Raw genomic sequence first — 55,393 nt, forward strand, 5'->3', positions numbered from 1 at the left:
CAGGCGCGGAGTCAGCTCCGCACCGGCCTGTTCGATGCGCCAGCGCCGCATGCCCTGCTCGCGCAACACGGCATACACGGTTTCGGAAACCGCGCGACGATCTTTCGATCCGGCAAAACGGCTGCGCCGCTGCCAGTCGGTGACCACACGGTCGGCGGCAGCGGCGCGCTCCAGGATTTCGCTGATGATCTCGATGCTGGCGGCGAGCCGCGCCGCAGGTGTCATGTGAGCCTCAGCTCTCCTGCCGGTAGTTGGGTGCTTCGCGGGTAATCGCCACGTCATGGACATGGCTCTCGCGCAGACCGGCCGAGGTGATGCGGACAAAGCGGCAGTTGGTGCGCATGGCCTCCAGCGTGCCGTTGCCGGTGTAGCCCATGGCGGCGCGCAGGCCGCCGACCAGCTGGTGCAGGATGGCGCCGGCCTGGCCCTTATAGGCGACGCGGCCCTCGATGCCCTCGGGCACCAGCTTCAGCTTGTCGTTCACTTCCTGCTGGAAATAGCGGTCGGCCGAGCCGCGTCCCATGGCGCCGATCGAGCCCATGCCGCGATAGGATTTGTACGAGCGGCCCTGATAGAGGAACACCTCGCCCGGCGCTTCATCGGTGCCGGCCAGCAGCGACCCGATCATGCAGGCGCTGGCACCGGCAGCAATCGCCTTGGCCACGTCGCCCGAAAACTTGATGCCGCCATCGGCGATGATCGGCACGCCGGCCTTGCTTGCCACCGACACCGCATCGACAACAGCGGTGAGCTGCGGCACGCCGACGCCGGCGACGATGCGCGTGGTGCAGATCGAGCCCGGGCCGATGCCGACCTTCACGGCATCCACGCCGGCATCGATCAGCGCCTTGGTGCCATCCACGGTGGCGACGTTACCGCCGATCACCTGGGTGCGGTTCGACACCTTCTTGATCGCCATGATGGTCTCCAGCACGCGGCTGGAATGGCCATGCGCGGTATCGACGATGATGACATCGACGCCGCTGTTCATCAGTTCCTGGGCGCGCTCCAGGCCATCGGACCCGGTGGAAACGGCGGCGGCGCAGCGCAGACGGCCATGGTCGTCTTTCACGGCGTTGGGATGCAGGCGGGCCTTTTCGATATCCTTCACCGTGATCAGGCCGACGCAGCGATAGTCCTCGTCCACCACCAGCAGCTTCTCGATGCGATGCTGGTGCAGCAGCTTCTTGGCCTCGCCGCTCGACACGCCTTCGCGCACCGTGATCAGCGGGCTCTTGGTCATCAGCTCATGCACCGGCTGCTGCATGTTGCTGGCGAAGCGCACATCGCGGTTGGTCAGGATGCCGACCAGCTTGCCGCCATGGGTCTCGGTCACCGGAATGCCGTGGATGCCGTAACGCTCCATCAGCGCCAGCGCGTCGGCCAGGGTCTCGTTCGGGCGGATGGTCAGCGGATTGACCACCATGCCGGACTCGAACTTCTTCACGGCGGTGACTTCGCGGGCCTGCTCCTCGATGGTCAGGTTCTTGTGGATCACGCCCATGCCGCCGGCCTGCGCCATGGCGATGGCCATCTTGCTTTCGGTGACGGTGTCCATCGCCGCCGAGAGCAGCGGAATGCCCAGTTCGATGTCGCGGGTCAGCCGCGTGCGGGTGTCCACCTCGGTGGGCAGCACGCTGGATGCGGCCGGCTCCAGCAACACGTCATCGAAGGTATAGGCTTCACGGAACTGCATCTGGGGCTCCTTAACTCTGTTTTTTATTCTGTGTTTCGGCGGCGGCTTCGGCGGCGAAGTCACCAGCTGCGCGGTCTTCGCGCATCAGGTCGGGGTAATGGGTCAGCATGGCGTCGCGCCACTCGGTAAACGGCATGTCGGCATAACTACCGCGCTCGGCCACATATTCCATATGGCGGCGGTTGTCGGCGTCGAAGGGATGGAAGACGGAATCGCTTTCGCCATCGAATTCCAGCGGCAGCACGCGGAATTTCTCGCAAAGCGCCAGGTTGAAGGCCGGCGTCGCCTTCACCCACTTACCGCCCAGAAACAGCTCGGTATAGCCGTGGTAATAGAAGATATCGGTGCCCATCTGGGCGCGCAGGCGTTCGGTGGCCAGATGGTTCTTCACATCGGCCAGGCCCAGCCGCGCGGGAATGCCCTCGGCGCGGGCCGCCGCCGCCAGCAGGATCGCCTTGTTGACGCAGAAGCCATAGCCGCGCTCGATCACGCCGGAGGCGCGCATGCCGTCATGGCTGACTTCGACACGGTAGGGGTCGTAGGTGAAGCGGTCGCGTACCGCGTAATACAGCCGGATCGCCTTGGACTTGGCATCCGTCTCTTCCCCTACCGCTTCGCGCGCCAAGGCGCGCACGGCCGCATGATCGCTGTCGATGTAGGGGGTGGCGGCAAGGTATGCCGGGTCCACCGCGGGCTCGGACTGGTCCGGCGCGGTCATTCGCAAGGCGGCTCCTGATTGGGAGTGAAGTATCCTTGCGGGGCAGGATATAGACCGTCTTACCAGCCCGGTCCAGCCTCAAGAAAGGCAGGAATTCAGGGCATTTAGCCGCGAAAACCGGTGGCGATGACGTAAGACTCCGCCGAATCCGACCGGCTGGCCGGCGGTTTGACATGCCGGACGGTGCGGAAATCCCGCTTCATCGTGGCCAGCAGCTCGTTCTCGGTGCCGCCGCGCAGCACCTTGGCCAGGAAGGCGCCGCCCGGATTCAGCACCCGGAGGGCGAAATCCAGCGCCACCTCGCACAGCGCCATGATGCGGATATGGTCGGTCTGGCGGTGACCGGTGGCCGGCGCGGCCATGTCGGAGAGCACGATGTCCGCCTTGCCGCCCAGAGCATTGATCACGGCCTGCTCGGCCTCTTCGGCCAAGAAGTCCTGCAGCAGCAGCGATGCGCCCGGGATCGGATCGACCGGATTGATGTCGACGCCCAGCACGAAGCCGCCCCCCTTGCCCGGGGTCTTGTCCTGCGACTTCACCCGCTTGACCGCAACTTGAGTCCAGCCGCCAGGGGCTGCGCCCAGATCGAGCACGCGCATGCCGGGCTTGAGCAGTTTGTACTTGTCGTCCAGCTCGATTAGCTTGAAGGCGGCGCGACTGCGCCAGCCGCCCATCTTGGCAGCAGCAACGTAAGGGTCGTTGAGCTGGCGCAGCAGCCACTTCGCCTGACCGACACTGCGGCCACGCGCGGTTTTGACTTTGACCTTGGGGCCGGCTTTACGCGGCGGCATGACTATCTCCTGCGCCGCTGGCGCATCAGTTCGACCAACACGCCCTCGCGCACGCCGCGATCGGCAACGCGCAGGCGCGTGGTGGGCCAGAACTTGTACAGCGCTTCCAGAATGGCGCAACCCGCCACCACCAGATCGGCACGCTCTTCGCCGATGCAGGGGTACAACGCGCGCTCGGGCACAGTCTGCGAGGCCAGCAGCCGCGACTGTTCGATCACCTTGGTGTAGTCGAGCCAAGTGCCATCGACCAGCCGGCGCTCGTAACGCGGCAGGTTGAGCAGCAGGCCGGCCAGTGTGGTCACCGTGCCCGAGGTGCCCAGCACCTGCACCTGATTGATCTCGAGCTGCTGCGACAGTGAATGCTTGTCCTCGAACGGCTGCAGCGCCGCCGCCACCGTATCGATCATCTGCTGGTAGCTGCCGCTGGTGCTGTCGCCGGCGCCGAAACGTTCGGTCAGGTTGACCACGCCAAACGGCAGCGAAATCCAGTCGATCACCTCGGTGCGGCCACCGCCCAGCAGGCGCGCCCAGAGAATTTCCGTCGATCCGCCGCCGATATCAAAGACGATGGCCTGGCGATGCGGCGGCTCCAACAGCGGCGCGCAGCCAGCGAGCGCCAGCCGGGCTTCCTCCTGGCTGGAAATGATGTCCAGCTTGATCCCGGTGGCGCTCTGCACCTCGTGCAGGAACTCCACGCCATTGCCGGCGCGGCGGCAGGCCTCGGTCGCCACCGCGCGAGCGAAATCGACATTGCGACGCGCCATCTTTTCGGAACAGATCTTCAGCGCCTCGATGGTGCGCGCCATGGCGGCATCTGACAGACGGCCGGTCAGGCTCAGGCCCTCGCCCAACCGCACGATGCGCGAGAAGGCTTCAATGACACGGAACCCATCGCGCATCGGGCGCGCGATCAGCAGCCGGCAATTGTTGGTACCGAGATCAATGGCAGCAAAGGTCGGCGGCGCGCCCCGAGCCGGGGCCGCACCGGAGGCACCCTGCCGTGCAACGGGGGCATCTATGGTCACGCGGCCGGGGTCCTGGACGCCGATATTGCGCTGAACGTGGTCGCGCCGAATGTGGTCAAACCGATCATGCCGCCAGTGTAGCGCGCCGGAGGCCTCCCGTTAAGGGATGGCCTGCCGGCCTTCTGGGCGCTTCAGTTGGTCTTCTGGCGGCCTTCACGCGGCAGGGCAAAAACCTGGCCCGGATAGATCATGTCCGGGTCGATGATGCTGCCCTGATTGGCGCGGTAGATTTCGGTGTAGAGCGGCCCCTGGCCATAAACCTGGCGGGCAATGCGCCACAGGCTGTTGCCGGGCTGGACCACCACGCTGCTGCCGTCGGCATTGAGCTGGATGTCCTCGGGCCGGGCCCGGCTGAACGGCAGCTCCAGACGGGACGCGACCTTGCCACCGGCCTGTTCGACCTGGTCGACGCGCAGCGAATAGATGCCCGGATCGACCTGCTTGTCGGGCTTCAGCAACCAGCGGCCCTTGTCATCGGCGGTGGCGACGCCAATCGGCTCGTTGTTCAGATAGATCTGCACGGTCGACCCGACCTGCGCGCGGCCCGACAGGATCAGGTTGCCGGCCTGGTCATATTCGATGGCATCCAGCGACAGGCCCTTGCGCGCCGGATCGATGGCGCCGTCCGGACGCTGCAGCAGGCGGCTCGCGCCCTTCAGCGGCGTCAGCACGGCAATCGCCTGTTCGCCGCCCTCGCCCGGCTGGCACTCCGGCACCACGGCGACGACGTTGGCTTCGGCCTTGATCGGCTCCTGCCCCTGCATCTGCGATTCAAGCGTGAATTCCTGGTTGCCGCGCTCCAGCGGCAGGTCGGGCACCAGCACCCAGTCGCCGCGCGTATCGGCGGTGACGCGGCCCAGCTCGCGCTGGCCGGTCTTGACCACCACGACCGAGCCGGCCATGGCGCGGCCAGCGAACACAGACGTGCAGTTGCGGCTGATGCGGACCACATCGAAGCTGGGGGGTGCCTTGGCTACGCTGTCAGGCGACGGCGCCTGCGGGGCCGATGGAACCGGCGGCGGTGCAGGAATGTTGGCCTGCGGAGTCATGCCGCGCTTGTTGGGATCGGCGCCGAAGAAAATCACCGCCAGGATGCCCAGGACAGCAACGCCGAGAAGGATGAAGAAGAACCGACTGCCCCGCACTCGAATATCCCGGCTGGCTAAATTGTGAATTCCGCGTGAGATTAAGTCCTCGTCAGAGGACCCGCAACTCCTCTAACTTAGATAAGGTTTGCAAATCCTTACCGATATTCCATCGCTTCACGCGGCAGCACCCATGACAACAGAAACGACCGTCCCCGCCTCCGGTTCACCCCAGAATAGCACGATCCGGGTCTGGGACCTGCCCACCCGGGTGTTCCACTGGAGCCTGGTTGCGCTGGTGATCGCCATGGTCTGGACCGGCTGGCAGGGCAAACTGGAGCTGCACATGATCCTGGGCCAGATCGTGCTGGCGCTGGTTCTGTTCCGACTGGTCTGGGGCTTTACCGGCAACCGCTATGCCCGCTTCACCGACTTTGTCGCCGGCCCGATGGCCGGCCTGCGCTACCTGGGCACGCTGTTCGGTCGTCCCGGCCCGAAATACATCGGCCACAACCCGGTCGGCGGCTATGCCGTGCTGGCCATGCTGGCGCTGCTCGCGCTGCAGGCGGCGACCGGCCTGTTTACCAGCGACGACATCTTCAGCGAGGGCCCGCTGTATTCAAAGGTTGCGAGCAGCACCAGCGCGCTGCTGAGCACCATCCACCGCAAGGCAATCTGGCTGCTGCTGGCGGTGATCGCCGTCCATCTGCTGTCGACGGTCTTCTACCTGACCATCAAGAAAGAGAATCTGGTCACCCCGATGGTGACAGGCACAAAGCCGGGTGCGCCCGCTGCCGACGCACCCGGCGGCCATCCGCTGCTGGGTCTGGTGCTGTTCGGCCTCTGCCTCGCCATCGTCTTCGGCGGCATCACGCTCCTGAAATAAAAAAGGCGCAGTCAATGACTGCGCCTTTTCCCTGAACCGGATCAGTCCGGATCAATCGTTGCGGAAGGCCTTGTGGCAGGTACCGCAGGAGGCGCCCATCGCGCCGAAGGCAGCCTTCACGGCATCCATGTTGCCGCTCTTGGCGGCCGTCGCCACGGCGGTCGCCTTGGCTTCGGTATCCTTCATGTAGCCTTCGAACTCGGCCCACTTGGTCCAGATTTCCGGCTTGGCCTTGGTGTCGCCCTTGTCGGAACCGGCCGGGAAGTGCTGGAGCTGCTTGCCCGCCTGCGCCGCGATGGCTTCGGCCGGCGCGACAGCCGCCGCGGCCGGACCGTTCTCGTCGACCACCTTCTTGATGGCGCCTGCCGAAACACGGAAGACCTGGAAGCCATCCTTGCGGGCCTTGATCGCATCCGCCTGGGCGTAGGCATAGCCACCGGCCGACACCACTGCGAGACCGAGCGCTGCCGCCAGGATCGCCTTATGCCACATTGCCATTTGTATTCCCCTCGTTTGAAACCCGTCTGCTGTCCGGGCACACCATCTATACCCGGTTCGCGCCTCAGGAACGACAACCCCTTAAACCCTCACGAAAAATTTAGCCCAGGCCTCCCGCATGCGCTCACTATGCGGAAACCATCCCGGAAACAGGGGCTTTTCCACTGGCTTCCGGAGGCGGAATGGGCTACCCATCCCCACCTTCAAAAGCCCCCCTTTTCAGTGTCCCGGATTATTCCATGACCATCCGCTCCGTCTGCGTTTATTGCGGCTCCAGCCTTGGTGAGAGCAACGTCTACACGGCCCAGGCCCAGATCCTCGGCCGGCGTCTGGCTGAAAATGGCATTCGCCTGGTTTACGGCGGCGGCCGCATCGGCCTGATGGGCGTGGTGGCCGATGCCGTGATGAAGGCCGGCGGCGAAGTGGTCGGCATCATCCCCAACCATCTGCACGACTGGGAAGTCGGCCATACCGGCCTGACCGAACTGCATGTGGTCGACAGCATGCACACCCGCAAGAAGATGATGGTGGAAATGTCGGATGCCTTCATCGCCCTGCCCGGTGGGCTGGGCACGCTGGACGAATTCTTCGAGGTGATCACCTGGCGGCAGCTCAAGCTGCATGACAAGCCGGTGCTGGTGCTCAACACCGAGGACTACTGGCATCCGCTGATGGCCCTGATCGAAACCGTCATCGAGCGCGGTTTCGCCCGCCGCACTGCCACCACGCTGTATACCGTGGTGGACGACGCCGAGGCGGTGATCACCGCCCTGCTGGCCGAACCGGCGCCCGAGCACGCGACCCGCACCAGCAAGATCTGAGGCTTTCCGGCTGTCATCCGGCCGGTGGGTAACCGGCTGGCCGGATTTGACCTTTTCTCGCCCCGCCTAGAGTTTAAATCCACCCGGCCGCGCGCCTCCCGGCCCTTTGCCGGGCCGGCCGGCTTTGCTAGGGTCCGGGCCATTACACACATTCTGTAAACCGTGACTGTGGAGGGGCCCTTTAATGGCAAAGATCAAGGTCAAGAATCCGGTCGTCGAGCTCGACGGCGACGAGATGACCCGCATCATCTGGAAGTTCATCAAGGAAAAGCTGATCCTGCCGTACCTGGATGTGGACCTGCTCTACTATGATCTCGGCGTCGAATACCGCGACCAGACCAACGATCAGGTCACCATCGACTCTGCCCATGCGATCCTGAAGCACGGCGTCGGCGTCAAGTGCGCAACCATCACGCCGGACGAGCAGCGCGTGACCGAGTTCAAGCTGAAGGAAATGTGGAAGTCGCCCAACGGCACCATCCGCAACATCCTCGGCGGCACGATCTTCCGCGAGCCGATCATCTGCAAGAACGTGCCGCGCCTGGTGCCGCACTGGAACGATCCGATCGTTGTCGGCCGTCATGCCTTCGGCGACCAGTATCGCGCCACCGACTTCCGCTTCCCCGGCAAGGGCAAGCTGTCGGTCAAGTTCGTCGGCGAGGACGGCACCGTCATCGAGAAGGACGTGTTCAGCGCCCCCAGCTCGGGCGTGGCCATGGCCATGTACAACCTGGATGACTCGATCCGCGATTTCGCCCGCGCCAGCATGAACTACTCGCTGGTCCGCGGCTGGCCGCTGTACCTGTCGACCAAGAACACGATCCTCAAGGCCTATGACGGCCGCTTCAAGGACCTGTTCGAAGAGACCTACGAGAAAGAGTTCGCGGCCAAGTTCAAGGCCGCCGGCATCACCTACGAACACCGCCTGATCGACGACATGGTGGCTTGCGCCATCAAGTGGTCGGGCAAGTTCGTCTGGGCCTGCAAGAACTACGACGGCGACGTGCAGTCCGACGTGGTGGCGCAGGGCTTCGGCTCGCTCGGTCTGATGACCAGCGTGCTGATGACCCCGGATGGCAAGGTGGTGGAAGCCGAAGCCGCCCATGGCACGGTGACGCGTCACTATCGCGAACACCAGGCCGGTCGTGAGACCTCGACCAATCCGATCGCCTCGATCTTCGCCTGGACGCGCGGCCTGATGCATCGCGCCAAGCTGGACAGCAACGCCGATCTGGACAAGTTCGCCCACACGCTGGAGAAGGTTTGCATCTCCACCGTGGAAGCCGGCTTCATGACCAAGGATCTGGCGATGCTGGTGTCGAAGGATCAGCCCTGGCTGACCACCCAGAAGTTCCTGGACAAGATCGACGAGAACCTGAAGAAGGCGCTGGCTTAAGCCTTCGTCTTTTTCCCGACGACACGACGGCGGGTGGCCTTTGGCTTCCCGCCGTTTTTCTTTTCAAGGCCGGCGAGCATGCCGCGCAGGCCTGCTATGCCGTCGCCCACCACGTCGAAAAAGGCACGGACGCGCGCCGTGCGGCGCAGGTCGGCATGGGTGACGATCCATAATTCGCGATCCAGCGCGGGTATGGGACCAGGCGCCAGGCGAACAAGATCGGGCTCGGGATCTCCGAGATAGCAAGGCAGCACAGCAACGCCGATGCCGGCCTTTGCGGCGACGAGCTGGTTGATCAGGCTGCTGGTGCGGTAAACGATGCTGTCATCGGCATTGTGCTTCTGCAGCCATTCGGCGGTATTGATACCCGTCACGCCGGCTTCCCAGCCAATCAGCGGATAGCGGTCGAGGCGCAGGTCACGCAGAGGCGGCAGTTTTGCGGCAAGCCGGCGTTCGGCATAGACTGACCAGGCGATATCGGCCAGCTTGCGGCCATAGAGATCGCCTTCGCGCGGACGCATGACCCGCAAGGCAATATCAGCCTCACGCCGCGACAGGCTGAGCACGCGATTATCGATCACCAGTTCTACCGTGATGCCGGGATGGGCTTCACGAAAACGCGCGATCTGCCCGGTCAGGACCCGGAAAGCCAGCGTCTCTGATGCGGTGACCCGCAGGCGGCCGGTCAGGCGGTGATCGCGGCCGGCAATCTCGCGGTCCAGCGCAGCCGCCTCGGTCTCGATCCGCTCGGCTGCCGTCGTCATGCGCTCGCCGGCCACGGTCGGTGCATAAATCCCGCCTGGCAGGCGCTCGAACAGACGCACGCCGGCGGCGTCTTCCAGCGCGTTGAGCCGGCGGAATGCCGTTGAATGATTGATCTTCAGCACGGCCGCCGCACCGGTCAGCGTGGTTGCACGGCTGATCGCCAGCACGAGGCGCAGGTCATTCCAATCGTCCATGCCGCAGGATAGTCACTGTTTGCATTTTTGCAAGCCTGACTTCTGGAAGTGCTGATGGATTTGCAAGGTGGTGGACAATAGCTTGGCGCCATCCCCCCTGCCCTGGAGATTCCGATGACCGATTTCACCTCTTCCGCCGCCCGCGAGTACGGCATTACGCTGCTACGCATCGCCCTGGGCATCATGTTCCTGGCCCACGGCCTGCTGCTGAAGGTGTTCGTCTTCGGCATGGCCGGCACTGCGGCCTTCTTCGAAAGCATCGGCTTTCCTGCCTGGCTCGCCTATGCCACCGTGACGGCCGAAACCCTGGGCGGCGTGCTGCTGCTCGCTGGCATCCAGACCCGGCTGGCAGCCCTGGCGCTGACCCCGATCCTGGTCGGCGCCTGGTATGTCCATGCCGGCAACGGCTGGGTTTTCTCGGCGGTGAATGGCGGCTGGGAATATCCGGCTTACCTGCTCGTCCTCTGCATCGCGCAAGCCTTGCTCGGCAGCGGCACGCTGACTGTTCGCAGCATCCGGACAGCCTGAGGAAGCACGCCATGCCACAGCTGGAACTGGTCAGCCATGCGCTCTGCCCCTATGTGCAGCGCGCCGTCATTGCACTGACGGAGAAGCGGGCCGCCTTCACCCGCACGGTCATCGACCTTGCCGACAAGCCGGACTGGTTCAGAGCAATCTCGCCGCTTGGCAAGGTGCCGCTGCTGCGGGTCAATGATGCGGTGCTGTTCGAGTCCGCCGCGATCTGCGACTACCTTGACGAGACGCTGGGACCGAGCCTGCATCCGGCAGACCCAATCGTGCGGGCGCAGCATCGCGCCTGGATCGAGTTCGCATCCACACTGCTCAACGATATCGGTGGGCTTTACTCGGCCGCGGACGAGCCGGCTTTCGACACGAAGAGCCGCGCGATCGAGGAAAAATTCCAGCGGCTGGAAACCGAGCTCGGCCGGCAGGGCGGGCCGTATTTCTCCGGCGCGGCCTTCTCGCTGGTCGACGCCGCCTTCGGTCCGGCTTTCCGCTACTTCGATGTCTTCGAGCGCTTCATCGACCTTGGCGTCTTCGCCGACAAGCCGCGCTTACGTGCCTGGCGACGGGCTTTGGCCGAACGGCCGAGCGTGGCAAATGCCGTGGCATCCGACTACCCGACCCGGCTGGACGCCTTCCTGCGGGCGCGCAACTCGCACATGTCGCGGCTGATGCCGACGACCGCTTAAGCCGCCTTGCTGATCTCGGCTGCGATGGCGTCCAGCGCCTTCTCGGCGCCAGCGGCATCGGCGCCGCCGCCCTGCGCGAAGTCAGGCCGGCCGCCACCGCCCTGGCCACCGATCAGCGGCGTGGCGATCTTCACCAGATCGGCGGCATTGATCTTGGCCGTAAGGTCGGCGCTGACGCCCACCACCACCGAGACCTTGCCGTCGGCGACCGAGGTCAGCGCGACGACGCCGGAACCGATTTCCTTCTTCATCGCATCGACCATGCCGCGCAGATCCTTGGCCGGCACGCCATCGAGCGAGCGGGCGGCGAATTTCACGCCGTTGAGGTCCTTCACCTGCGGGCCGCCGCTGCCGCCACCGGTGGCAAGCTGCTTGCGCAGTTCGGACAACTCGCGCTCCAGCTTGCGCTTCTCATCCAGTAGCGCGGTCAGACGCTGCGGTACGTCCCTGGGCTGTGCCTTCAGCGCATCGGCGGCTGCCTGCAGGGTGCTTTCCTGTTCGGCGAAATAGCTGCGCGCGGCTTCACCGGTCAGCGCCTCGATACGGCGCACACCAGCCGCCACCGCGGCTTCGTTGATGATCTTGAACAGGCCGATATCGCCGGTGCGCTTCACATGCGTGCCGCCGCAGAGCTCGGTCGAGTAATCCTTGCCGTCGTCCAGCTTGCCCATCGAGAGCACGCGCACTTCATCGCCGTACTTCTCGCCGAACAGCGCCATGGCTCCGGCGGCAATCGCCTCGTCCGGCGTCATCAGACGCGTGGTCACCGCGTCATTCTGGCGGATCATGCCGTTGACCTCGGCCTCGACGGTCGAGACTTCCTCGGCGCTCAGCGACTTCGGGTGGCTGATGTCGAAGCGGAAACGATCCGGCGCAACCAGCGAGCCCTTCTGGGTGACATGGTCACCCAGCTTGCGGCGCAATGCTGCATGCAGCAGATGCGTGGCGGAATGGTTCGACGCAATGGCGCCACGGCGCGTGGCATCCACGGTGAGGATCGCCATGTCGCCGACCTTCACGGTGCCTTCAACCACCTTGCCCTGATGGGCATGCAGCAGGCCGAGCTTCTTCTGCGTGTCAGCCACCTGCACCTTGGCGCCGCCGGCCGTCACGATGATGCCGGCATCGCCCATCTGGCCGCCGGACTCGCCATAGAACGGCGTCTGGTTCAGCACAATGGCGACATCAGTGCCGGCCTTCGCTTCATCGGCCGGCTGGCCGTTGACGACGATGGCGTCGATGCGACCTTCAGCCGACTGGGTGTCGTAACCGAGGAATTCGGTCGCGCCCTTGTCTTCCTTGATCTCAAACCAGACCTTCTCGGTCGCGGCTTCGCCCGAACCGGCCCAGGCCTTGCGGGCCTCGGCCTTCTGCGCGGCCATCGCGGTCTGGAAACCATCGGTATCAACAGTGATGCCGCGCGGACGCAGCGCGTCCTGGGTCAGATCGAGCGGGAAGCCGAAGGTGTCGTAAAGCTTGAAGGCGGTCTCGCCCGCCAACACGCCGCCCTTCGACATGGTCGCCGTCGCTTCATCGAGCAGCTTGAGGCCGCGATCCAGCGTCTGCTTGAAGCGGGTTTCCTCCAGCTTCAGCGTCTCGGCGATCAGCGCCTCGGCGCGGCCGAGTTCGGGATAGGCGCGGCCCATCTCGCCCACCAGCGCGGGCACCAGCTGGTGCATCAGCGGTTCCTTGCAGCCCATCAGCTGGGCATGGCGCATGGCGCGGCGCATGATGCGGCGGAGCACGTAACCGCGGCCCTCGTTCGACGGCAGCACGCCATCGGCGATCAGGAAGCAGGACGAGCGCAGGTGATCGGCGACCACGCGGTGGCTGATCTTGTGCTCGCCATCCGGATCGGTATGCGACGCATCGGCCGAAGCCTCGATCAGCGCCCGCATCAGGTCGATGTCGTAATTGTCGTGCTTGCCCTGCATCACGGCGGTGATGCGCTCCAGGCCCATGCCGGTGTCGATGGAGGGCTTGGGCAGCGAGATGCGCTGCTCCTTCGTCACCTGCTCGAACTGCATGAAGACGAGATTCCATATCTCGATATAGCGGTCGCCATCGGCATCCGGGGTGCCCGGCGGACCGCCGAAGACCTTGTCGCCGTGGTCGTAGAAGATTTCCGAGCAGGGACCGCAGGGGCCGGTATCGCCCATGGCCCAGAAGTTATCCGACGTGGCGATGCGCACGATGCGGCTTTCCGGCACACCGATCTTCTTCCAGATGTCAAAAGCCTGGTCGTCGTCGTGATAGACGGTGACCCAGAGCTTTTCCTTCGGCAGGCCGTATTCGCCGGTGATCAGGTTCCAGGCGAGCGGGATCGCGTCATCCTTGAAGTAATCGCCGAACGAGAAGTTGCCGAGCATCTCGAAGAAGGTGTGATGCCGGGCGGTATAGCCCACGTTGTCGAGGTCGTTATGCTTGCCGCCGGCGCGCACGCATTTCTGCGAGGTGGTGGCGCGGGTATAGGGGCGCTTTTCCTGGCCGGTGAAGACATTCTTGAACTGTACCATGCCCGCGTTGGTGAACATCAGCGTCGGGTCATTGCGCGGCACCAGCGGCGAGGAATCGACTACGCTGTGCCCGTTCTTGGCAAAGTAGTCGAGGAAGCCCTGACGGACATCGCTGGCGGAACTCATGGTCTTCATACCCCTGGTCGGCGGCGCTCCGGGGCATCCGGATCGCCATAAAAAGCTGGCCCGATTGTCATGAGCCGGACCGGGTCCGGCAAGAGACCTGTCTTAACTTCCCGCCCTGCCCCTGTCCAGCCAAGGACAGCCCGGTTAAGTCCCTGACCGGATAGGGAATTGACCGCAAGCCCAGCGGCTTTCCTTGCCGCCTTATTCGTCCTTATCGGATGCTTATCCGTCGTTATTCGCCCCTTATCCATCCTTATTCGATGCTTATTCGCGCTTATTTGGGGCTTATCCGTCTTTAGCGCAACTCTAAGCCATTGATCTAAAAAGGTTTAGCCTCAACCAGCATGTAGGGCGCCGGCCGCCCGGTTCAAGCCGGACATCGCACTGCCTCCCAGACAAAAAGAAACCCCGGCAGCGAGGTCCGCTGCCGGGGTTTTGCCCATGGAGGAGAATAACTCAGGCGCCGTGGTTTACCGGCGTTGAGCGGGGGCGAAACTTATTCTGCGTCTTCGGTCTCCGCGGCGCTGTCAGCACCCGCGTCGATGGCAGCCGCCACCAGACCGGTATTGGCCTTGATCGCGGCTTCAATGCGCGCTGCGACCTCGGGGTTTTCCTTGAGGAACTGGCGGGCGGACTCACGGCCCTGGCCGATGCGCTGGCTGTCGAAGGAGAGCCACGAGCCCGACTTCTCGACCACATTGGCCTTCACGCCCAGATCGATCAGTTCGCCGGTCTTGGAGACGCCCTCGCCATACATGATGTCGAAGTCGACCACCTTGAACGGGGGCGCAACCTTGTTCTTCACCACCTTCACGCGGGTCTGGTTGCCCACGACCTCGTCGCGCACCTTGATCGCACCGATGCGGCGGATGTCGAGGCGGACGGAAGCGTAGAACTTCAGCGCGTTGCCGCCGGTGGTGGTTTCCGGGCTGCCGAACATCACGCCGATCTTCATGCGGATCTGGTTGATGAAGATGACCATGCAATTCGACTTGGAAATCGAGGCGGTCAGCTTGCGCAGCGCCTGGCTCATCAGGCGGGCCTGCAGGCCGACATGGGTGTCGCCCATCTCGCCTTCCAGTTCGGCCTGCGGCACGAGGGCGGCGACCGAGTCGATGACCAGCACGTCGATGGCGCCCGAACGCACCAGGGTGTCGGCGATTTCGAGCGCCTGCTCACCGGTGTCGGGCTGCGAGATCAGCAGCTCTTCGATATTGACGCCCAGCTTGCGGGCATAGGACGGGTCGAGCGCATGCTCGGCGTCGACGAAGGCGCAGGTGCCGCCCTTCTTCTGGGCCTCAGCCACAACGTGGAGAGCGATGGTGGTCTTGCCCGAGCTTTCCGGACCGTAGACCTCGATGATGCGGCCCTTGGGCAGGCCACCGATGCCAAGCGCGATGTCCAGGCCCAGCGAACCGGTGGAGATCGATTCGATCTCCATGCTCTGGCGCTGGCCGAGCTTCATCACCGAGCCCTTGCCGAAATTGCGCTCGATCTGCGAGAGCGCAGCTTCCAGAGCCTTACCCTTATCCATGTTCTCTTTTTCCACGACGCGAAGTGAGGGGGACGACATTCGGGGGCATCCTTTCATGGGGGGTGGTGAATTGCAATTATACGCCTTCTTGACCCCATATGTTCTCATATCGTTGCTGTTGTCCAGCAAAAAATGCAGCGCCCCGTATGTCCATGATTTTGCTGGTATATTCTACTGATGTTCTCATGAGAGCGCCGCGATGTTCGCAGGCGTTCAGGCCGGTCAGTCCGGCGAGCGATTCCCGAAGGGGACGACCGTATCCATCACTTCCTTCACCTTTCCGGCCAGCTGGCTGAGCGAAAACGGCTTGGGGAGGAAGTTCACATGGGGCGATTTCGCCAAATTCGAGCGTAAACTGTCTTCAGCATAACCAGAGATAAACAGGATCTTGAGCTGCGGGCGGCGGCTGCGGAGCTGCGCGGCCAGAGTCGGGCCGTCCAGACCGGGCATCACCACATCCGAGATCAGCAGCTCGACACGCTCGAGCTGTTCCGCCGGCAGGGCCAGCGCCTGGTCGCCCGATGCGGCCTCGATGACGGTGTAGCCCTTGTTGCGCAGGGCACGGGCGGCAAACGCACGCACGGCGTCCTCGTCTTCCACCAGCAGCACCAGGCCCTGGCCTGTCAGGTCGCGCGTATCGACGCGGCCTTCTTCGCCGCGGCTGGCGCTGATCTCTTCGCCGGTGGCGCGATGACGCGGCAGATACAGACGGAAGCAGGCGCCCTCGCCCGGCGCGCTTTCCACATGGATGAAGCCGCCGGTCTGCTTGATGATGCCATAGACGGTGGACAGGCCCAGCCCGGTGCCGGCGCCGACCGCCTTGGTAGTGAAGAAGGGATCGAAAATCTTCACCATATGCTCGGGCGCGATGCCGTGGCCGCTGTCAGTCACTTCAATCAGCACGTAATCGCCCGGCGGAATGGTTTCGGTGCCCAGCTGCGTTGCCGTCTCCACCTGATGGTTCAGGGTCCGCACGCGCAACTCGCCGCCCTCGACCATCGCATCGCGGGCATTCACCGCCAGATTGATAATCACCTGTTCGAGCTGCCCCTGGTCGACCTTGACCAGGCCGAGATCGCGGCCATGCACCAGCTTCAGCGTGATGGTTTCGCCGATCAGGCGGCCGATCAGGTTGCGCAGGTCAGCCAGCACGTCGGTCACGTCGAGAATCTTGGGCACCAGAGTCTGCTGGCGCGAGAAGGCGAGCAGCTGGCGCACCAGGTTGGCGGCGCGGCTGGCATTCTGCTTGATCTGCATCACGTCGGCGAAAGACTGGTCGCCCGGCTGGTGCCGCTGCAGCAGCAGGTCGCAGAAGCCGATCATCGCGGTGAGCAGGTTGTTGAAGTCATGCGCGATGCCGCCGGCCAGCTGGCCCACCGCCTGCATCTTCTGGCTCTGGTGGAACTGAGTCTGCAGGTTGCGCTGCTCGGTCGTATCGACCAGATAGACCAGCTGCGCCGACTGGCCGTCCTCGCGTTCGGCGGAGGATGCGGCAAACACTTCAACGACGCGTTCACGCGGACCGGCCAGATGCACTTCGAGCGGACGGCCGAAAATCTCGCCGCGCCGCAGCGCAATCAGATGGCGGGTCAGCACCAGCGCATCTTCCTCGCGCACCAGCGCCGCCAGACGCTGGCCCAGCCAGTCGTCGCGGCCACAGAGCATGGCGAAGGCGGCATTGGCTTCACGGATGGTGCCGGCGCCATCCAGCACAAGGATGCCGATCGGCGCCTGGTCGAAGAAGCGCCGGAACTCGGCCTCGACCGGGCGCAAGGTGCCGCGCTGGCGCAGCTCCAGCCCCAGATCATGCACGACGGCGCTGTAGCGCAGCGGCATGCCGTCGGTATCGGCGATGCCGCTCTGGCTGACGCTGACCAGCCGGAAGCCGCCGGCACCGGCCGTGGCCGCGCTTTCGCCGCCGGCGTTATCCAGCGGCTTCAGCTTGGCCTCGCCGCCGAGCCAGTCGGGCGTCATCGTCTCGTTCTCGCGGCCTTCGCCGTGATAGAGCACGTCGGACAGCAGCAGGTCGCTGCCGACCAGCTGTTCCGGCAGCACGCCAAGCCAGGCCGCAAAGGTGCGATTGGCAAACAGGAAACGGCCATCGGGTGCGGCGGAATACAGCCCGACCGGCGCATTGTCGATGAAGGCGGCCAGTTCATCGCGCTGCTGCCGCACGGCCACGAGCGCTGCCGCAGAATCTGCCACCTCCTGGATGTCCCAGATCACCCAGTTGCGGCGACCGGGCGCCTGCATGGCAGTGACGCGCAGCGACAGCATGCCATCGCCGACATGAATCTGGAAATCCTCCTGCACCGCGCGGCCCAGCGGCAGCAGCGTGCGCAGCCGCGCGATGGTTTCGGCATTGCCGATCTCCGCGCCCAGCAGCAGGTCGGGCGTGGTGCCGCCATCCTGCCGCAACCGCGCCGCCAGCACGCGATAGGCCGTGTTGGCCGCCAACAGGTCGTGGCCGCGCGTGATGACGCGGGCAAAGGGGCTGGCCTCGGCCAGCAGCCAGGCCGCGCGTCGCCGCGGCGTGTCGATCAGGGAGGCGAAGGACAATGCCATGCTTATTGAGCCATCACTCGATCGTCTCGACCTTGGGCTCGTATTTCGCGTCGAGCCCGTCCTTCAGACGCATGACGTAGGAGATGACTTCCGCCACGGCGCGGAAGTGATCGACCGGAATCGGATGATCCAGCTCGGTCTTGAACAGGGCGCGCGCCAGCGGCGGGTTCTCGACGATCGGCACCTTGTTCTCGGTGGCGATCTCGCGGATGCGCTTGGCGATCAGGTCCGATCCCTTGGCCACCACCATCGGGGCATCGGTGGTGTCGGGATCGTATTTCAGCGCGACGGCATAATGGGTCGGGTTGGTGACCACCACGCTGGCCTCGGGCACCGCCGCCATCATGCGGCCGCGCACGCGCTGCATGCGTAACTGGCGCAGTTTGGCCTTGATCAGCGGATCGCCTTCGCTTTCCTTGTGCTCCTCCTTCACCTCCTGCTTGGTCATGCGCATCTGCTTCATGAAGGTGTATTTCTGGTAGAGGAAGTCGGCGATGGCGATGACGAACATGATGCAGAGCAGCACGCCGATCAGCTTGGTGACGATCTTCATGCACAGCGGCAGGATGACGTTCAGATCGAGGTCGATCAGCGTCTCCAGCTCGTCCAGCTCGGGCGCAAGAACGCCGAAGAGGATCGCGCCGATCACCACAATCTTGACCAGATTCTTGACGAACTCGACCAGGGAATTGACCGAGATCAACCGCTTCAGACCCGCCATCGGCGACAGTTTGGCGAAATCGGGCTTCAGCTTCTCGAAGCTGATCTGGATCGGATTCTGCAGCACGTTGGAAGCGATGCTGCCAACGGCGAAGAGGCCCAGGATGGGCGCCATCATCGCCGTGATATCCATCATCAGGTCGAGCGCCATCTTCGTCAGGTGGCTGGGATCGAACTGGATCAGGTGCGGCCGTTCGAAGAAGACAACGGTGGCATCCCGCACGCCGACGACCAGGCCCTCGGTCATCATCCAGAGAATGATGCAGGCCGCCATGAAGGAGAACCAGTAACCGATTTCCTGCGACTTCGCGACGTTGCCCTGCTGGGCGGCTTCGCTCAGTCGCTTACTGGATGGGTCTTCGGTTTTGGATTCTGGGTCAGCGTCTTCCGACATGCCCTTCCTCCTAGCGCGGCACGAGGAACTGCGACATGTGTCCCTCGAAATACGCTGTGAATGACAGACCGATGGCGGTCAGGGAAAGCCCGAGCACCACGAGCGACATGGCAATCTGCGGCGATTGCATGATGGCGAAAATCTGCAGGGCCGGCATCAGGCGGTTCAGCAGCCCAAGCGCCACGTTGAAGATGATGCCGTAAACGATGAAGGGCGCCGACAGCTTGATGCCCAGCGCAAAGCCGCTGTCCACCATGCGGGTCGCGACATTGGCGAAATCGCCAAAGGCCGGCGCCTTCATCGGCGGGAACAGCGTGTAGCTGTCATAGGCCGCCTGCAGGCCCAGCAGGTGCATATCGGTGACGAAGACCAGGGTGATGCCGAAGAAGACCAGGGCGCTGGACACCAGCACGTTTTGCGCCCCTTGCGTCGGATCGAAGAAGGTCGCCGCCGATAGGCCGGCCTGCATCGCGATCACCGTGCCGGCAACATGCATGACCGACATCACCATGCGGGCGAGCAGGCCAAAGGCCAGACCGAAGCCGATCTCGGTGATGACGAGGAAGGCGAGCTGCAGCGGCTGCGAGGGCATCGGCGGCAGGGTCGGTCCCAGCACCGGAGACGCCAGCGCCGCCATCAGCACGGCGATGCTGAGCCGGGCCCGCGGCGGCACCGAACTTTCGCCGATACCAGGCAGCGACATCACGGCTGCGCCGATCCGGCTGAATATCAGCATGAAGACGTAGACATTGCCGGCGACGATGTCCTGCAGCATGGCGCCCCGCTATTCGAGGCCGGCGATGCGCTGGGCCAGCTGCTCCATCAGGGTGATCATCGTACCGATCATGAAAGGCATGGTGATCACCAGCGTGGCGAAGATCGCCAGAATCTTGGGCACGAAGGTGAGCGTCGGCTCCTGCAGCTGGGTCACGGTCTGGATCAGCGAAATGACAATGCCGATCACCAGGCTGACGATCAGGGACGGCCCGGATACCTTGAGCAGCACCCAGATGGCTTCACGCATAATGTCTGTAACTTCGACGGCCGTCATCGATTCGGTCTCCGCCGCCGATAATACCGAATTGTCCGCAAAGACCCAGTGATCTGAGAAAAATTGGGATCTGAGAAAAAATGGGATCCGGCAGAAAAACTGCCAGCCCGGCCTCAGATCGGCATGCGAATGATTTCCTGGTAGGCGGAGATCACCTTGTCGCGGATCGACACGACGGTATCCAGGGCCATTTCGGCATTGGACACGGCCGTCACCACGTCGGTGATGTCAGCCTTGCCCGCGACCGCCTTGGCCGAGGTCATTTCCGCCGTCTTCTGGCTGTCCAGCGTGCTTTGCAGAGCCTCGCCCAGCATTTCGCCGAACCCGCCCGCCGACTTGACCTTGCCGGCATCGCCCGTGCCCGTGAGCGAACCGATGCCCGGCAGGCTGCCGCCGATTTTCAGATCAATCATGGCCTAAACCTCCGGCTCAGTTACGCAGCAGGTCGATGGTCCGGTTCAGCATCTGCTTCGCCGAGTCGACCGCATTCAGATTGGCTTCATAGGTCCGCTGGGCCTCGCGCATGTCGGCCATTTCGATCACCGACTTCACGTTCGGCATCTTCACATAACCGTCAGCATTGGCCGAGGGATGGCCCGGATCGTATTTCAGCTCGAAATCCGAACGGTCCTGCTGCGGCTTCTGCGCCTTCACCAGATTGGCGCCGAGCGCGCGATCCAGCTCGGACTTGAAATTCACGGTCTTGCGGCGATAGGGATCGGCACCGGGCGTCTTGCCCATCGAATCTGCATTCGCCAGGTTTTCCGCAATGGTCTTCAGGCGCTCGCCCTGGGCCTTCATGCCCGAGGCCGAAATCTTCATAGAGTTCTTGAGGTCCATGCGCCGTCCGTCCTTCTAATCGCTTACTGGCCGCCAGGACGGCCCAGCGCCTTGCGCAGGATGCCGATCTGCTTGCGGTACAGGTTGGACATCAGATTGTGGTCGGCCTGGGTTTCGGCGACGCTCATCATCTGCTGTTCCAGGTTCACGGCATTGCCATTCGGCGCCGTTTCGTAATTGCCATCAGCCCGCGCGATCTTCCACTGGTCGCCGCCCCGTCCCTGCAGGCCGCGGAAATGGCCGGGCTGGGTCGCGGCGGCGGCAACGCCGCTGCTGAGCTGGCTGTTGCGGACCAGTTCATTGAAGCTGACCTGCTTGAGGTCCTTGGGCTTGTAATTCGGCGTATCGGCATTGGCGACATTCTCGGCGAGCACGCGCTGACGCTCCCCCAGCCAGCCCATGCGCCGGGAGATCGCCTTCATGATGCCGATATCGTCGAGACTCATCCGGGTAAAACCCTCGCCGGCGAAACCGTGTTCCGCAGGCCTCAAAAAGTGCCTTTGCCAGTGGGTCGCAGGGTGATCCTGAGTCGTAAAGATTCGCTTAACCGGGAGCCGTGGTAGGATGCCGCAGCCGTTTACCATACCGGACCGAACCGTGGCCAAGCCGCCTGCCAAAAATCCCGCAAAACCGCCACGTTCCAGGGCGGTGGCCTTGCGCTATAATTCAGCCAAGGAAGAGGCCCCGCGGGTGGTGGCGACCGGTCAGGGCCATGTGGCCGACCAGATCATCAGAATCGCCCTGGATAACGGCATCACCATCCGCCAGGACGCCGACCTGGTGGAAATCCTGGCCAAGCTCGATCTGGACGCCCTGATCCCGCTGGAAGCCTTTGCCGCCGTGGCCGAGATTCTCAGCTACATCTACCGCACCCAGGGCAAGACGCCGGGAGACTGAGGCAGCTTGACCCGACTCGGGGTCGACTCCCAGAGTAACCCGCAATTCACGGACCCGCAGATGGACAGCATCAATCTTACCCAAGTCACCATCGCCTTTGGCGTGCTGCTGCTTCTGCTCGGCCTGTTCTGGTATGGCGCGCGGGCGCTGTCCGGCAATAACCGCTCCAGCAAGATGCGGTCAGGCCAGCGCATCGGCGTTGTCGAGACCGCGCTGGTCGATGGCGGCCGTCGCCTGGTGCTGGTGCGCCGCGACGATACCGAACATCTTCTTCTGCTAGGCACGCACGGCGACCTGGTGATCGAAAACAACATTCCGCTCTCGCCAGACGCGAGCGCCCCGTTTCCGCCCTCAAAACCCCGCGCAAAGACCGCGGCGCCGCAGCAGGAGTCGGGCGGCTGGCCCACCCTTCGCATGCCCGGCCGGGATTCCGGCGGGCAGGATTCCCAATGAAAGACATGATGGACATTATGCGTCGCGCCCTCCCGCTCTCGCTGGGAATGGGCCTCGCCTCGATCCTGTTGCTGATCCCCTCCTCCCTACTGGCGCAATCGGTTTCGATCGACCTGGGCCAGGGCGGTTCGCTGACCGGCCGCGTGGTTCAGCTGCTGGTCATGACCACCGTACTGACGCTGGCTCCATCGATCCTGGTGGTCATGACCAGCTTCGTGCGCATCGTGGTGGTGCTGTCGATCCTGCGCAGCGCGATCGGCACGCAGGGCACGCCGCCGAATACGGTGATGGTCAGCCTGGCGCTGTTCCTCACCTTCTTCATCATGCAGCCGTTCATGGAGCGCTCCTACAACGAGGGACTGCAGCCGCTGATCGACGAGCAGATCGACGAACGCACCGCCTTTGACCGTTCGATGGCACCGTTCCATGAATTCATGCGCACGCAGGTGCGCGAAAAGGACCTGGCCCTGTTCAGCGGTTTCGCCCGCCTGCCGCCGCCGGCCACGCCGGAAGCGATCCCGCTGCGCGTGCTGATCCCCGCCTTCATGATCAGCGAGCTGAAGCGCGCCTTCGAGATCGGATTCCTGCTGTTCATACCCTTCATCGTCGTCGACATGGTGGTGGCCTCGGTCCTGATGTCGATGGGCATGATGATGCTGCCACCAGTGATGATCTCACTGCCGTTCAAGCTGATCTTCTTCGTGCTGGTGGATGGCTGGAACCTGGTCTGCGCGGCCCTGGTGGAAAGCTTCATCGCCAGATAGGTCTGGCGGCCGTCCCGCCCCGGTTCAGTTAATAGCGCTCAACCCGCCGCGTGCCACGCGGTCGCGATACCGGCTCATGAAGGCTTCGTACTGGCCGATCTGCGCGATCGCCGCCGCCATCTGGCGCGGATCGCCCGACGCGCGCGTCAACGTGCTGGCGACCGCGGCAAAGGTCGCGGCATCAGGCGTATCGCGGAACTTGGCTTCGTACTTGCGCCGGACGTCATCCAGTGCCGCCGTATCGTTGCTGAGCGAATAAGCCACAGCGAGCTGCATCACCTGCTTGCGCTCATCGGCCGACAGCGGCGCCTCGTCCGCATGCCGGTTGCCCAGCATCTGGCCAACCACGCGCGCATAGGCAATCCAGTCCTTGGCGCGCCAGTGCAGATCGGACCGCAGGGCCCGGGCTTCGATGCTCTGGTCCTGGCCGATCAGGTTCAGCGCTTCGGGGAAACGTTCCAGGTCGCCCAGCGCGCGGGCTTCCAGCAGCCGGCGTTCCTGCTGAACCCCCGGCGGCAGGTTCGGCACCTGGGTATTCTGCAGCGACTTCAGCGCCGCGTCAGGATTGCGATCCAGCAGATAGACGACGGCCAGACGCGCGCCGGTCTTGGCGCGATCATCGCCGCGCAGACGATACTGGATCTGATGCTCCAGCAGTTCCGCGGCGCGGTTCAGCAGGTCGACGGAAACCAGACGGTCGGCCAGCTTGCTGATGATCTCGTCGCCTTCCGGACCGGGCGGCGTGAGTTCGCGATAATCGTAATACAGCGCCAGCGCATTCAGCGGCGGCAGCGCCTGCGCACCGCCATCCAGGAACAGCCGCGCGAATTCGTCGCTCATCTGCCGGGTCAGCAGCGGCATCTCGGGCGACTTGGGGAAATACTTCACCAGCTGGCGGAAGGTGTTGATGCCGCCGCGCAGATCGCCGATGGAGAATTGCAGTTCGCCGAGCCGGCGCAGCATGTTGAATTCATACGGACCGCCGCGCCAGGCAAAGCGCAGGCTGTCCAGACGCTCGATGGCCTGCTGCGCATTGATCAGCTTACGGTCGAGCATCATGTCGGTCTTGGCGTATTCCGCCAGCGCACGGGCGCGGCGATCGCCGCTGCCGGATGCCAGATCGAAATAGCGGATCGCCTCTTCGGGCTTGTTGGTGGCATTGGCCAGCAAGCCGCGAATGTAATTGCCTTCCGCCGCCTGGCCGCGCGTCAGGGCATCACCTTCCAGCGCCTGCAGTTCTGCGGTCGCGGCGGCGATATCGCCGCCGGCGAGCCAGGATCGCGCCATGGTCAGACGCAGCGGCGCACGGAGATCGGCGGGGAATTTCGCCACTGCCGCACCGGCCAGCGAGAAGCCGCGCCGGGCCGCCGGCCAGTCGTCGCGTTCAGCCGCCAGCATGCCGCGATAAGCCAGGATGTCGGGATCATCATCGAAAATCTTTGAATCGAGATCCGTGCCGGCCTCGCCCACACGGCCGAGACGCAGATAAGCGATGCCGCGCAAGGCGCGATAAAGCTTGTCGCGTTCCAGATCCGGCTGTTCGGCCCGCGCCTTTGCCAGCACGCCCAGCGCTTCAGGCTGCATGTCGTTGGCGGCATAGAATTGCGCCAGGGCCAGGCGCGCCGTCTGTCGCTGTCCCGGAGAACTGAGCGCCAGCCGGCGCGCCAGCGTCTCTTCCTGTTCGGTATAGGTCTTGCCCTCGACGCGACGCCAGTCGGCATAGCGCAGGATTTCGGTGGTGCCGGTTTTCGGATCGGCGCCACGCGGTGCCGACAGCGACAGGCCGTTCGGCGTTCCGATCTCGATGCCGCGCGGCAGGCGGTTGTAGACCAGATTGTCGGCATGGGGCTCGATGGCGAAACCCTGGAAGCTGGGCAGCACGCTGAGCTCGATGAAATCCCGACGGCTTGAAACACCGCCATTGGCGCCGGCAAACGGCACCACGACCAGCGCATCGCCGGTATCGGGATCGGGCACGGTCAGTTGCGGCGCCGGATCGTTGGCAGCGAAGAACAGCTTTGCGCCACCATCGGCATCAAGCTGGCGGCGCACATCGATTTCCGGTGTCTGGCTGCGTACTGGCTGCGCATCCTCGGCCGGCGGCGCATCCTTCGGCACCAGCTGGTCGGGCTGAATGGTATTGACGCTGATCTGCCAGCCGGCATTGCGACGCGAGAAATTGGCCGTGGTGCCACTGGGCACCTGCAGGCGCAGGACCGTCATCCCGGGCGTCGGCACCTGTTCGATGCCATTGATCGCGCCGCCCCAGTCGCGCGTGGTGATCGGACGCAGATCGACCGAAGCCGCACGATCGAAGACTACCCAGAGACTGCCGTTGCGCAGGAAGGCTGCGGCGGCAACCGGGCGGGTCCAGGGGAAATTCAGCAGCGGACCGGTGCGACTGGAATCGACGGTCGGCACCAGCGGCTCGCCACGCACGGGACCGGGCGTTGTCGCCGGCATGAAGGTCCCCAGCGGCGTGGTCTGCACGCCGGTGACCGGCGCAGCCGCGGGAATGCCGCTGTTGGCGACAGTGGGCGCAGGACCGGCAGATGGCGCTGCCGGCGGAGCCGCAGGAGCAGCAGCGGGCGCAGAAGTGGGCGGCGTGTTGGTCTGGGCCGTGCGCGGCGGCTCGGCCGGCCTGGCGGCGGCCGGTGGTGTCGCCGTCGGCGATGCAGCAGTCGGGGGGGCCGCAGTCGGAGGAACCGCAGCGGAGGGCACGGCTGGTGCCGGTGTCGCCGCAGGTGCCGCTGCAGGTGCCTGGGCAGCAGCCGGCTTCTGCTCGGCGGGTTTTTGTTCGGCCGGTTTCTGTTCAGCGGCCTTGGGCTCGGCCGCAGCCGTGATGTCGAGCACGACCTTGGCGCCATCGCGCCAGCTCTTGATCGCCGCCCCTTCCGTAATGTTGAAACTCACCACGCTCGCCGCACCCTCACGACGCATCGCCAGGTTGGCGACATTGCGCGGCGGGAACTGCGCCAGACGACCAAGATCGAGCGGCGCGGCACTTTCAAACCGCAGCGTCGCCTGTCGTCCTTCGGTGGCGAGCGTGTATTCCACCCGCTGCGGCCAGTCGAAGACCAGGCGTGTGTAGGTCGGATGCTCGCCGGCACGCAGGCGCACCGGCGTGGCTGCGGGCTGGGATTGCGGGGCCTGCTGAAGCAGCGGCACCTGCTCCTGCCCGATGGGGGCGGTGTTGCTCTGGGGCGACTGGGCGAGTGCGAGCGGCGCGCAAAGTGCCAGCAGGGCGAGACCGGACGCCCCAGCCAGAAGATGCCTAGCCTGGGCGAGCCGGGCCACAGACCGATGGGTCGCGTGCCGATTGTCGCGACGATCTGCCATGATCCCTGTCTGCACCGCTACCAAATCCCGTCCTCAGATACCCGATCCGGAGTCGCCTCCGGAACATGCAATTATAGGAATCTGGCACGATAAGGCGATAGCATTAACAGATTGTTCTCGCGGCAAGATTACCGAATCGCAGTCTGTCAGAACGGGCCGATCAGAACGGACCGATTGCCGCCACCAGCTTGGCGCGCAGGCCGGTGCTGTCGAAGGGCTTCACCAGATAGCCGTCCACCCCCAGCCGCTTCGCCTCCAGCACGCTTTCCGGCCGGGCCTCCGCCGTGATCAGGATAAAGGGCGTTCCGGCATAGTCGGGATCGCCGCGGATCGTCTGCAGCAGGGCAATGCCGTCCATCGGCTCCATGTTCCAGTCCGACAGGATCAGACGATAGCGCTGCCGGCGCAGCATGGTCAGCGCCGTGACCGGGTCGCCCGCCGTGTCGATCGCATGGAAACCCAGATCGCGCAGCTGCTTGGCGATGATCGCCAGCATGGTGCGATGGTCATCCACGACCAGGATGGGAAAAGAGGAAGGATCAACCGTCATGCGGCCAGACTAGCCACAGACGGTAAAGAAAGGATCAGCCGAACAGACCGAGCAGATAGCTGTTCGAGCCGCCGGTCGCGGCGGTATCCTTGAAGGTGAGGTAACGCGTGATCATCTTCTGGATTTCGTTGGGGTCGTTTTTCAAGGTGCGGATATCCACCTTCTTTTCCAGCGCCGTCACCTGGCTGTCGACTTCCTGATAGGCCAATTCCTTCGGGATGTTGTTGGCAACCGTGATCACTTCGCGCAACACGGAATCGCCCAGCAGCTGGACGGTCTGGCTGACATCCTTGATGCGGCGGCCGAATTCGATGGCGGCGCGCACGCCGGGCGCCTGCTTGTCGAGATCCCGCTCGAATTGCACCTGCTCGTATTTCTTGACCATCTCTTCGGTCGTGCTGCCCAGCGTCAGCTTGGTGACGCCAAGAATGCTGAAACTGATATCCTTGGCCAGCTGCTGATAGCGCGGATCCTGGAAACGGTTAGCCAGCGAATTCGGGTCGGCCAGATCACTTTCGATGATCTTGCGGATTTTGCCCGGGAACTGCGTATCGCTCTCGAGATCGTAGGAAGACAGGATGAACTTGAACAGGCGATGATTATTGAACAGATCATCCAGCGTTTTCACGTCGCCGATGTTCAGTTTGTAGTATTCGACGTCTTTCTTGATATCCGCGCGTTCCTTGAACTTCTCGAACTCCTGACCATCGTATTCGTAGAACTTCTTGGTGATGGTCACCGCCTTCTCTTCGCTCAGAAGCGGCTGGGTCAGCGCTGACTTGTAGGCGCTCGTATCCGCGGCCACGATGTCCGGACCATTGATCAGCTGGCCATCCGTGGGTTTAGGCGGCGTATGGGCCGGCGTCACCATTGCCACGTTATTGACGTCGACCGCGATGCCGCGCAGCTTGGCCAGGGACCTGGGCAGCGGCGTAACAATGTCCACAGCCAGGTTGGTAACGCGGCGATTTGCGTCAAGACCGACAGCCTTGCCGTTTGCATCGATCAGGTTGCCGGTGAGGCCGAAATTATACTTCTTCGCCAGCTCGAGATCCTTCAGCGTGCCCTTGCGGGCGGCCGAGTTCGGATCGGTCAGATCGCTGAGCAGGATGGCCTTCAGCTTGGCCTTGTCTTGCTTGAACAGGTCCTGATAACCGTTGGCCTGCGCCACGATCTTGAGGAAGCGGTCATCATTGACCAGTTCAGCCGAGGTATTCGCGGTGCGCACGCGGTTGGCGTAGTAGGTCGCGTCATTGATGACCTGCGCGTTGTTCTCACGGAACTGCGCATTGCGCACGCGGATCGCGGCGTTGTTGAAATCACGAATAGTCGCCTTCGCCTGCTCCGATGCCGGATCAGGGGCGTTCTTCGCTTCATTCTCTTCGGCTTGTTTCTGCAATTTCTTGTACATCGCGATCGGGGAAATCGTTCCCGTCCCGGTCGATGCACCTGAAATCAGAACACTCAGATCAATGGCCATCCTTGCGCGCCTCCTGCGGCAGTGATGATGGGTACCAAGTCAGTTCTGGACCGGCACTTAAATTCCGCTTGATTTTAACACGTAGGGGGAAACCGACAAGGTCGCGTTTTCCCAACAACTAGAAGAGGTTAACCTCTAGTTAACCATAATCAGCCGCCCGCCCCCGGACGACGCGCTGCCGGGGCAGCCGCGGCGGGTGCTGCCGATCCGGCAGACGGCGTGGCGGGCGCCGGGGCCTGCAGCTGGCTTTCGGCACCGCTGCGCACGCTGGGCGGAATCTGTTTGCGGGTTGCCAGGCGGACCGTCAGGTCCTGCGCCGTCTGCGGACTCATGTCGGCCAGAACGGCCGCCAGCTTGGCTTCCTTCATCCGCTCGACCACGCCGAGCAGGATGTTGGGCTCCAGCTTCTCGAAGATGCGGGCCGCGTCTTTCGGCTTCATGTTCTCGTAGACCTTCACCAGGCCCTGCAGGTTCTGCTCTTCCTGCTTGTCGTACTGCTGCACGATCTGCTTGATGCTGGCTTCCAGCTTCTTCAACTCGCCCAGCCGGTCATCAATCCGCTTCTCGGCGGCGCCCAGCAGGCTTTCACGCAGATCGATCTCGCGCGCGCGCTGTTCCAGCAGCTCACGACGCTGCGACAGGTTGGCCAGCAGTTCGATTTCAGCGCGTGTGAATGTCGTGGGGTCGCGATCAGCCAGCGACTGCAGGCTGGAGGACGCACCCGACACCCGCGCAGACGGCGACTGGGGCGGCTGCGACTGTGCGGCGGGAGGCTGCATCGCAGGCGTCTGGTTCGGGGCCTGGGCCTGCTGTTGCGGCGCAGACTGAGATTGCGGCGTCAGTTGCGTCGGCTGGCCACCCTGCTGGGCGCCCGCACCGGTGACGAACAGTTCCTCACGTCCCTGCCACAGCGATCCGATCTTCAGGCCCAGCAGCAAAGCGACAGCCAGGATGGTCAGCGGCAGAATCCGCACACGACTGGCCAGCGCCCGTCGCCCGGTGATGGGGCCCGGGGCTGCAGCAGCCGGCTGACGCGCGGCTGCGCTCATCGTGCCTGCCTCAGCGCCATCAGCAATTCACGCTCGGCTTCCGAACGCGGTTCGATCTTGAAATCCTTGGCACCTGCCGCCGGCGCACCGGCCGCAACCGGCTTCTTGGCCGGGAACGGCGTCACCGGAGCCTGCGGCTTCGACGGCACGATCTTGCTGGCCAGCATTTCGCCATCGCGCAGAACACCCAGATCCTGGCTGCGATCCTGCGCGCGCTCCTGGCGCACGTTGCGTGTGCTGGTGGCTTCGCCGGCCAGGCGATCGGCCAGACGATCAGCCGTCTCGACCATGAAGCCAAGTTCATCGCGCAGCGTCTTGGCCTGCTTCATGCGCTCTTCATGCGACGAGTCGGCCGCAGCCGATGCGGTCTTCAGTTCCGCCATGCCCTGGCGCGCCTTGGACAGCGCCTTGTCGAAATCGCCGATCAGACGGCGCATTTCATCCTGGTTGGCACGCAGGTTGCCCAGACGGCGATTGAGCACCAGAGAGATGCTGAGCGTGATGACCAGCAGGACGACAACGACGATTTCAACGATCAGGGTCAGTGTCATCATACACCTCCGAGACTCTTCAGAGTCCGATCGATCTTGACTGCAATATTGTTGCCCATGCGACCCATGCGGCCTTCCACCATCGGAATGCCGCCGCAGCGCATCATCACCACCGATTCCGGCGTGGCGTTGAACATGATGGTTTTGCCGACTTCCAGCGCCATCACCTGGCCCAGCGTCATGACCTGTTCGTCCAGCACCGCCTCGATTTCCACATCCGTCGACCACAGTTCGGTCGCCAAATGGTTTTCCCAGATCGAGTCACGGCCGAACTTTTCGCCCATGAACATCTGCAGCAGCAGTTCGCGAACCGGCTCCAGCGTGGCATAGGGCAGCAGCAGTTCGAGGCGACCACCGCGATCTTCCATGTCGACGCGCAGGCGGGCAAGAATTGCCGCATTGGCCGGACGGGCGATGGTGGCGAAGCGCGGATTGGTCTCGATACGGTCGTAAGAGAAGTTGACCGGCGCCAGCGGCTCGAAGGCGGCGCGCATGTCGTCGAGCACCACGTTGACCATGCGCTCGACGAGGTTGCGCTCGATGGTCGTGTACGGACGGCCTTCAATACGCATCGCCGCGGTGCCGCGGCGACCGCCGAGCAGCACGTCGACGATAGAATAGATGAGCGAGCTGTCGACGGTCAGCAGGCCGTAGTTATCCCACTCCACCGCGCGGAAGACGCTGAGGATGGCCGGCAGCGGGATCGAGTTCAGGTAATCGCCGAAACGGATCGACGTGATGTTGTCGAGCGAGACTTCCACGTTATCGGACGTGAAGTTACGCAGCGAGGTCGTCATCAGTCGGACGAGGCGATCGAACACCACCTCCAGCATCGGCAGACGCTCGTAGGAGACGAGCGCGCTGTTGATGATGGCGCGTATGCCGGCTTTGTCGGCATCTTCTTCAACGCTGGCGTCAAAACCAAGAAGACTGTCGATTTCGTCCTGGTTCAGGATTCGGGTGGAGCCACCGTCATCGCCGCCTGCGCCGCCAGCCCACTCTGCGCCGTCTTCGGGATTATCCGCCATGACTGTCTCGCTTCGTCACTGGATCAGCATTTCTTTAAACAGAACGTCGTTGATCTTCAGCGGTGCCACCGCCTGATTCACGCGAATCAGCAATTCTTCCTTCAGGCGGTACAGGCCGGCCGAACCGACCAGATCATCCGGGCGCAGTTCGCGCAGGTAGATCTGGAAGTTGTCGATCACGCGGGGCAGCAGTTCGTTCAACTTCGGCGTCGACAGCGGATCCTGGTGTTCCAGCGCCACCTTCAGCTTCAGATACGAGGCCTGCCGGCCGGTGGAATTCAGGTTCACCAGAATATCAGGCAGGTCATAGAATACTGTGACCTTCGGGGGCTCAGGCTTGACCTCGACTTCCTGCTTCTTGGCAAACAGGAAGAAATAGGCCGCACCGCCGCCGCCAACCAAGACCAGCAGACCGACAACAGCAGCGATAATGACTATCGCGCGCTTGCCCCGCTTCTTTGGGGCTCCGCCTTCGCCTTCGACTTCGCCTTCGGTCTCGTCACTCATGCCCATACTTCCCTGGCCCGGACTCCGGCCCCAGTACGATCCTGGGCCGGTTCACTCCGAATGCCATTGGTAAGGGTCCACCGTTAATACTTTATCACCGCCCGGCAGTTTTTGCCGGGTCGCGCACCGCCGGCACAGGTCAGAAATGGCCCATCGGCTGAATTTACCAAATTTATCGCCGGTTTTCCGCCAATAAATCGGTTGGCACGCTGCCTGCAATACCCTGGGCAGCAAACGACTATCCGAAAGTTTGGTGCCATGGAAAACGCGACCTATATAGGCCTCTCCCGTCTCTCGACCATGCGTCGGGAAATGGATGCCATCGCCAACAACCTGGCGAACATGAACTCGAACGCCTACAAGGGCGAGCGGGTGATGTTCGAGGAATACCTCAAGGGCCCGAACCAGAAGGAAAAGAGCAGCTTCGTCAATGACTTCGGCGTGCTGCGCGACTTCCGCGCCGGCAAGCTGGAGCAGACCGGCAACACCTTCGATGTCGCCATCAGCGGCAACGGCTACCTCACCGTCGATACCCCCCAGGGTCGCCGCTACACCCGTGACGGCCATCTGCGCCTCGACGCCGACCGCCGCCTGGTGACCGCCGGCGGCCATCCGGTCCTCGACAACCGTGAACGCGAAATCATCCTGCCGCCGGATGCCCAGGGCGGCACCCCGACCATCACCTCCGACGGCACCATCAATATCGGCCAGCAGCAGGTCGCCAAGATCGACCTGATGACCTTCGACAGCGAGCAGGAACTGCGCAAGACCTCGCAGGGCCTCTACGCCACCGCGCAGGAACCCAAGGCCGCCGCCGCCGGCAGCACCCTGATCCAGGGCATGCTGGAAGCATCCAACGTCGAACCCATTCTCGAAATGACCAACATGATGGAACTGCTGCGCCAGTATCAGAGCGCGCAGAACCTGCTCGATGGTGAACACGACCGCCAGAAGATGGCGATCCAGCGGCTCGGCCGCTCGAATTAACCCGATTAAGGACCAGGAGACCTAACCATGCGTTCTCTCAGCACCGGTGCCACCGGCATGATGGCTCAGCAGCTCAATGTTGAAGTCATCTCGAATAACATCGCCAACATGAGCACGACGGCGTTCAAGCGCCAGCGCGCCGAGTTCCAGGATCTGCTGTATCAGAACATGCGGCGCCCGGGCTCGACCTCGTCGGATGCCAACACCATCGTCCCGACCGGCGTGCAGATCGGTATCGGCGTCCGCACTGCCGGCGTCTACCGTATTCACGAGCAGGGCAACCTGACCACGACGGGCAACCCCTACGATCTCGCGATCAGCGGCAAGGGCTTCTTCCAGATCACCCTGCCCTCGGGCGAGACCGCCTACACCCGTAACGGTTCGTTCCAGGTCGATGGCCAGGGCCAGATCGTCACGGTCGACGGCTACCAGCTGCAGCCGGGCATCACGGTGCCGCAGGGTGCGCTGTCGGTCAGCATCGATGCCACCGGCATCGTGGAAGCGCGCATCGCCGGTCAGGCGCAGCCGCAGCAGCTGGGTCAGATCCAGCTCTCCACCTTCATCAATGAAGCCGGCCTCGAAGCCACGGGCGACAACCTCTATCTCGAGACCCCGGCCTCGGGCCAAGCGACGACCGGCAACCCGAATGCCGTCGGCTTCGGTGTGCTGCGTCAGGGCTATGTCGAAACCTCGAACGTCAATCCGGTGCAGGAAATCACCAATCTCATCACGGCGCAGCGCGCCTATGAGATGAACTCCAAGGTGATCACTGCTTCGGACGAAATGCTGCAGACCGCCGGTCGCCTGCGGTAACGGCTAACCCAAGAGTTTGGAGATCATCATGGCCTCGCTTCGCACGCTTCTTCTCGCCGGTTTCGCGGTTGCCGCCCTCGCCACCCCTGTCATGTCTTCGCCGGCCTCGGCGCAGACCCAGGTCGCTTCGGTGGCAACCGGCGCCGGCCGCATCATCGGCGAGCGCGAGATTGCCAAGCGGATCGCCGACCTGGTGCAGCAGCGCAACGGCGGGCAGCCGGTGGAGATCAGCTTCCACGGCAACGGCAACGAGATCGAGGCTCCGGATTTCGGCCCGGCGCATCTGAAGGTCGACAGTTTCTCGTTCGACGGCCGCAGCGGTCGCTTCTATGCCGCCGTCGGCCTGCAGGGCAGCGGTGAGACGATCAAGGTCAGCGGTCGCGCCCAGCCGGTGGAAGCCATTCCGGTGCTGAAGAACCGCATCAATGCCGGTCAGACCATCGACCGCAACGACATCGAGTGGATGCGGGTGCCCGCCGGTCGCTACGGCGCCGGCTACATCGATCGCCTGGACGACCTGATCGGTCAGAGCCCGCGCCGTCCGCTGGCCGCCGGCATGCCGATCCGCAATGCCGATATCGGCAAGCCGGAAGCCATTTCCAAGAACGCCATGGTCACCATGACCGCCCAGACGATGGGCATGACCATCACCACCACCGGCCGTGCGCTGGAAGCCGGCAGCATCGGTGAGGTGATCCCGGTCATGAACATCCAGAGCAAGAAAACCGTGCAGGCCACGGTGACCGGTGCCGGCCAGGTACAGGTCATCACCACGACCCGCATCATCGCTTCCAAGTGAATTCGCTTACGCCCGAAAGGACGAGTGCCATGACCAAGATCAACACCTCTCTCTCCTCTGCGCTGCGCATCGCCGCCGTCGCCGGTCTCGCCGTGACGCTGGGCGCCTGCGGCAACCTCAGCCGCCTCGCCGATATCGGTCAGGCGCCCGCGATGAGCAAGATCGACAATCCGACCGAACAGCGCGATTACCGTCCGGTCAGCCTGCCGATGCCCTCGCCGGAAGTGACGCCGCGCCACGCCAACTCGCTGTGGCGTCCGGGTGCGCGCCAGTTCTTCAAGGATCCGCGCGCCACCAAGGTGGGCGACATCATGACCGTGAAGATCAATATCTCTGAAAAGGCCTCGCTGCGGAACAACACCAGCACCTCGCGGTCGAACAGCGAAGACGCCGGCATCCCGAACTTCCTCGGTGCCGAGGTCGCCGGCGGTGCACTCAACAAGATTTTCCGCGGCATCGATCCGGCGGCAGCCGTGGGCGTCAACTCTGAATCCCAGGTGCAGGGTCAGGGCCAGGTCGATCGCCAGGAAACGATCAACCTGAATGTTGCCGCGCTGGTTACTCAGGTTCTGCCGAATGGCAACCTAGTCGTGCAGGGTCGCCAGGAAGTCCGCGTGAACAACGAAGTACGTGAACTGCTGGTGCAGGGCATTGTCCGTCCGGAAGACATCACCGCGACCAACACCGTCAATCATACCCAGATGGCGGAAGCGCGGATTTCCTACGGCGGCCGCGGCCAGCTCACCGACGTGCAGCAGGCACGTTGGGGTCAGCAGGCTTACGACATCATCTTCCCCTTCTGATCGGAAGGGACCGTCGCCCTCGCCCGAAGTTCGGGCGCGCCAGAACGTGCGTCAGGATCGCAGGATGCGGACCGCGGCAAAACGCCAGGGGGTGTATCAAAACGCAAAAGGCCGGTCAGAAGACCGGCCTTTTCGTATTTCAGGACGATGCAATCGTCTCAGAGATCGTCGCGATGGGTGCGCTCACGCCGTTCGTGACGCTCCTGCGCCTCGATCGACAGGGTGGCGATCGGACGCGCTTCCAGGCGCTTGAGCGAGATCGGCTCGCCGGTCTCCTCACAATAGCCGTAGGACCCGTCCTCGATCCGCTTCATCGCAGCGTCGATCTTGGAAATCAGTTTGCGTTGCCGGTCACGGGTGCGCAGCTCCAGCGCGCGATCGGTCTCGGTCGAGGCACGATCCGCGATGTCAGGTTCCTGCGCCGTGTCTTCCTGCAGATGCTGCAGCGTCTGGTTGGACTCCCGCAGAATCTCATCCTTCCAGGCCAGCAGCTTGCGGCGGAAGTATTCCTTCATGCGCGGGTTCATGAAGGTCTCACTCTCGGTCGGCCGGTAATTCGCCTTCAATTGGATACCCATGTGATAGAGACCCTCCCAAGGTCGCCACGGCGACTCCGGGACCCCGGCCGCGGCGCGCGGAGTATATGAATCGGCCCGCCCCGGAGCAAGACTGTCGGGGAAGACGGAAGTCTTTGATTTCTTGAAAAAATTGTGAAACGTCCGAGTCCGGACGATTTAGATCACAGGCCCAGCTTGGCCAATTCGACCTCACAGCGGAGTTCGATTTCGGCCATCACCTCGGCCAGCCGGGGGTCCTCGACCATCATCTTTTCGCTGCGCAGCGTCTGTGCCAGCGACTGCAGACGCTCAGCCGGGATACGACCTTCCAGCAGTCCGTGCCTGATTTCATCAAGCTTTTCCAGCAGGGACGTGCCGCGTCGAGCCGCGCGTTCGCGGTTCTGCTTGCCGCCGCCCTGCTCGTCCACCGCCTGGATGGTCAGCATGGCATCCAGGGCTGTCACCGGGGCGGCTTGGCTCACCTGGCCGGGCGCCTTCTCGGTTCCCTTCAGGAAACTGGCAAAGCTGGGGCCTCCGGCGGCACCGCCACCGGTCGTACGCTTAGGGCTCCCCGGCGCTACGCCGCCTGGGCCTTTGACTTTATCGATGCTCATGGAATTGCAATCTCTTAGCTGCGGCCATGGTGCCCGATAAGACTGGCCGGGTAAAGACGGCATTTTTTGCCGCACGGCACCTCAACACGGTCTCATATTTCAATGAAATCAATGAATTAACCATTGGCACGACAATCGCATAATGAGGGACGAGAAACCGGTCCTGCGACCGACCCGAGTTAAGGAAGACGCGACATGATCCGCTTCGGTGCCAAGACGACCCGCCCCGCCCTGCATCGCCTGATGCAGCTGGCCCTGGCCCTGATCCTGCTGGCCCTGCCCCTGCAGGCCCAGGCCGGCTCGCGCATTAAGGACATCGCCGACTTCGAAGGCATCCGCGACAATATGCTGGTCGGCTACGGCCTGGTGGTCGGCCTCGACGGCACCGGCGACAGCCTGACCAACGCCCCCTTCACCAAGCAGAGCCTTGCCGCGATGCTGGAGCGTTTCGGCGTCAACATCCGTGATGCCAGTTCCTTCCGCACCAACAATCTGGCCGCCGTGATGGTTACCGCCTCGCTGCCGCCCTTCTCGCGCCACGGCAGCCGCATCGACGTCACCGTCTCCACCATGGGCGATGCCAAGAACCTGCAGGGCGGCACCCTGCTGGTCACCCCGCTGCTCGGCGCCGATGGCGAAGTCTACGGTGTGGCCCAAGGCGCCATCGCCGTCAGCGGCTTCAAGGCCCAGGGCGCTGCCGCCCAGATCACCCGCGGTGTGCCGACCGCCGGCCGCATTGCCAATGGGGCCATTGTTGAACGCGAAGTCGGCTTCGAGCTGGCCTCGCTGCCGGTGCTGCGCCTGGCGCTGAAGAACCCCGACCTCACCACCGCCCGCCGCATCAGCCAGGCCGTCTCGACGCTGGCCGGCGTGCCGACCGCGCGCGCGCTGGACCCGACCACCGTGCATATCGACATCCCGGATCGCTTCCGCCGCGACATCATCGGCTTCATGACCGAGATCGAGCAGTTGCAGATCGAGACCGACCAGATGGCCCGTGTCATCATCGACGAACGCTCCGGCACCATCGTCATGGGCCCCAACGTGCGCATCGACACTGTTGCGATCGCCCAGGGCACCCTGACAGTTCGCATCACCGAAACCGCTCAGGTCTCGCAGCCCAATCCCTTCGCCCCCGGCCCGGTCGGCGTTGCCGGTCTGCCCGGCAGCTCGCCCGCAACCGGCCTGGTTCAGGTGCCGCGCATCGGGCCCGATGGCCTGCCGGTCAAGGACGCGCTGGGCAACTTCGTCTTCGACACCATCACCCAGGCTGTGCCCGGCACCGGCACGCCCACCGTGCCCGGCCAGATCGGCGGCGGCGCGCAGACGGTGGTGGTGCCGCGCACCGACATCCAGGTCGACGATCAGTCCGATCGCCGCATGGGCATCCTGAAGCGTGGCGTGTCGCTGCAGGAACTGGTGGATGGTCTGAATGCGCTGGGCGTCGGTCCGCGCGACATGATCACCATCCTGCAGGCCATCAAGGCCGCCGGCGCGCTGCAGGCCGAAATTCAGGTGATGTGATGTCTGCTATCGCCGCCTCACCCGCCATTAACAACTACGCCATCGAGGATGCGCGCGCCGCCCGGATGCGCAGCGACTCTGCCGCCAGCTCGCCCAAGGGCGAAGCCGGCGCCCGCAAGGCCGCACAGGACTTCGAGGCTTTCTTCCTGAACCAGGTGTTCGAAGTGATGACCTCTGGCATGAAGACCAATGAACTGACCGGCGGCGGCAGTGCGGAAACCACCTGGCGCTCGTTCCTGAACGACCAGTACGGCCGCCAGATGGCCAAGGGCCACAGCGTCGGCATCGCCGACATGGTCTATACCCAGATGCTGAAACTGCAGGAGGCCCAGCCGTCATGAACCAGAAACTGCCCCCACAATCACGCCCCCAGCAGCCCTTGAGTGATCGCGCCGCCCAGCGCATGGGCATCAGTACGGCACCTCGCCCGGTCGACAACTATGGTGAAGGCGTGATCCTTCCCACCTTGACCGAGCTTGGCGACCTGATCATCCAGCTGAAGGATGTCATGCAGGAAGAGACGGCGAAGCTGGAACGCTTCGCCTATGAGGATCTGGATCGCAGCACGGAGCAGAAGCGCGTGATCGGCGGCCTGCTGCGCGAAAAGCAGAAGGTGCTGGCCCAAAATCCGGATGCCTTGCGCGAAGCGCCGGAAGCGGATCGCAAGCGACTGGAAAACCTGCTGGCAGACATGCAGAAGGTGGGCTATCGCAACGAAATCGTGGTGCGCACGGCGCGCGACGCCAACAAGAAGCTTCTGGATGCGGTCATCCGCGGCGCCACCAAGCAGAGCCAGCTCGGCACCGGTTACGGCAGCAACGGCAGTATGACCTCACTCACCGCCAATTATGCTGCCCGTCAGGCTGTCTCGCTGTTCAACAACGAAACCTGCTGACCTTTCCCCCGCCAGTACAACCTTCCCCGTCCGGCCATGCCGGACGGGGATTTTCTTATGCAGGCTGATTTAGTCCGTCGGCGCCGGAGCCGGACGCATCGGACGGGAATTGTCCAGACCACCGCCACCCAGACTGCCGCTGCCGGCACCACCGGTGGGCACACGGGCGGGCTGCTGCGAAGAGGCCCGGGCCGGGTCCTGATATTCCGGCATCGACTTCAGGGACTCCTTCGTGGCATTGGTCATCACGATCAGCTCGCTGCCTTCACTGCTGAAGCGCAGCTGTTCCCAGGGCATCACGACCTTGCGGTCGCCCAGGCCGAGGAAACCGCCGACCGAAACAATCACGGCATTCACTTTGCCGTCCGTCGTGACCAGCACTTCATTCACATCGCCGATCTTCTCGTTCGCGCTGTTCTTCACATCAGCGCCGATCAGCTTGTTGCCCTTCACCTCGGCCGTGCCGGTGCCAGGGATAGGTGCCATGGTATCGGATGCAGCGGGGCGCGTGGTTTCACTGCCCATCGGGGCCTTGTCCTGCTGCGCCATCACAAGTCCGGGAACCGCAAGGGCGAATGCCATGGCGGAAGCAGTAGCAAGAATGCGCTTCATGGGTTCCTCCACATTTTTCATTTTCGCGATATGCGTGCGCCGGCTGGTTCACCCGACCGGCTCACATGCATATGGGGTTGCAGGCACAACGCGGCGGCAATAAAGATGCGACAATCCTGTGAACTACAGCCAAGCTTTCGCCTGGCATAGCTGCGCATCGCTTTAATATCGGAAGAGAGTCAGTCGCTGCCGGGATCAGGCTCGAAGCCGGCGGCGACAATACCTGCCGAGGCTGCGGCCTCGTCATTTTCCGACGTGTCACCGGAAATGCCGACCCCGCCAATGGTGTTGCCCGCAACATCGCGGATCAGCACGCCGCCCGGCACCGGGACCAGCGCACCACCGACAGCATGCGTGACGGCGGCGATAAAATACGGCTGCTCCTTGGCGCGCTTGAACAGCGAGCGCGACCCAAGCCCCAGTGCAATCGCCCCATAGGCCTTGCCCTGCGCCACTTCGCCCCGCTTCAGGCTGGTGCCGTCCTGCGCTACAAAAGCCTTGAGCGCGCCGCGATCATCCATGACCGCAATGGCCAGCGGTTTCAGATTGGCCTTGCGGGCCTGCGCCAGTGCCGTTTCCACGATCTTTTGCGCCGCTGAAAGGCTGAGCACGGTCTTGCTGGTCTGTGCGTCGGACATTGCTGTTCTCTCTCGGGATTCTCAGTTCACGTGGCCCAGTTACGCAGCCCCGTTATGCAGCACGGTGCGAGCGCCGCTGGGTCAACGCGGCAATCAGGTTGCTCCACAGCGGCCAGAGCAGCAGCACGATCGCCAGCGTGGTGATGGTGCCGACCAGCGGCGCACCCCAGAAGGTGAGCACATCGCCGCGCGCGCCGATCATGCTCTGCCGGAAGGCATCCTCGGCGCGATCGCCCAGCACCAGCGCCAGCACCAGCGGTGCCATCGGATAATCCAGCTTCTTGAACACATAGCCGACGATGCCGAAGACCAGCATGACCAGAATGTCGAAGGCGGCATTGTTGACGCTGTAGGCGCCGACCGCACACAGCACGATCACAATCGGCGCGATGGTCGAAAACGGAATGCGCAGCACGGCAGCGAAGAACGGCACCGTCGCCAGCACCACCGCCAGACCGACCAGATTGCCCAGATACATGCTGGCGATCAGGCCCCAGACGAAATCCTTCTGCTCGACGAAGAGCAGCGGCCCGGGCTGCAGGCCCCAGACCATCAGGCCGCCGAGCAGGATCGCGGCTGTACCCGAACCCGGAATGCCCAGCGCCAGCATCGGCAGCAATGCCGAGGTGCCCGAGGCATGGGCTGCGGTCTCCGGCGCCAGCACACCTTCGATGCGGCCGGTACCAAATGAGTCCTTGTCCTTGGCGAAGCGCTTGGCCAGGCCATAGCCCATGAAGGAAGCCGCAATCGCGCCGCCGGGCGTGACGCCGAGCCAGCAGCCGACGGCGGCACTGCGGATCAGGGTGAGCCAGTAGCGCGGCAACTGCTTCCAGGTATTCCAGACCACCGCGATGTTGAGTTTGGCGTCCTTGCCCTTGAAAGCCAGCCGCTCTTCCATGGTGACAAAGATTTCGCTGAGACCGAACAGCCCGATCACGGCTACCAGGAAATCAAAGCCGCGCAGCAACTCGTCTGACCCATAGGTCATACGCAGCTCGCCGCTGATGGTGTCGAGGCCAACCGCCGCCAGCAGGAAACCGATCAGCATGGAGATCAGGATTTTGTAGCGCGCTTCCTTGCCCAGACCGATGAAGCTGCAGAAGGTAAGCAGATAGACGGCGAAGAATTCACGCGGGCCGAATTTCAGCGCGAAGTCAGCCACCAGCGGCGCCAGGAAGGTGATCAGCAGTACGGCCACGAAGGAGCCGAAGAAGGAACCGGTAAAGGCGCTGGTCAGCGCCTCGCCCGCGCGCCCCTGCTGTGCCAGCGGATAACCGTCAAACGTGGTCGCCACCGACCAGGCCTCGCCCGGGATGTTGAACAGGATCGAGGTGATCGCGCCGCCAAACAATGCGCCCCAATAGAGGCAGGACAGCATGATGATGGCCGAGGTGGGATCCATCGTGAAGGTCAGCGGCAGCAGGATTGCCACCCCATTAGGGCCACCAAGACCGGGCAGCACGCCGACGAAAATCCCCAGCACGATACCGACCAGCATCAGGATCAGATGCTGCCATGTCAGCAGCACCGCAAATCCGCCCATCAACGACGACAACGCTTCCATGTCAGGACTGCTCGCTCTTAATAGCCGAACAGGGCTTCAATCGGCCCCTTCGGCAGCGGAACCAGAAACTGGATTTCAAACACCCAGAACAGAATGGCGGAGAACACCACCGCCACGGTGACGCTGGTTACGACGCGGCTATGGCCGATGACAGTCATGAAGCCGAAGATGAACAGCGCCGCTGCCAGATAGATGCCCATGGTGAGCGCCACCACGACGAACAGCAGCGTCGGCAGCAGGACGCGCAGGACACGGCCGAACTCGGCGCGATGCACGAAGGCCTTGTCGCGATCCATGCGCCAGGCATCGACCAGACCGATCACACTGGCGATACAGAGCAGAATGGACATGCCGAAGGGAAAATACCCCGACTGCGGCCCATCGGAGGCCCAGCGGATGCCAAGGCGGTAATTGGTGATCGCCAGGATGATGCCGACAATCAACAGAATAGTGCTGACGGCCAGCGCGACATTGCGTTTGGAGACCAGCGCCGGGCCGCTGTCTTCCTGTAAATCCGCCATAACGACCCTCGTTCTGAAAATAAAATCGCGCCGCCCGCAGTGCTCTGGGCGGCGCGATGAACCTTAGTTAGTGGCCATGAACTTGGCGGCTTCCATCAGCTTCTTATGGTAGGCCTCGTCCTTCTCCAGGAAGGCGGTGAACTCGGCCGGCGCCATGAAGGTGCCCTTCAGCGCGTTGGCTTCCAGGTATTCCTTGTATTCGGGCGTGGCGGAGACCTTCTTGAACAGCTCGTTGTAGAACGCGACCTGATCCTTGCTCACGCCGCCCGGCAGGAAGATCGAGCGCAGCATGACGTATTCGATATCCAGCCCCTGCTCCTTGCAGGGCGGGATATCGGCCCAGGACTGGTCGTTCGTCACCTTCTTGCTGTAGGGGATGCGCTCCTTGTCGAAGACGCAGAGTGCGCGAACCTGACCGGCGCGCCACTGGGCGATGTTCTCGGACGGATTGTTGACGTTCGAGTCCGTATGCTTGCCTACGAGCTGCACGGCTGCCTCGCCACCGCTCTTGTAGGGGATGTAGGCGAACTTGATGCCATTTGCCATTTCGATGGCGGCGGTGATGATGTGATCTTCGCGCTTGGAGCCGGTGCCACCCATCTTGAAGGTTTCAGTCGGGGCTTTCTTGACAGCACCGATGAAATCGCCAGCCGTCTTGTAAGCCGTCTCCGAGTTCACCCAGAGAATGAACTCATCCATGGCGATCAGGCTGACCGGGGTCATGTCACGCCAGTTGAACGGCATGTTGGTGGAAAACGGCAGGGTGTAGATGCTGGACTGCGCCAGCACGACCTTGTGCGGGTTGCCCTTGCTGGCCTTCATGTCGATCAGGCCTTCGCCGCCGCTCGCGCCGCCTTTCAGCGTGATGATGATAGGCTGCTTCATCAGGTTGTGCTTGGCCACGATGCCCTGGATGACACGGGCCATCTGGTCGGATGCACCGCCGGCGCCGGCGGGAACGATGATTTCCACCGGCTTGGTCGGTTCCCAGGCGGCGATGGCGGGCTGGCTAACCGCGAACGCCAGCAGCGACGCGGCAGCAGCCATGCAGGTGCGATTGATCTTCGACACGTTTCTCTCCCTTGTTACCGTTGGTCCGGCAATGCGGCGCCGCTTATACGCTGCGGTCGTCCGCGATTTTCATTTTAGGCCACTGAACGCTTGAGGCCTCCCTCGACGGCCGGGCGACCCAGCACGTCCATGGCCGCCAGCACGCCGCCCTTCTTGTGCGGTACATTGGCAAGACCCAGTCCCATCTCGACGCCAGCGAGCGTGCCCATCAGCATCAGGTCGTTGAAGCTGCCCAGATGGCCGATGCGGAACACCTTGCCGGCAACCTTGGCCAGGCCTGCGCCCAGCGACAGGTCATAGGCCTGCAGCGTGACTTTGCGGAATTCGTCGGCGTTATGGCCCGAGGGCATCAGAATCGCGGTCAGCGCGCTGGAATACTCGGCCGGATTGGCGCAGAGGATTTCCAGGCCCCAGGCCTTCACGGCCGCGCGGGTCGCCTCGGCATGACGGTCATGACGGGCGAAGATATTCTCCAGCCCCTCTTCCATCATCATGTCGATGGCTTCGCTCAGGCCATAGAGCAGGTTGGTGGACGGCGTGTAGGGGAAATAGCCGGTCTTGTTGGCGGTCAGCATCGGCGCCCAGTCCCAGAAGCTGCGCGGCAGTTTCGCGGTCTTCGACGCTTCCAGCGCCTTGGCGCTGATCGCATTAAACGACAGGCCCGGCGGCAGCATCAGCCCCTTCTGCGAGCCGGCAACCGTGACATCGACGCCCCATTCATCATGGCGGTAGTCGATCGAGCCCAACGAGGAAATGGTATCAACCATCAGCAGGGCGGGATGCTTGGCCGCATCAATGGCCTTGCGCACGGCGCCCACACGGGTGGTGACGCCGGTCGAGGTTTCGTTATGCACCACCATCACGGCCTTGATGCCGTGCTGCTTGTCTTCGGCCAGCTTGGCCTCGACCACGCCGGGATCGACGCCCTGACGCCAGTCGCCCGGCACGAACTCGACCTTCAGCCCCAGCCGCTCGGCCAGTTCACGCCACAGCGAGGCGAAATGTCCGGTTTCGAACATCAGCACCCGGTCGCCGGCCGACAGCGTGTTGACCAGCGCCGCTTCCCAGGCGCCGGTGCCCGAGGCCGGATAGATGATCACATCGCCCTTGGTCTTGAAGATCGCCTTGATGCCGGTCAGCACCTTGCGGCCCAGCACGCCGAATTCCGGCCCGCGATGGTCTATGGTGGGATTGTCGATGGCCCGCAGAATACGGTCGGGGACATTGGTCGGCCCCGGAATCTGCAGGAAATGACGGCCGCTGGGGGCGTTGCTGAACTTGATCAAAGGCGTCTCCCGTCGCTCCGGCCCCATTGGCTATCGGGGCCTCAAATTGCATTTTGCATGCAATCTTGATTCTCTGTGGGAGTCAATCCGCCATTTGATCTGGCCAATAATACGAATTTTATGTATGTAATTATTCAACTTAGGCGGTGAAGTGGGGCGCGATTATCCTGATTCCGCTGCGTAAGATTTTGAATGCATTATGCGATCCTAGAGAGCCATGACCGCTGAAATCGTCGAAATCTCCCGTCTCGGCCTGCATGACCAGGTGGCCGCGCGCCTGCGCACCATGCTGGTGGAAGGCTCGATCCCGCCCGGCGCCAAGATGAACGAGCGCGAGCTCTGCGAGAAACTGCGGGTATCGCGCACGCCGCTGCGCGAGGCGATCAAGCTGCTGGCTGCCGAAGGCCTGGTCGACCTGCTGCCCAATCGGGGTGCGGTCGCCGTGCGCCTGACCGAGGCCGATGTGCTGAACACCTTCGAGGTGCTGGCCATGCTGGAAGGCGTATCGGGCGAGATGGCGGCCCAGCGCGTCACCGAGGATGAGCTGAACGAAATCCGCGCCATGCATTACGAGATGATGGCTTGCTTCACCCGTCGCGACCTCTCGGGCTACTACCGGCTCAATGCCCGGATTCACTCCGCTATCAACGAGGCCGCCGGCAACCCGGTGCTGAGCAGCACCTATCGCTCGATCAATGCCCGCGTCCAGAGCCTGCGCTTCCGCACCAACCAGAATGAGGAAAAGTGGAAGCAGGCGATGAAGGAGCATGAGCGTATGATCGAGGCGCTGACCGCCCGCGACGCCGCCGGCATGCGCGCCGTGCTGATCGAACACCTGATGCGCAAACGCGACACCATCCTCGACCTGCTGCGCGCCGGCGAGATTTATCCGGACGTCGCCAAGAACTAAAAATCAACACCAACAGCAGGCCCCGTCATGCTGATCCGTTCCGCCGAAGCCCTGCAGCCGTCCAATGAAGCCAGCGAACTGCTGGCACGCCGTCTGCGCACTGAAACACAGGGCGAGGTCATGTTCGACCTGCCCTCGCGCGGGCGTTACGCGACCGATGCCTCGATCTACCAGATCATGCCCATCGGCGTTCTGGTGCCGAAAAGCGAGCGCGACATCGTGGCGGCGCTGGATATCGCGCGCGACATGAAGATTCCGGTGCTGGCGCGCGGCGGCGGCACCAGCCAGTGCGGCCAGACCACCGGCACGGCGCTGGTGATCGACAACAGCAAGTTCTATCGCAACATCCGTGAACTGGATGTCGAACGCCGTACCGTGGTGGTGGAGCCCGGCATGGTGCTGGATCACCTGAATGCCGAGCTGAAGAAGCATGGCCTGTGGTATCCGGTCGATGTCTCGACCAGCGCGCAGGCGACACTGGGCGGCATGGCCGGCAACAACTCCTGCGGCTCGCGTTCGATCGCCTATGGCAACATGGTCCATAACGTGCAGGGCATCAGCGCCTGGCTTGCGGATGGCGAACTGGTTGATTTCGGCCCGGTGCCTGATCTTGGGTCACGCGGCAGCGAGATCGCCACGTTTGTGCAGAAACTGGCCGAGCAGAATCGCGGCGAAATCGAGACGCGCTGGCCCAAGGTGATGCGCCGCGTCGCCGGCTACAATCTCGACATCTTCAACAACCAGAGCGAAAAGCCCTACACGCAAGACAACAGCGTCAACCTCGCGCATCTCCTCGTGGGCGCCGAGGGCACACTGGCCTATACGAAAAGCCTGACCCTGCGGCTGTCGGAGCTGCCGAAGGCCAAGGTGCTGGGCGTGGTGAACTTCCCCACCTTCCGCGCCGCCATGAATGCGGCCCAGCATATCGTCAAGCTGGGTCCGACGGCGGTAGAGTTGGTCGACCGCACCATGATCGAGCTGAGCCTGGCCAACCCGGCCTTCCGTCCGACCATCGAGACGGCCCTGATCGGCAAGCCGGCTGCCATCCTGCTGGTCGAGTTCTCGGGCGAGCACAAGGATGCGCTGCTGCCCAAGCTGAAGCAGCTGGTCGAACTGATGGGCGACCTCGATCTGCCGGGCAGCGTGGTCGAAATGGCCGATGATCCGCGCCAGAAGAATCTCTGGGAAGTGCGCAAGGCCGGCCTCAACATCATGATGAGCCTGAAGGGCGACGGCAAACCGGTCAGCTTCATCGAAGACTGCGCCGTGCCGCTGGAGCATCTGGCCGATTACACCGATGCGCTGACCGAGGTCTTCGCCCGCCATGGTTCGCGTGGCACCTGGTATGCCCATGCCTCGGTCGGCACCCTGCATGTGCGGCCGATCCTCGACATGCGCCGCGGCGGCGCCGAAGGTGGCAGCGCCAAGATGCGCGCGATTGCCGAAGAGGCATCAGCCTTGGTGCGCAAGTATAAGGGTGCCTATAGCGGCGAGCATGGCGATGGCCTGTGCCGCGGCGAATGGATCGAGTGGCAGTTCGGCCCAAAGATCAACGAAGCCTTCCGCGCCATCAAGCAGCATCTCGATCCCGCCAACCTGCTCAATCCCGGCAAGATCATCGATCCGCCGAAGATGGACGACGGCAGCTTGTACCGCTTCCCGCCGCCGGGTTCGCCCGCGCCCTATCGCACGATGGCGCTGAAGACAAAGCTCGACTGGTCTGCCTGGGATGTGCAGAACGATCCGGTCACCGAGGAGACCACCGCGCCCGGCACCGGCGGCGACAGCACCGGCGGCTTCGCCAAAGCCATCGAGATGTGCAACAACAACGGCCATTGCCGCAAGTTCGATGCTGGCACCATGTGCCCGAGCTATCGCGTCACCCGCGACGAGCAGCATCTGACCCGGGGCCGCGCCAATACCCTGCGTCTCGCGCTATCGGGCCAGCTCGGCAAGGATGCTTTCACCAGTGAATCCATGTTCCAGACCATGGACCTCTGCGTCGGCTGCAAGGGCTGCAAACGCGACTGTCCCACCGGCGTCGACATGGCCAAGATGAAGGTGGAATTCCTGAGCCACTACAAGGCGCGGCACGGCCATACCCTGAAAGACCGTCTGGTCGCCTATCTACCCGATTACGCCGCGCTCGCCAGCCGGATGCCCTGGCTGCTGAACCTGCGCGACACGCTGCCGGGCGCCGCCTGGCTAAGCGAGAAGCTGCTCGGCTTCTCGGCGAAACGCTCCCTGCCGCAATGGCGCAGCGACACCTTCTGGCGCGCCACCGATCCTGCCATGTTCGCCAGCCAGGCCGATACGATTGCTGCCGCCAAAGCCGGCGGCAAAGCAGCAGTCCTGTTCGTCGATACCTTCAACGGCACCTTCGAGAGCGAGAATGCCCTGGCCGCCATGCATGTGCTGAAGGCCGCCGGCTACACGATCCATACCGTGACCAAGGATGACGGCCATCATTGCTGCGGCCGGACCTATCTGGCCGGCGGCATGGTAGATGAGGCAAAGAGGAAAGCCGGCGCGCTGATCGACGCCCTGCTGCCGCTGGCCCAGGCCGGCGTGGCGATTGTCGGACTGGAACCCTCCTGCCTGCTGACGCTCCGTGACGAAGCGCTGGTCATGGGACTGGGCGAAAAAGCCGTGACCGTTTCAAAGCAGGCGCTGCTGTTCGAGGAATTCCTGGCGCGCGAGGCCAAGGCCGGGCGCTTTGCCCCGATCCTGAAGGAAGCCTCTGCCCCGATCCTGCTGCATGGCCATTGCCACCAGAAGGCTTTCGGCGCGGTCAGTCCGATCCTGGATGTGCTGAAGCTGATCCCGAATGCCAAGCCCGAACTGATCGAAAGCTCGTGCTGCGGCATGGCCGGCAGCTTCGGCTACGATGCCAACCATCACAACATCTCGATGCAGATGGCCGAAGCCAGCCTGCTGCCCGCTATCCGCAAGCAGCCGGATGCCATCGTGGTGGCCGACGGCACCAGCTGCCGGCACCAGATTCATGACGGCGCCGGCCGTGAGGCCATTCATGTGGCGCGCCTGCTGGAGCGGTTGTTGTAAGGTCGGGATAGGCCACAGCCCTGAACAAGGAGACGCACTGGTCAGGCCAAAGCGTCCCGTTGCACATGCATTCCGTGAGTGCATCTCTGGGTTTTTCGGGGTGCGGCCTGCTTCGGGACGCCGGGAGTCCGAAGGACTCGCCCGTCAGAGCCCCATTGGGCCTGAAGCAATCAATAAGTTGCTGAAATAACAGGGAAGAAATGGTGCGCTCGAAGAGATTCGAACTCCTGACCCCCAGATTCGTAGTCTGGTGCTCTATCCAGCTGAGCTACGAGCGCACACGGCGGTTGGTACCGCAACGGGGGCGGAACCTACTCAATTCATCGGGGTGATGCAAGGGCCAAGCCCGGATTGTCGCCAATGGTCGCAACCCTCGGATTCTACAGGAAGATGATGCTTGCGGGCGCTACTGGCGAACCCTACAATACAGGGGCTTGCAAAAGGCTTTGAGTCGGCCCGTTACAGCCGGTTCGATCCTGCTGCCAGCGGGGGGCCTCCAGGCCAGCAGACACCAGTCATAACATCAACGCGAGACGGCGTGGCATGGCATATTCTGTTCGTAATTCGGCGCGGCGTCGCCGCGTGCTGGCTTCAGTCAGCACCCTGACCTTCGCCTTGCTCCTGTCAGGCTGCTCCTATGTCAGCGAAGATCTCTGGCCCTCGCTGACCGGCGAAGACCCGGCCGGCGGCAGCACCTATCGCCAGCAGGTCCCGGCATCGGCGGCGGAAGCCAATCCGAACCCGACCCTCAGCCCGCCGACCCTGAACAACACCAATTTCGTGCCGCCCGGCGTGACCCCCGGTCAGTCGACTGGCACCTTCGTCGGCACCAAGGTCCAGCAGATGCGCGGCGAGCTGTCCCAGCTCCAGGGTCAGGTGACCCAGCGGAACCAGCAGCTGCAGGGCATCCGCGCCAGCGCGACCCAGAATTCGCAGCGCTACCACGGCACCGTGGCCGCTGTTTCGACCCGTCTGCAGATGGGCACCACGCCCGGCAACCCGATCCTGGTCAGCCAGTGGACCCAGGCTGCGACCGATCTTGACCGCATGACCGCCGATGTCGGCAACCTGAGCAACCTGGCCAACCAGGTTGCCGCCGATTCCGCGATGTCGACCTACCTGCTGCAGTCGATCAAATCGAGCTACAGCCTTTCGGGCGCCATCGACGAAGATCATCGCCAGCTGGCCGTGCTGGAAGACGAAACCGCCCGCACCGTCGTCCTGATCGACCGTGTGCTGGGTGAAGTCAGCCAGGACGTCTCGCGTCAGACCAACTATATCGGCGCCGAGCGCACCAACCTGACCACGCTGTCCGCCGCCATCAAGCAGGGCGAACTGCTCGGACCGGGCCTGGGCAACCGCGCCAACTTCTATGCCGGCGCCCAGCAGTTCTCGTCGGCTGACAACTCTCCTGCCCTCGCCTCTGTCGGCGGCACCCCGCTGGTGGTCATCCGCTTTGACCGGGCCGATGTGCCCTATCAGCAGGCGCTCTACAACGCTGTCTCGCAGGCGCTGGCTCGCAAGCCGAACGCCGTCTTCGACGTGGTGGCCGTGGCCGCTGGCGGCACGCAAGCGCAGGCCGCAAGCAACCAGAACCAGGCGCGCCGCAACGCAGACCGCGTGCTGCGCTCGCTGTCCGACATGGGCCTGCCGGCCAGCCGCGTGAATGTCTCGGCTTCGGGCGGCAATGCCCAGGCTGCAACCAACGAGGTGCATGTCTTCGTGCGCTAAGCGCTGAAGCATCTCATTAAAAAAGCCCGCCGGTGAAAACCGGCGGGCTTTTTCTTTGTCAGAAGACGGCCCGGCTTATTGCCAGGCCACTGCCGTCAGATCGTTCACGAAGATCGGGGCATTCACCCAGAAGCCGGTCAGACCCTGCTTGTACACGCCCAGCCGCGGCATGTTGTAGAGATAGACATTCACCGCATCGTCGGCCAGCAGCCGCTGCAGAGCCTGCAGGGCCCTGGTGCGCTCCACCTTGTCGAGCGTCGATGTCGCCTTGGCGATCAGGTCCCGCGCCGGCTGGCTGTCATACTGGTAGTAATAGTCGGGCTCGGCGTATTTGACATAATCATTCGGCTCGACATGGCCGATGATGGTCAGGTCGAAATTCTTGTTCCTGAACGTGCCGTCCAGCCACTGGGCCCATTCGACATTCTCGATCTTCGCAGTGATGCCCACCTGCGCCAGCATCGCCTGCACGACCTCGCCGGCCGAACGCGCATACGGCGGCGGCGGCAGGCGCAACGTGACTTCCAGATTGCTGACGCCCGCCTCTTTCAGCAGGGCCTTCGCCTTGGCCGGATCGTAGGGATACTGCTTGCTCAGGTCGACATAGTCGGGATTCTGCGGCGGGAAATGACTACCGATCACCTTGCCATAGCCGGCAGAGGTGGCCTCGACCAACGCCTCGCGGTCGATTGCATGGGTCAATGCCCGGCGCACACGCACATCGTCAAAAGGCTTGCGCTTGTTGTTGATGACGACCATGGCCTCGCCTTCTGTCGAGCCGGCCGTGACCTTGAAACGTTTGTCCTTCTCGAATTCCTTTACATTCTCGCCGGTGACGCCGATGGGAACGGCATCGATGTCGCCGGCACGCAGGGCCGCGACCATGGCGGCCGGATCGCTGACGAATCGGATTTTCACTGTCTTGATCCGGATCGCCACAACATCGCGATAGGTGTCGGCCGCCACCAGAGTGACGGAATCGCCCTTCACCCACTGCTCAACCTTATACGGGCCCGTGCCGACCGGTTTGGTCGGATTGGTCGCGGCTGATTCCGGCGCCGTGATGACAGCGGTGTTTTCACCCAGGCTGAACAGGAAAGACGGATCAGCCGTTTTAAGCGTGATGCTGACCGTCAGCGGATCTGGGATGGCAATGGCGGCGATATTGGTGAACACCGCCTTGCGTTTGTTGGTGCTGGTCTCGCTGGCGTATTTCTCGAAGGAATACTTCACATCGGCGGAATCGAAGGCCGTGCCGTCGTTGAATTTCACGCTAGGCTTCAGCCTGAAGGTGAAGGCCGTCATGTCCGGAGACACCGTCCAGCTTTCCGCCAGCAGCGGCGCGACGTCGCCGTTCTCCAGAATCTTGGTCAGGCCCTCGAAGATATTGTAATGCACCACCTCGCCGATGGCGGCAGCCGGCGCAACAGTAGGGTCGAGACCCGGCGGTTCCAGTGTCATGGCCAGCACCAGCGCATCCTTGCGGGGCTGCGCCGAAACATGAGGCGCGGTCAGCGCCGCGACAATCCCCAGTGCGAAACCGAAAGTCTTCCAGCGCGACATGGCCGTCTCCTTCAGGATTATCTTGCGGCCGCCATGACGTTGCGGGCGCTATCCAGGGCCCCCAGCGGCTCTGCCGCCCAGACCCCGCGCGCCACGGCCCGCGCCATGCAATCAGCCGCGATACTGCCGATACGGGCAATCAGCCACGACCGGCTGGCAGCATCGCCGTTATCCTGCCATGCAGCCGTCGCCAGCGCAAAGATGGTGTCGCCATCGAACGGCGTGTGAACCGGCCGGACTGCACGCGCCAGCCCGTCATGCGCCATGCTTGAAATATGGCGCAGCGCGACCTTGTCGAGCACGGCATTGGTGGCGATCACCCCGATACAGGTATGAGCGCCGGCTGCCGGTGCACCGAGCCGCGATTCCGCCGCGATGCCCAGATCGATCCCGGCTGGCGCTTCCAGCCCGAAGCCGCCAAATTCAGCATTCTGTTCCCAGGGTGCAGCCCAGAAGCTGCGGTTGCCTGGTGTCAGCACGCTGCCGACCGGATTAGCCGCCACCACCGCCGCCACGACCAGACCATCCGGCTCGACCCAGGATGCGCTGCCCAGCCCGCCCTTCAGCCGTCCGGCCGCTGCGCCATAACCGGCACCGGCATTGCCCAGATCGAAGGTGGCTGCAGCGGCGGCACAGGCCTGCCGGCCGAGCTGGCGATAGGGCGGTTCCTCGCCCCAGGCCTTGTCACCGCCATTGGCCAGATCGAACAGGATAGCGGCCGGCACGATCGGCACTTTGTGGCCGCGCACATCGAAGCCACGTCCCCGCTCGGCCAGCCAGTGCATGGCGCCTGAGGCCGCATCGAGACCGAAAGCCGAGCCACCCGACAGGCAGATGGCATCCACCGCCGGCATGGCCGCTTCCGGCCGCAGCAAGTCGGTTTCGCGCGTGCCAGCCCCGCCGCCACGCACATCCACCGAACAGGCGGCGCGCGCATCCGGCAGGATGATGGTGACCCCGCTGCGCAGGTTCCGATCGACCGCGTGCCCGACCTTGAGGCCGGGCACATCGGTCAGCAGATTGAGCGCACCGGGTTTGCCCATCCGGCTTACAGGCTGGCCATCTTGGGCCCCTGGGCCGGCGGATAGCCATAGACCTTGTCCAGCGGCACCGCAGCTGGATCAATGGCATGTGCCGCCAGCTTGCCGCCCATGCAGGCGCCTTCGAAGCTGCCCACATTGAGGCCGGTGTAAATCCAGTCGCCCGCCAGAACCAGATTGGCGAAACCGGAATCCCAGGCCTTGAGGCGATGCTTGGTGCTGCCGGGCGGCGAGGTCACATAGCGCTCGGTCGGATCGATATTCGGCTTCCAGAACTGCTGTTCCAGGCGCGCGACGCCCAAGGTCTTGTCATCATCCTTCAGGCAGACCAATTCAGAGAAGTCGAAGCCGATCATGTCGCCCGGCGGATTGACCACGTTGGTGACCGACTTGGGTAGCAGGGCGCCCATGCAGGCCTGCAGATACTGCTGGGCCTGATGCTTCACGCGGGCATATTCGCGCTTGGGGTAATCATGGTCGCTGAACGGCGGCTGCTCGCCGTATTGCGGCGAAGCACCCGAGAAATACAGCAGTGACTGCGGCATCTGCTGCTTCGGCCAGGTTTCCATCGGCAGCAGGTCGGTGAAATCGGCCACACCATCGATGGGATTGACGAAGGTCGCACCGATCAGGCGGTCGTAGTTCTTGTATTCGAACGGCAGCCCCATGTCCTTCAGCGTGCGCTTCATCCAGATCTGCAGGGTCTGGGTCTGCACCGTCTTGATGGCATCGACCATGGGCGGCCACTTCGGATTGGCCTGCATCAGTTGCGGCGCCAGGATCGGCAGTGCACCGATCGAGAGGCCGCAGATCACCTTGTCGAAATCCGCGCCGGCCTTGATGCGCTTCTCGCCGACCGGTTTCCACGGCGTCCAGTAGGATTCGATATCCACCTTGGCAGCCTTCATGGCCTCGCCCTCGACCAGCTGGTCATAGAGCGGGCGATCCGGCCAGACCGCCAGCGTCTTGCCGCCGAACTTCTCAAGTGGCAGGTCGATCAGCGGATTGTAGCCGTTCACCTTGTCTTTCGGCGTCGCCTGAACATCGAACACCACTTCGCCCACACCTTCCGGGCCCGTGGTGATCTCACGCACCTTGTGGAACAGCTCGAACTTCACGCCCTGCTTCTTCAGCAGCTCATACAGCGGCGCGACCACCGTATCGCCGGTACCGGCAGCGAACAGCCAACCGAAGGAACCCAGATAGGCGAACTCGCGCAGGGTCCAATGCAGATAGGCACCGGCTGCCATGGTCGGCGCGCGCGTCGTGTCGCCATCGGGATACTGATACGACAAATTCGGCGTATTCATGCTGAGCGGTGAGGAAATCGTCAGCATCGAGCCGCCATGACGGGCGAACCAGTCGGAGAAATTCTCCTCGTCGAGATGATCGAAGCCCTTGTTGATCACGTCATCCTTGATGATGCCGCGGATCATGGTGAGGAAGTAGTCCAGCGTGATGTAGAGATGACGCAACGCGTCGCTCTTTTCCACCAGCGCTTCGACATGCTTCTTGAACCACTGCCAGAATTCATCCATCGCCTTCAGCAGACCGCCGGCCTCACCCTGCGCGATCTTGTCGGCCTCGTTGGCCAGGCGGGTAAACAGGCTCCGCGCAATGCCGAGCTCCAATATGTTCGACGGCACATTGGCGGCCGAGTGATCGAACATGCGTGCCATCAGCGTGACCAGCGCCTTCACCCAATGCTGCAGGGTCGGCATCGATTCCGGTTCCCAGGGCTTCAGGTTGTTGCGCGGCACAGTGATCGGCCAGTTCACCCAGCGATAGTCGCGGAATTCCCAGCACAGGATGGAATCGACCGGATAGAAAGCATCTTCAAAGGTGGCGAGCGGCACGCCCTTCGGCCGATCCAGCAGCCGATAGGTTTCCGTCATCATCGACAGGGTGTTGTAATAGGAGCCGAGGAAGCCATGGATGCCATGTTCCTCGATGCGGTTGCCGAAATCGGGGTTACGTCCTGTGGCACATTTACCACCCAGACGCCAGCCAAGGCAGTAAATGGTGATGTCGTATTTCTCGGCCCCGCCCGGTTGGGTCACGAGACAGAAAGCACTGGTCAAGGCGGCAACGCCACCACCGAGAATGGCAATCTTTTGCTTCTTTACGTCCGACATGGGCCCCCATCCTGTTTCTTGATCTGTATTGATGCCTGCCTGCTACGCCTTGATGTACAGAAAATATCGCTCCGCCGGAATCGCAACCGGCGACGGCTGCAGTACCAGATCAGGATGCGTCAGCTTCTGATCACTGAGCAATAGCCCGCCAGGAGCAAGCAGCGGGGGCAGCCAGCCGCTGAGCCTCGCGACCTGCCGGATATTCTCTTCGGGATTGCCCAAGCCTGCGTCGCTATGCACGAGGACTGCGGCGCCGGGGTGTTTCACCTCAAATGCAGGCAGGGTTTCAGCAAATTCTCCTAGCAGCAGCCGGTCCGCCGGAGGAATAGAACGTGGATTGGCATTATTCGCGCGATCGAATGCATAAATACGCTCGGCGCTGAGACCTGCACGCATATGATCGTAGGTCCGACCATTGCCCAGACCGATTTCCAGAACCAGACCATCGCGCGCCACCACTTCGGCAATGGCCCAGTTCAAAATGTCGCGCTGCGCCGTCAGGCGGCGCAAAAAGCTGTCCAACCGGCTCACGCGGACTCAGCCCTTTGCCTGGGCGGAGAGTTCGCGCAGGTCCGCCGTAGTGCGCTCCAGACGCTGGGCCAGCACGCGCATGATCTCGATGGCGATCTGCGGGAAGTCGGCGATCAGACGGAAGAACAGGTCCTTCTCAATCCGCAGCGTCGTGACCTCGCTGGTGGCAGTAACGGTCGCGGTCCGCGGCACATCGCAGAGGATGGCGATCTCGCCCACGAAGTCGTTCTGCTTCAGATGCGCCACCTTCAGCGGCCCGCCCGAAGTATCGACCACCACGTCG

The 55,393-nt window shown here is 63.3% G+C and carries 55 protein-coding genes and 1 tRNA gene (2 of these 56 only partly in view); 18 read left to right on the forward strand and 38 right to left on the reverse strand.

Features of this window, described 5'->3' with window-relative positions:
• The 6 genes from AC1RRE_RS12880 to AC1RRE_RS12905 form a co-directional block, all read right to left on the reverse strand.
• Positions 1-225, reverse strand: the 5' end (the start) of a protein-coding gene (locus tag AC1RRE_RS12880) for an RsmB/NOP family class I SAM-dependent RNA methyltransferase (protein WP_492981586.1). Its footprint begins 1,056 nt before the window's first position; the window shows 225 of its 1,281 coding nt (coding positions 1-225); it begins with the start codon at positions 223-225; its stop codon lies off the left edge, out of view.
• A gap of 7 nt (positions 226-232) precedes the next feature.
• Complete coding sequence (guaB, locus tag AC1RRE_RS12885) at positions 233-1,696, reverse strand: IMP dehydrogenase (protein WP_492981587.1); 1,464 nt, start codon at positions 1,694-1,696, stop codon at positions 233-235.
• 10 nt (positions 1,697-1,706) lie between these two features.
• Entirely contained in the window at positions 1,707-2,414 is a 708-nt protein-coding gene (locus AC1RRE_RS12890) for a transglutaminase-like domain-containing protein (protein ID WP_492981588.1), read from the reverse strand.
• Positions 2,415-2,518: 104 nt separating this feature from the next.
• Entirely contained in the window at positions 2,519-3,205 is a 687-nt protein-coding gene (locus tag AC1RRE_RS12895) for an RlmE family RNA methyltransferase (RefSeq protein ID WP_492981589.1), read from the reverse strand.
• A 2-nt stretch (positions 3,206-3,207) separates the two neighbouring features.
• The gene (locus AC1RRE_RS12900; protein WP_492981590.1) at positions 3,208-4,230 is read right to left on the reverse strand and encodes a Ppx/GppA phosphatase family protein; all 1,023 of its coding nucleotides are present in this window, start codon (positions 4,228-4,230) and stop codon (positions 3,208-3,210) included.
• 131 nt (positions 4,231-4,361) lie between these two features.
• A complete protein-coding gene (locus tag AC1RRE_RS12905) occupies positions 4,362-5,375 on the reverse strand; it encodes a LysM peptidoglycan-binding domain-containing protein (RefSeq protein ID WP_492981591.1) in 1,014 nt (337 codons plus the stop codon).
• 133 nt (positions 5,376-5,508) lie between these two features.
• Here AC1RRE_RS12905 and AC1RRE_RS12910 point away from each other — a divergent pair, with 133 nt between their 5' ends.
• Entirely contained in the window at positions 5,509-6,201 is a 693-nt protein-coding gene (locus AC1RRE_RS12910) for a cytochrome b/b6 domain-containing protein (RefSeq protein ID WP_492981592.1), read from the forward strand.
• Positions 6,202-6,252: 51 nt separating this feature from the next.
• Here the strand turns inward: AC1RRE_RS12910 and AC1RRE_RS12915 are convergent, their stop codons facing one another.
• Positions 6,253-6,699: a c-type cytochrome gene (locus tag AC1RRE_RS12915; RefSeq protein ID WP_492981593.1), complete on the reverse strand. Its 447-nt coding sequence runs from the start codon at positions 6,697-6,699 to the stop codon at positions 6,253-6,255.
• Between the two features lie 239 nt (positions 6,700-6,938).
• On the opposite strand from AC1RRE_RS12915, the gene AC1RRE_RS12920 reads away from it, so the two are divergent.
• Positions 6,939-7,520 (forward strand): LOG family protein, encoded by a 582-nt coding sequence (locus AC1RRE_RS12920; protein ID WP_492981594.1) that lies wholly within the window; start codon positions 6,939-6,941, stop codon positions 7,518-7,520.
• A gap of 184 nt (positions 7,521-7,704) precedes the next feature.
• Entirely contained in the window at positions 7,705-8,916 is a 1,212-nt protein-coding gene (locus AC1RRE_RS12925) for an NADP-dependent isocitrate dehydrogenase (protein WP_492981595.1), read from the forward strand.
• Here the strand turns inward: AC1RRE_RS12925 and AC1RRE_RS12930 are convergent.
• Positions 8,913-9,875, reverse strand: a complete 963-nt coding sequence (locus AC1RRE_RS12930) for a LysR family transcriptional regulator (protein ID WP_492981596.1) — start codon at positions 9,873-9,875, stop codon at positions 8,913-8,915. The two genes, AC1RRE_RS12925 and AC1RRE_RS12930, sit on opposite strands and share 4 nt — an antisense overlap.
• A 114-nt stretch (positions 9,876-9,989) precedes the next feature.
• Here AC1RRE_RS12930 and AC1RRE_RS12935 point away from each other — a divergent pair, with 114 nt between their 5' ends.
• Both AC1RRE_RS12935 and AC1RRE_RS12940 read left to right on the forward strand, forming a co-directional pair.
• A complete protein-coding gene (locus AC1RRE_RS12935) occupies positions 9,990-10,403 on the forward strand; it encodes a DoxX family protein (protein ID WP_492981597.1) in 414 nt (137 codons plus the stop codon).
• Positions 10,404-10,414: 11 nt separating this feature from the next.
• Entirely contained in the window at positions 10,415-11,089 is a 675-nt protein-coding gene (locus AC1RRE_RS12940; RefSeq protein ID WP_492981598.1) for a glutathione S-transferase family protein, read from the forward strand.
• On the opposite strand, the gene alaS is transcribed toward AC1RRE_RS12940, so the two are convergent.
• The 9 genes from alaS to flgB all read right to left on the reverse strand — a co-directional run bounded on the left by alaS (position 11,086) and on the right by flgB (position 21,281).
• Positions 11,086-13,731, reverse strand: a complete 2,646-nt coding sequence (gene alaS, locus AC1RRE_RS12945) for an alanine--tRNA ligase (RefSeq protein WP_492981599.1) — start codon at positions 13,729-13,731, stop codon at positions 11,086-11,088. The genes AC1RRE_RS12940 and alaS overlap by 4 nt on opposite strands.
• Positions 13,732-14,227: 496 nt before the next feature.
• Positions 14,228-15,304: a recombinase RecA gene (gene recA / locus AC1RRE_RS12950; protein ID WP_492981600.1), complete on the reverse strand. Its 1,077-nt coding sequence runs from the start codon at positions 15,302-15,304 to the stop codon at positions 14,228-14,230.
• Between the two features lie 183 nt (positions 15,305-15,487).
• Positions 15,488-17,830, reverse strand: coding sequence for a PAS domain-containing hybrid sensor histidine kinase/response regulator (locus AC1RRE_RS12955; protein WP_492981601.1), 2,343 nt, complete (start codon positions 17,828-17,830; stop codon positions 15,488-15,490).
• 13 nt (positions 17,831-17,843) lie between these two features.
• Positions 17,844-18,944 (reverse strand): flagellar biosynthesis protein FlhB, encoded by a 1,101-nt coding sequence (gene flhB, locus AC1RRE_RS12960; protein ID WP_492981602.1) that lies wholly within the window; start codon positions 18,942-18,944, stop codon positions 17,844-17,846.
• Positions 18,945-18,954: 10 nt separating this feature from the next.
• The gene (locus AC1RRE_RS12965; RefSeq protein ID WP_492981603.1) at positions 18,955-19,719 is read right to left on the reverse strand and encodes a flagellar biosynthetic protein FliR; all 765 of its coding nucleotides are present in this window, start codon (positions 19,717-19,719) and stop codon (positions 18,955-18,957) included.
• Between the two features lie 9 nt (positions 19,720-19,728).
• Positions 19,729-19,995 carry a flagellar biosynthetic protein FliQ gene (locus tag AC1RRE_RS12970; RefSeq protein WP_492981604.1) on the reverse strand — a complete coding sequence of 89 codons (267 nt, stop codon included), beginning with the start codon at positions 19,993-19,995 and terminating at the stop codon, positions 19,729-19,731.
• A gap of 113 nt (positions 19,996-20,108) precedes the next feature.
• Positions 20,109-20,408 (reverse strand): flagellar hook-basal body complex protein FliE, encoded by a 300-nt coding sequence (gene fliE, locus AC1RRE_RS12975; RefSeq protein WP_492981605.1) that lies wholly within the window; start codon positions 20,406-20,408, stop codon positions 20,109-20,111.
• A 16-nt stretch (positions 20,409-20,424) separates the two neighbouring features.
• A complete protein-coding gene (flgC, locus tag AC1RRE_RS12980) occupies positions 20,425-20,835 on the reverse strand; it encodes a flagellar basal body rod protein FlgC (RefSeq protein ID WP_492981606.1) in 411 nt (136 codons plus the stop codon).
• Positions 20,836-20,858: 23 nt separating this feature from the next.
• Positions 20,859-21,281, reverse strand: coding sequence for a flagellar basal body rod protein FlgB (gene flgB / locus AC1RRE_RS12985; RefSeq protein WP_492981607.1), 423 nt, complete (start codon positions 21,279-21,281; stop codon positions 20,859-20,861).
• A 118-nt stretch (positions 21,282-21,399) separates the two neighbouring features.
• Between flgB and AC1RRE_RS12990 the strand changes: the two genes are divergently transcribed.
• The 3 genes from AC1RRE_RS12990 to fliP are packed head-to-tail and all read left to right on the forward strand — an operon-like array spanning position 21,400 to position 22,949.
• Positions 21,400-21,732: an EscU/YscU/HrcU family type III secretion system export apparatus switch protein gene (locus tag AC1RRE_RS12990; RefSeq protein WP_492981608.1), complete on the forward strand. Its 333-nt coding sequence runs from the start codon at positions 21,400-21,402 to the stop codon at positions 21,730-21,732.
• Positions 21,733-21,792: 60 nt separating this feature from the next.
• Positions 21,793-22,185 carry a flagellar biosynthetic protein FliO gene (locus AC1RRE_RS12995; RefSeq protein WP_492981609.1) on the forward strand — a complete coding sequence of 131 codons (393 nt, stop codon included), beginning with the start codon at positions 21,793-21,795 and terminating at the stop codon, positions 22,183-22,185.
• Between the two features lie 17 nt (positions 22,186-22,202).
• Positions 22,203-22,949: a flagellar type III secretion system pore protein FliP gene (gene fliP, locus AC1RRE_RS13000; protein ID WP_492981610.1), complete on the forward strand. Its 747-nt coding sequence runs from the start codon at positions 22,203-22,205 to the stop codon at positions 22,947-22,949.
• A gap of 24 nt (positions 22,950-22,973) precedes the next feature.
• On the opposite strand, the gene AC1RRE_RS13005 is transcribed toward fliP, so the two are convergent.
• The 7 genes from AC1RRE_RS13005 to AC1RRE_RS13035 form a co-directional block, all read right to left on the reverse strand.
• Positions 22,974-26,288, reverse strand: coding sequence for a tetratricopeptide repeat protein (locus tag AC1RRE_RS13005; RefSeq protein WP_492981611.1), 3,315 nt, complete (start codon positions 26,286-26,288; stop codon positions 22,974-22,976).
• Positions 26,289-26,448: 160 nt separating this feature from the next.
• Positions 26,449-26,838: a response regulator gene (locus AC1RRE_RS13010; RefSeq protein WP_492981612.1), complete on the reverse strand. Its 390-nt coding sequence runs from the start codon at positions 26,836-26,838 to the stop codon at positions 26,449-26,451.
• Between the two features lie 34 nt (positions 26,839-26,872).
• Complete coding sequence (locus AC1RRE_RS13015) at positions 26,873-28,318, reverse strand: DUF1217 domain-containing protein (protein WP_492981613.1); 1,446 nt, start codon at positions 28,316-28,318, stop codon at positions 26,873-26,875.
• A 149-nt stretch (positions 28,319-28,467) separates the two neighbouring features.
• The gene (locus tag AC1RRE_RS13020; protein WP_492981614.1) at positions 28,468-29,367 is read right to left on the reverse strand and encodes a MotE family protein; all 900 of its coding nucleotides are present in this window, start codon (positions 29,365-29,367) and stop codon (positions 28,468-28,470) included.
• A complete protein-coding gene (locus AC1RRE_RS13025) occupies positions 29,364-29,918 on the reverse strand; it encodes a DUF6468 domain-containing protein (protein WP_492981615.1) in 555 nt (184 codons plus the stop codon). Before AC1RRE_RS13025 ends, AC1RRE_RS13020 begins: the two co-directional genes overlap by 4 nt.
• Positions 29,918-30,946: a flagellar motor switch protein FliM gene (fliM, locus tag AC1RRE_RS13030; protein ID WP_492981616.1), complete on the reverse strand. Its 1,029-nt coding sequence runs from the start codon at positions 30,944-30,946 to the stop codon at positions 29,918-29,920. The genes AC1RRE_RS13025 and fliM overlap by 1 nt, the downstream gene beginning before the upstream one ends.
• A 15-nt stretch (positions 30,947-30,961) precedes the next feature.
• Entirely contained in the window at positions 30,962-31,453 is a 492-nt protein-coding gene (locus AC1RRE_RS13035) for a flagellar basal body-associated FliL family protein (RefSeq protein WP_492981617.1), read from the reverse strand.
• A 258-nt stretch (positions 31,454-31,711) separates the two neighbouring features.
• On the opposite strand from AC1RRE_RS13035, the gene flgF reads away from it, so the two are divergent.
• From flgF to flgH, 4 genes are read left to right on the forward strand one after another with little or no spacing between them, the layout of a single operon-like run.
• Positions 31,712-32,440, forward strand: coding sequence for a flagellar basal-body rod protein FlgF (flgF, locus tag AC1RRE_RS13040; protein WP_492981618.1), 729 nt, complete (start codon positions 31,712-31,714; stop codon positions 32,438-32,440).
• Positions 32,441-32,467: 27 nt separating this feature from the next.
• A complete protein-coding gene (gene flgG / locus AC1RRE_RS13045) occupies positions 32,468-33,253 on the forward strand; it encodes a flagellar basal-body rod protein FlgG (RefSeq protein WP_492981619.1) in 786 nt (261 codons plus the stop codon).
• Between the two features lie 28 nt (positions 33,254-33,281).
• Complete coding sequence (gene flgA, locus AC1RRE_RS13050) at positions 33,282-34,052, forward strand: flagellar basal body P-ring formation chaperone FlgA (protein WP_492981620.1); 771 nt, start codon at positions 33,282-33,284, stop codon at positions 34,050-34,052.
• Positions 34,053-34,081: 29 nt separating this feature from the next.
• Positions 34,082-34,855, forward strand: a complete 774-nt coding sequence (gene flgH / locus AC1RRE_RS13055) for a flagellar basal body L-ring protein FlgH (RefSeq protein ID WP_492981621.1) — start codon at positions 34,082-34,084, stop codon at positions 34,853-34,855.
• A 158-nt stretch (positions 34,856-35,013) separates the two neighbouring features.
• Here flgH and dksA read toward each other — a convergent pair whose 3' ends face one another.
• Both dksA and AC1RRE_RS13065 read right to left on the reverse strand, forming a co-directional pair.
• On the reverse strand, positions 35,014-35,433 hold the full coding sequence (gene dksA / locus AC1RRE_RS13060; protein ID WP_492981622.1) for an RNA polymerase-binding protein DksA: 420 nt from the start codon (positions 35,431-35,433) through the stop codon (positions 35,014-35,016).
• Between the two features lie 161 nt (positions 35,434-35,594).
• A complete protein-coding gene (locus tag AC1RRE_RS13065; RefSeq protein WP_492981623.1) occupies positions 35,595-36,026 on the reverse strand; it encodes a flagellar assembly protein FliX in 432 nt (143 codons plus the stop codon).
• Positions 36,027-36,221: 195 nt separating this feature from the next.
• Here AC1RRE_RS13065 and AC1RRE_RS13070 point away from each other — a divergent pair, with 195 nt between their 5' ends.
• Genes AC1RRE_RS13070 through AC1RRE_RS13080 form a run of 3 tightly spaced genes read left to right on the forward strand, consistent with a single transcriptional unit; the run spans position 36,222 to position 38,445 of the window.
• Complete coding sequence (locus tag AC1RRE_RS13070; protein WP_492981624.1) at positions 36,222-37,550, forward strand: flagellar basal body P-ring protein FlgI; 1,329 nt, start codon at positions 36,222-36,224, stop codon at positions 37,548-37,550.
• On the forward strand, positions 37,550-37,891 hold the full coding sequence (locus AC1RRE_RS13075) for a rod-binding protein (protein WP_492981625.1): 342 nt from the start codon (positions 37,550-37,552) through the stop codon (positions 37,889-37,891). The genes AC1RRE_RS13070 and AC1RRE_RS13075 overlap by 1 nt, the downstream gene beginning before the upstream one ends.
• Positions 37,888-38,445, forward strand: a complete 558-nt coding sequence (locus AC1RRE_RS13080) for a hypothetical protein (protein ID WP_492981626.1) — start codon at positions 37,888-37,890, stop codon at positions 38,443-38,445. The genes AC1RRE_RS13075 and AC1RRE_RS13080 overlap by 4 nt, the downstream gene beginning before the upstream one ends.
• A 69-nt stretch (positions 38,446-38,514) precedes the next feature.
• On the opposite strand, the gene AC1RRE_RS13085 is transcribed toward AC1RRE_RS13080, so the two are convergent.
• The 6 genes from AC1RRE_RS13085 to AC1RRE_RS13110 form a co-directional block, all read right to left on the reverse strand.
• On the reverse strand, positions 38,515-39,057 hold the full coding sequence (locus tag AC1RRE_RS13085; RefSeq protein ID WP_492981627.1) for a PRC-barrel domain-containing protein: 543 nt from the start codon (positions 39,055-39,057) through the stop codon (positions 38,515-38,517).
• A 179-nt stretch (positions 39,058-39,236) separates the two neighbouring features.
• On the reverse strand, positions 39,237-39,695 hold the full coding sequence (locus AC1RRE_RS13090) for a GlcG/HbpS family heme-binding protein (RefSeq protein ID WP_492981628.1): 459 nt from the start codon (positions 39,693-39,695) through the stop codon (positions 39,237-39,239).
• A gap of 52 nt (positions 39,696-39,747) precedes the next feature.
• Positions 39,748-41,259, reverse strand: coding sequence for a tripartite tricarboxylate transporter permease (locus AC1RRE_RS13095; RefSeq protein ID WP_492981629.1), 1,512 nt, complete (start codon positions 41,257-41,259; stop codon positions 39,748-39,750).
• A gap of 17 nt (positions 41,260-41,276) precedes the next feature.
• Positions 41,277-41,780: a tripartite tricarboxylate transporter TctB family protein gene (locus AC1RRE_RS13100; protein ID WP_492981630.1), complete on the reverse strand. Its 504-nt coding sequence runs from the start codon at positions 41,778-41,780 to the stop codon at positions 41,277-41,279.
• Between the two features lie 63 nt (positions 41,781-41,843).
• Positions 41,844-42,851, reverse strand: a complete 1,008-nt coding sequence (locus AC1RRE_RS13105) for a Bug family tripartite tricarboxylate transporter substrate binding protein (RefSeq protein WP_492981631.1) — start codon at positions 42,849-42,851, stop codon at positions 41,844-41,846.
• A 74-nt stretch (positions 42,852-42,925) separates the two neighbouring features.
• Positions 42,926-44,137: a pyridoxal-phosphate-dependent aminotransferase family protein gene (locus tag AC1RRE_RS13110; RefSeq protein WP_492981632.1), complete on the reverse strand. Its 1,212-nt coding sequence runs from the start codon at positions 44,135-44,137 to the stop codon at positions 42,926-42,928.
• Between the two features lie 217 nt (positions 44,138-44,354).
• On the opposite strand from AC1RRE_RS13110, the gene AC1RRE_RS13115 reads away from it, so the two are divergent.
• Positions 44,355-45,047, forward strand: coding sequence for a GntR family transcriptional regulator (locus AC1RRE_RS13115; RefSeq protein ID WP_492981633.1), 693 nt, complete (start codon positions 44,355-44,357; stop codon positions 45,045-45,047).
• A 27-nt stretch (positions 45,048-45,074) separates the two neighbouring features.
• Positions 45,075-48,110 (forward strand): FAD-binding and (Fe-S)-binding domain-containing protein, encoded by a 3,036-nt coding sequence (locus AC1RRE_RS13120; protein ID WP_492981634.1) that lies wholly within the window; start codon positions 45,075-45,077, stop codon positions 48,108-48,110.
• 201 nt (positions 48,111-48,311) lie between these two features.
• Here the strand turns inward: AC1RRE_RS13120 and AC1RRE_RS13125 are convergent.
• Positions 48,312-48,388: transfer RNA gene (locus tag AC1RRE_RS13125), tRNA-Arg, on the reverse strand.
• A gap of 265 nt (positions 48,389-48,653) precedes the next feature.
• On the opposite strand from AC1RRE_RS13125, the gene AC1RRE_RS13130 reads away from it, so the two are divergent.
• Positions 48,654-49,841 carry a hypothetical protein gene (locus AC1RRE_RS13130; RefSeq protein WP_492981635.1) on the forward strand — a complete coding sequence of 396 codons (1,188 nt, stop codon included), beginning with the start codon at positions 48,654-48,656 and terminating at the stop codon, positions 49,839-49,841.
• Between the two features lie 75 nt (positions 49,842-49,916).
• Here AC1RRE_RS13130 and AC1RRE_RS13135 read toward each other — a convergent pair whose 3' ends face one another.
• The 5 genes in view from AC1RRE_RS13135 to AC1RRE_RS13155 are tightly spaced (at most 42 nt apart) and all read right to left on the reverse strand, a layout consistent with a single transcriptional unit that may run on beyond the window.
• The gene (locus AC1RRE_RS13135; RefSeq protein ID WP_492981636.1) at positions 49,917-51,404 is read right to left on the reverse strand and encodes an ABC transporter substrate-binding protein; all 1,488 of its coding nucleotides are present in this window, start codon (positions 51,402-51,404) and stop codon (positions 49,917-49,919) included.
• Between the two features lie 17 nt (positions 51,405-51,421).
• Positions 51,422-52,447, reverse strand: a complete 1,026-nt coding sequence (locus AC1RRE_RS13140; RefSeq protein WP_492981637.1) for a P1 family peptidase — start codon at positions 52,445-52,447, stop codon at positions 51,422-51,424.
• Between the two features lie 5 nt (positions 52,448-52,452).
• Positions 52,453-54,579 carry an NAD(P)-binding protein gene (locus AC1RRE_RS13145; RefSeq protein WP_492981638.1) on the reverse strand — a complete coding sequence of 709 codons (2,127 nt, stop codon included), beginning with the start codon at positions 54,577-54,579 and terminating at the stop codon, positions 52,453-52,455.
• Positions 54,580-54,621: 42 nt separating this feature from the next.
• Complete coding sequence (locus AC1RRE_RS13150; RefSeq protein WP_492981639.1) at positions 54,622-55,110, reverse strand: class I SAM-dependent methyltransferase; 489 nt, start codon at positions 55,108-55,110, stop codon at positions 54,622-54,624.
• A 6-nt stretch (positions 55,111-55,116) separates the two neighbouring features.
• Positions 55,117-55,393, reverse strand: the 3' portion of a protein-coding gene (locus tag AC1RRE_RS13155; protein WP_492981640.1) for a cyclic nucleotide-binding domain-containing protein. It continues 179 nt past the right edge of the window; 277 of the gene's 456 nt are visible here — the last part of the coding sequence; its start codon lies off the right edge, out of view; the stop codon is at positions 55,117-55,119.

The sequence above is a fragment of the Ferrovibrio sp. GW821-FHT12D07 genome, from assembly GCF_058807275.1.

What these genes read in the sequence shown, in the direction of transcription:
- guaB (WP_492981587.1), bottom strand. Translation starts at nt 1,696, where the DNA reads ATGCAGTTCCGTGAAGCCTATACCTTCGATGACGTGTTGCTGGAGCCG.
- AC1RRE_RS12890 (WP_492981588.1), bottom strand. Translation starts at nt 2,414, where the DNA reads ATGACCGCGCCGGACCAGTCCGAGCCCGCGGTGGACCCGGCATACCTT.
- AC1RRE_RS12895 (WP_492981589.1), bottom strand. Translation starts at nt 3,205, where the DNA reads ATGCCGCCGCGTAAAGCCGGCCCCAAGGTCAAAGTCAAAACCGCGCGT.
- AC1RRE_RS12910 (WP_492981592.1), top strand. Translation starts at nt 5,509, where the DNA reads ATGACAACAGAAACGACCGTCCCCGCCTCCGGTTCACCCCAGAATAGC.
- AC1RRE_RS12915 (WP_492981593.1), bottom strand. Translation starts at nt 6,699, where the DNA reads ATGGCAATGTGGCATAAGGCGATCCTGGCGGCAGCGCTCGGTCTCGCA.
- AC1RRE_RS12920 (WP_492981594.1), top strand. Translation starts at nt 6,939, where the DNA reads ATGACCATCCGCTCCGTCTGCGTTTATTGCGGCTCCAGCCTTGGTGAG.
- AC1RRE_RS12925 (WP_492981595.1), top strand. Translation starts at nt 7,705, where the DNA reads ATGGCAAAGATCAAGGTCAAGAATCCGGTCGTCGAGCTCGACGGCGAC.
- AC1RRE_RS12930 (WP_492981596.1), bottom strand. Translation starts at nt 9,875, where the DNA reads ATGGACGATTGGAATGACCTGCGCCTCGTGCTGGCGATCAGCCGTGCA.
- AC1RRE_RS12935 (WP_492981597.1), top strand. Translation starts at nt 9,990, where the DNA reads ATGACCGATTTCACCTCTTCCGCCGCCCGCGAGTACGGCATTACGCTG.
- AC1RRE_RS12940 (WP_492981598.1), top strand. Translation starts at nt 10,415, where the DNA reads ATGCCACAGCTGGAACTGGTCAGCCATGCGCTCTGCCCCTATGTGCAG.
- alaS (WP_492981599.1), bottom strand. Translation starts at nt 13,731, where the DNA reads ATGAGTTCCGCCAGCGATGTCCGTCAGGGCTTCCTCGACTACTTTGCC.
- recA (WP_492981600.1), bottom strand. Translation starts at nt 15,304, where the DNA reads ATGTCGTCCCCCTCACTTCGCGTCGTGGAAAAAGAGAACATGGATAAG.
- AC1RRE_RS12955 (WP_492981601.1), bottom strand. Translation starts at nt 17,830, where the DNA reads ATGGCATTGTCCTTCGCCTCCCTGATCGACACGCCGCGGCGACGCGCG.
- flhB (WP_492981602.1), bottom strand. Translation starts at nt 18,944, where the DNA reads ATGTCGGAAGACGCTGACCCAGAATCCAAAACCGAAGACCCATCCAGT.
- AC1RRE_RS12965 (WP_492981603.1), bottom strand. Translation starts at nt 19,719, where the DNA reads ATGCTGCAGGACATCGTCGCCGGCAATGTCTACGTCTTCATGCTGATA.
- AC1RRE_RS12970 (WP_492981604.1), bottom strand. Translation starts at nt 19,995, where the DNA reads ATGACGGCCGTCGAAGTTACAGACATTATGCGTGAAGCCATCTGGGTG.
- fliE (WP_492981605.1), bottom strand. Translation starts at nt 20,408, where the DNA reads ATGATTGATCTGAAAATCGGCGGCAGCCTGCCGGGCATCGGTTCGCTC.
- flgC (WP_492981606.1), bottom strand. Translation starts at nt 20,835, where the DNA reads ATGGACCTCAAGAACTCTATGAAGATTTCGGCCTCGGGCATGAAGGCC.
- flgB (WP_492981607.1), bottom strand. Translation starts at nt 21,281, where the DNA reads ATGAGTCTCGACGATATCGGCATCATGAAGGCGATCTCCCGGCGCATG.
- AC1RRE_RS12990 (WP_492981608.1), top strand. Translation starts at nt 21,400, where the DNA reads ATGCCGCAGCCGTTTACCATACCGGACCGAACCGTGGCCAAGCCGCCT.
- AC1RRE_RS12995 (WP_492981609.1), top strand. Translation starts at nt 21,793, where the DNA reads ATGGACAGCATCAATCTTACCCAAGTCACCATCGCCTTTGGCGTGCTG.
- fliP (WP_492981610.1), top strand. Translation starts at nt 22,203, where the DNA reads ATGCGTCGCGCCCTCCCGCTCTCGCTGGGAATGGGCCTCGCCTCGATC.
- AC1RRE_RS13005 (WP_492981611.1), bottom strand. Translation starts at nt 26,288, where the DNA reads ATGGCAGATCGTCGCGACAATCGGCACGCGACCCATCGGTCTGTGGCC.
- AC1RRE_RS13010 (WP_492981612.1), bottom strand. Translation starts at nt 26,838, where the DNA reads ATGACGGTTGATCCTTCCTCTTTTCCCATCCTGGTCGTGGATGACCAT.
- AC1RRE_RS13015 (WP_492981613.1), bottom strand. Translation starts at nt 28,318, where the DNA reads ATGGCCATTGATCTGAGTGTTCTGATTTCAGGTGCATCGACCGGGACG.
- AC1RRE_RS13020 (WP_492981614.1), bottom strand. Translation starts at nt 29,367, where the DNA reads ATGAGCGCAGCCGCGCGTCAGCCGGCTGCTGCAGCCCCGGGCCCCATC.
- AC1RRE_RS13025 (WP_492981615.1), bottom strand. Translation starts at nt 29,918, where the DNA reads ATGACACTGACCCTGATCGTTGAAATCGTCGTTGTCGTCCTGCTGGTC.
- fliM (WP_492981616.1), bottom strand. Translation starts at nt 30,946, where the DNA reads ATGGCGGATAATCCCGAAGACGGCGCAGAGTGGGCTGGCGGCGCAGGC.
- AC1RRE_RS13035 (WP_492981617.1), bottom strand. Translation starts at nt 31,453, where the DNA reads ATGAGTGACGAGACCGAAGGCGAAGTCGAAGGCGAAGGCGGAGCCCCA.
- flgF (WP_492981618.1), top strand. Translation starts at nt 31,712, where the DNA reads ATGGAAAACGCGACCTATATAGGCCTCTCCCGTCTCTCGACCATGCGT.
- flgG (WP_492981619.1), top strand. Translation starts at nt 32,468, where the DNA reads ATGCGTTCTCTCAGCACCGGTGCCACCGGCATGATGGCTCAGCAGCTC.
- flgA (WP_492981620.1), top strand. Translation starts at nt 33,282, where the DNA reads ATGGCCTCGCTTCGCACGCTTCTTCTCGCCGGTTTCGCGGTTGCCGCC.
- flgH (WP_492981621.1), top strand. Translation starts at nt 34,082, where the DNA reads ATGACCAAGATCAACACCTCTCTCTCCTCTGCGCTGCGCATCGCCGCC.
- dksA (WP_492981622.1), bottom strand. Translation starts at nt 35,433, where the DNA reads ATGGGTATCCAATTGAAGGCGAATTACCGGCCGACCGAGAGTGAGACC.
- AC1RRE_RS13065 (WP_492981623.1), bottom strand. Translation starts at nt 36,026, where the DNA reads ATGAGCATCGATAAAGTCAAAGGCCCAGGCGGCGTAGCGCCGGGGAGC.
- AC1RRE_RS13070 (WP_492981624.1), top strand. Translation starts at nt 36,222, where the DNA reads ATGATCCGCTTCGGTGCCAAGACGACCCGCCCCGCCCTGCATCGCCTG.
- AC1RRE_RS13075 (WP_492981625.1), top strand. Translation starts at nt 37,550, where the DNA reads ATGTCTGCTATCGCCGCCTCACCCGCCATTAACAACTACGCCATCGAG.
- AC1RRE_RS13080 (WP_492981626.1), top strand. Translation starts at nt 37,888, where the DNA reads ATGAACCAGAAACTGCCCCCACAATCACGCCCCCAGCAGCCCTTGAGT.
- AC1RRE_RS13085 (WP_492981627.1), bottom strand. Translation starts at nt 39,057, where the DNA reads ATGAAGCGCATTCTTGCTACTGCTTCCGCCATGGCATTCGCCCTTGCG.
- AC1RRE_RS13090 (WP_492981628.1), bottom strand. Translation starts at nt 39,695, where the DNA reads ATGTCCGACGCACAGACCAGCAAGACCGTGCTCAGCCTTTCAGCGGCG.
- AC1RRE_RS13095 (WP_492981629.1), bottom strand. Translation starts at nt 41,259, where the DNA reads ATGGAAGCGTTGTCGTCGTTGATGGGCGGATTTGCGGTGCTGCTGACA.
- AC1RRE_RS13100 (WP_492981630.1), bottom strand. Translation starts at nt 41,780, where the DNA reads ATGGCGGATTTACAGGAAGACAGCGGCCCGGCGCTGGTCTCCAAACGC.
- AC1RRE_RS13115 (WP_492981633.1), top strand. Translation starts at nt 44,355, where the DNA reads ATGACCGCTGAAATCGTCGAAATCTCCCGTCTCGGCCTGCATGACCAG.
- AC1RRE_RS13120 (WP_492981634.1), top strand. Translation starts at nt 45,075, where the DNA reads ATGCTGATCCGTTCCGCCGAAGCCCTGCAGCCGTCCAATGAAGCCAGC.
- AC1RRE_RS13130 (WP_492981635.1), top strand. Translation starts at nt 48,654, where the DNA reads ATGGCATATTCTGTTCGTAATTCGGCGCGGCGTCGCCGCGTGCTGGCT.
- AC1RRE_RS13135 (WP_492981636.1), bottom strand. Translation starts at nt 51,404, where the DNA reads ATGTCGCGCTGGAAGACTTTCGGTTTCGCACTGGGGATTGTCGCGGCG.
- AC1RRE_RS13140 (WP_492981637.1), bottom strand. Translation starts at nt 52,447, where the DNA reads ATGGGCAAACCCGGTGCGCTCAATCTGCTGACCGATGTGCCCGGCCTC.
- AC1RRE_RS13145 (WP_492981638.1), bottom strand. Translation starts at nt 54,579, where the DNA reads ATGTCGGACGTAAAGAAGCAAAAGATTGCCATTCTCGGTGGTGGCGTT.